The sequence below is a fragment of the Streptomyces mauvecolor genome (assembly GCF_039532965.1).
GTDB classification, from domain to species: Bacteria; Actinomycetota; Actinomycetes; order Streptomycetales; family Streptomycetaceae; genus Streptomyces; species Streptomyces violascens.
The window spans coordinates 343,734-398,164 of record NZ_BAAASQ010000023.1 but is presented as its reverse complement, the minus strand read 5'-3'; the positions used below and the strand labels follow the sequence as shown (position 1 = coordinate 398,164).

Genomic DNA, 54,431 nt, shown 5'->3' with positions numbered 1-54,431 from the left:
GACGACCCGGCCCTGGCATCCGTCCCGGCCGTCAAGAACAACCGCTTCGCGGTCCTGCCGCTGTCGGACATGGTGACGGGAGTCAGAGCACCGGACGCGGTGGCGAAGCTGGCGAGCCGGCTCCGCCCGGGGGCGGGGGAGTGAGCGGGGTGACCCCGCGTTGGCGGTACCCCCTTGTGATCGGGGGGCTCGCAGCCGTTCTGGCCGCCGGCGTCGTCGGCGGGCTCGCGCTCGGGTCGGTGCGGATACCGGCCCACGAGGTGCTGGGGATCGTCACCGGTTCGGCGGAGCCGGGACCGTACCGGACCATCGTGCTCGACGTCCGGCTGCCCCGCGTCGTGCTCGGGGCCGTCACGGGGGCCGGGCTCGCCGTCATCGGGACCGTGCTCCAGGCCCTCGTACGCAACCCCCTCGCCGACCCCTTTCTGCTCGGCGTGTCCAGCGGGGCCGCCGCCGGGGCCGTCGCCGTGATCGTGCTCGGGGTGGGGGCCGGGGTGGCCACCACCGTCGCCCTGCCCGCCGCCGCCTTCGCGGGGGCGCTCGCCGCCCTGGTCCTCGTGTACGCACTGGCCGGGCGCGGCGGCTCCATGACGGGCGGCCGCCTGGTTCTCGCCGGGGTCGCCGTCTCGTACGTCCTGTCCGCGCTGACCAGCCTGATCCTGGTGACCTCGGCCAGCGCCGAGCACGTACAGGAAGTCCTGCACTGGACGCTCGGCGGACTCGGCGGCGCCCGCTGGGACATGCTCGCCCTGCCCGCCACGGCCCTCACCCTCGGCACCCTCGTCCTGATCGCCCTGGCCCGCCCCCTGGACCTGCTGCTCGTCGGCGAGGAGGGCGCCACCGTGCTCGGCCTCGACACCGGCCGGTTCCGGGCGGGAGTGTTCGTGCTCGCCTCCCTGCTCACCGGCGTCCTCGTCGCGTACAGCGGAGCCATCGGCTTCGTCGGCCTGATGGTTCCGCACGCCGCCCGCATGGCGGTGGGCGCCTCCCACCGCACCCTGCTCCCCGTCGCGGCCCTCGGCGGCGCCGCCTTCCTCGTCCTGGCCGACCTCGCCGCCCGCACCGTCGCCGCCCCGCAGGACATCCCCGTCGGCGTGCTCACCGCCCTCACCGGCGGCCCGTTCTTCCTCTGGATGCTGCGCGGCCGCCGGGCCGGCGCGGAAGGCAGCCCCGCGTGACGACCCTGCGCACCGAGTCGCTCGCGTACACCACACCCCAGGGCCGCGAACTGCTCTCCGGCATCACCCTGGACGCCACCGACGGCGAGACCGTCGCCCTGGTCGGCCCCAACGGCAGCGGCAAGACGACCCTGCTGCGCTGTATCTACGCGACCCTGCGCCCCACCACCGGCCGCGTCCTGCTCGACGGCGCCGACCTGCACACGATGCCGGCCAAGGCCCGCGCCCGCCGCATCGCCACCGTCCCGCAGGACGCCGACGCCGGCGGCATCGAGCTGACCGTCCGCGAGATCGTCGCCATGGGCCGCTCTCCGCACCACCGCTTCTGGGAGGCCGACACCGCCGCCGACGACACCCTTGTGCGTGAGGCCCTCGCCCGCGTCGGCATCGCGGACCTGGCCGCCCGCCCCTTCCCCTCCCTCTCCGGCGGCGAACGCCAGCGCGCGCTGGTCGCCCGGGCCCTCGTGCAGCAGCCGGACGTCGTCGTCCTGGACGAGCCGACCAACCACCTGGACATCCGCTACCAGCTCGAAGTGCTGTCCCTGGTAAGGGAGTTGGGCACGGTCAGCCTGCTCGCCCTGCACGACCTGAACCTCGCCGCGTACTACTGCGACCGCATCTGCGTCCTGGCCGGCGGCCGCATCGTCGCCGCGGGCCCGCCCGCCGACGTCCTCACCGCGGAACTCCTGAAGGAGGTGTACGGAGTGAACGCCGAGGTCGGCGTCCACCCGGTCACCGGCGCACCCACCGTCGTCTACCTGCCGCCCGCAAGGCCAAGGACCACACCCTGACCGCATCCTGAGCGGAATCCGTCCAGGATGCGAGATCACATTCCGGGAAGCGGACCGGGAATCTATACGATGACCCCATGGTTTCGAACGACGTGAGCGACAAGACGCCGAGCAGCGGCCCCGCCCTGCTGCTCGTGGCGCGGCTGCACGTCGACCTGTGCCGTCTCGCCAGCGCGATCTGTACGGCCCGCGCAGCCGCCGTCTGACGCCGCGCGCCCCGCGGCAACGCACCGAACGCACCACCGCACGCCCGACGGCGTGCGGCGCGCGGACCCGAGCCCGACCCGCGCCCACCTGCCTCTCCCTTTCAGATCAGGAGCCCACGCCATGGCCATCGAGGTCCGCATCCCGACCATCCTCCGCACCTACACCGACGGCGCCAAGGCCGTCGAAGGCAGCGGTGCCACCCTCGCCGACCTGTTCAACGACCTCGACGCCCGGCACACCGGCATCCGCGAGCGCATTGTCGACGGCGACAGCCTGCGCCGCTTCGTGAACGTGTACCTCAACGACGAGGACGTCCGCTTCCTCGACGGCATCAACACCAAGCTGGCCGACGGCGACAACGTCACGATCCTGCCCGCCGTCGCCGGAGGATCTGTCGCGGCGCAGCCGCGTCCGGCCGGGGTGGTGGCCGGGCGACGGGCGGGAGCTGTCTGACATGCGCTACGACTCCGCTCTCGCCGCGGTCGGCAACACCCCGCTGGTCCGCCTCCCGCGCCTGTCCCCCTCGGACGACGTACGGATCTGGGCCAAGCTGGAGGACCGCAACCCGACCGGTTCGATCAAGGACCGGCCGGCCCTCCACATGGTCGAACAGGCCGAGAAGGACGGCCGGTTGACGCCCGGCTGCACCATTCTCGAACCCACCAGCGGCAACACCGGCATCTCCCTCGCGATGGCCGCGAAGCTCAAGGGCTACCGCATCGTGTGCGTGATGCCGGAGAACACCTCCCAGGAGCGCCGCGACCTGCTCGCGATGTGGGGCGCGGAGATCGTCTCGTCCCCGGCGGCGGGCGGCTCCAACACCGCCGTACGGGTCGCCAAGGAACTGGCCGGACAGAACCCCTCCTGGGTGATGCTCTACCAGTACGGAAACCCGGACAACGCGGGCGCCCACTACGCCACGACCGGCCCGGAGATCCTCACCGACCTGCCCTCCATCACCCACTTCGTGGCCGGCCTCGGCACCACCGGAACGCTGATGGGCGTCGGCCGCTACCTGCGCGAGAACGTCCCCGGCATCCAGATCGTCGCCGCCGAACCGCGCTACGACGACCTGGTCTACGGCCTGCGCAACCTCGACGAGGGCTTCGTACCCGAGCTGTACGACGCCTCCGTCCTCACCACCCGCTTCTCCGTCGGCTCGGCCGACGCGGTGACCCGCACCCGCGAGCTCCTGCAGCAGGAGGGCATCTTCGCGGGCGTCTCCACAGGGGCCGCGCTGCACGCCGCGATCGGCGTCGGCAAGAAGGCCGTCAAGGCGGGCACCCCCGCCGACATCGTCTTCGTCGTCGCCGACGGAGGCTGGAAGTACCTGTCGACCGGCGTCTACACCGCACCGACGACCGAGGCCGCGATCGAGACCCTCCAAGGCCAGCTCTGGGCCTGAGGCCCCTCCTGCACGGGACCGGGCCGCGTCACCCCGCCAGGTGGCGGACCTGGTCCCACAGGGTCGGGTCCACCACGCCCACCCGGCGGCGGAACGCCCACACCCCGACCTCGCGCAGCTCGTCGGTCTCCAGGAAGCTGGGCCGTCCGTGCGCATCGGCCACCGTGCCGGGCGGCAGCGGAATGACCCCGGCCCGCTCGTCGTGGTACTTGCTGGTGATCTTCGCGACCGTCACCGCGTCACCCCGCACCCGCAGCACCAGACACGGACGGTCCTTGCCGCCCGGAACATCCTCGTAGGGCACCTCGGCCCACCAGATCTCCCCGGCCTTCGGCAGCCGCCCCGCACCCCGGCCCGTCCCCTCCGGGCGGCCCGGCGGCCGGGTCCGCCCACCGGGCCTGCGCGCGGAACGCCCGCGCCCGTCCATGGCGGCCGCGACCAACGCGAGAGCCACCACGGCCCCCAGCGCCAGCCACCACGACGTGTCCATATCCCAGACGTTACCGGCGCACCACCCACCGCGCGCGCTCCGTGCCAACACCATCCGAACCGGTGACAGCGCAGGTGAGTTCCCCCACAACGGCCCGCTCCAAAGGAGCGAGGGGCCTTGTGGCGCCTTACGCTCGACGCACCGCAGCCCTTCCCCGCGGCCGCCCCGCCTGCCCCGTCCGCCCCCTTCAACGACAGGCTTCGCCTGGCCCCGCCCGCCCGCCCGTCGCCCGACCACCGCCCCTCAACGACAGGCTTCGCCTGGCCCCGCCCGCCCGTCGCCCGACCACCGCCCCTCAACGACAGGCTTCGCCTGGCCCCGCTGTTTCCGGAGGTTCACGCTCCATGAAGCTCACCGTCGTCGGCTGTTCCGGGTCGTTCCCGTCCGCGGAATCGGCCTGCTCCAGCTACCTCGTCGAGGCAGACGGCTTCCGGCTGCTCCTCGACATGGGCAACGGAGCCCTCGGTGAGCTGCAGCGCCACATCGGCCTGTACGACCTCGACGCGATCTTCCTGTCGCATCTGCACGCCGACCACTGCATCGACATGTGCGGCTACTTCGTCGCCCGCTACTACCGCCACGACGGCGGCCGCTGCGCGCCGATGCCGGTGTACGCGCCGGAGGGCGCCGAACAGCGCCTGACCACGGCGTACGCGGACACGCCCTCCGCGTCCTCGATGAGCGAGGTCTTCGACTTCCACACCCTGAAACCGGGCACGTTCGACATCGGCCCCTTCTCGGTGCGTACGGAGCGGGTCTGCCACCCCGTCGAGGCGTACGGCATCCGCATCGAGCACGGCGGCAGCACGCTGGTCTACTCCGGCGACACCGGGGTCTGCGCAGCCCTCGACGAACTGGCCGAGGGCGCCGACCTGTTCCTGTGCGAGGCCTCCTTCACCTACGGCAAGGAGGACATCCCGGCGCTGCACCTCAACGGCCGCGAGGCGGGCCAGATCGCGGCACGCGCCGGGGCGGGCCGCCTGGTCCTCACCCACATCCCGCCGTGGACGGACGGCGAGGTCAACCTGACGGACGCCCGAGCGGCCCACTCCGGCCCGACGGAACTGGCGGCGCCGGGCGCGGTGTACGAGCTCTGACGCTGCACGAGGAAGGCCCCCGGAACCTTTGCGGTTCCGGGGGCCTTCGCATGGCTTCGAGCGGGTTACTTCGCCTCGGCCTTGAGCAGCTCCGCCAGCTCTTCGTCGGACTCGCGGCCCGGCGTCGGCAGGTTGAACTTGGTGATCGCGAACCGGAAGATCACGTAGTAGACCACCGCGAAGCAGAGGCCGACCAGGACCAGCAGCCAGGGCTTGTGTGCGATGCCGAGGTTGAGGAAGAAGTCGATCGCACCGGCCGAGAAGCCGAAGCCGTCCTTCATGCCGAGCGCCCAGGTCAGAGCCATGGAGACACCGGTGAGCACGGCGTGGATCGCGTACAGGACCGGCGCGATGAACATGAAGGTGAACTCGATCGGCTCGGTCACACCGGTCACGAAGGCGGTGAGCGCGAGCGACAGCATCATGCCGCCGACGACCTTGCGGCGCTCGGGGCGGGCGCAGTGCGTGATGGCGAGGCAGGCCGCCGGGAGGGCGAACATCATGATCGGGAAGAAGCCGGTCATGAACTGTCCGGCGGTCGGGTCGCCCGCGAGGAAGCGGTTGATGTCGCCGTGCTTGCCCTGGAACTCGCCCGCCTGGAACCAGGGGAAGGAGTTCAGCAGGTGGTGCATGCCGACCGGGATCAGCGCACGGTTGGCGATGCCGAAGAGGCCGGCGCCGACGGCGCCCGAACCGACCAGCCACTCACCGAAGTTGTGCAGACCGGCGCCGAGGACGGGCCAGATGTAGCCGAAGACGATGCCGATGAGCAGGCCCGCGAAGGCGGACAGGATCGGGACGAGACGGCGGCCGCCGAAGAAGCCCGCCCAGTCCGGCAGCTTGGTCCGGTAGAACTTCTGGTAGAGCAGCGCGACCACGATGCCCATCACGACACCGCCGAGCACACCGGCGTCGACCGGGGCCGCGTTCTGCACGATCTTGCCGTCGACGACGGCGGCGACCTTCGGGAGCTTGTCGTCGGTGAAGGTGGCGAGCACCTTCTGGAAGACCAGGTAGCCGGTGACGGCCGCGAGCGCGGTCGAGCCGTCCGACTTCTTGGCGAAGCCGATCGCGATGCCCACGGCGAACAGCAGCGCCATGTTGCCGAGGATGGCGTTGCCGCCCGCCGCCATGAAGCCGGCGATCTTGGTGACGGCGGTCGGGAACGAGTCCCGGCCCAGCATGTCGTTGTTGCCGAGGCGAACCAGCAGCGCTCCGGCGGGCAGTACCGCGACCGGCAGCATCAGGCTGCGGCCGATGCGCTGCATGACAGCCATCACGCCGGCACCCTTTTTCTTGGCAGCCGCGGGGGCGGCGCTAGCCGTACTCACAACATCCTCCAGTAGGCAAGGCGCCGCCCGGGGGCATGGGAAAATACGGGGGGACGGCGGCGTCTCGGGGGAACGCGGTCAAGCCCGCGTGGTCTACACCATTGAGTGGTGTAGACCAGTTGTAGCACGGTGAGGGATAGATAAGGAACCTTCGTTTTTTGTGGTCTGAGCCATACCCGGCAATACGGGCAAGGCCGACACCGCGCCGTCTCCCCGCCGTGACCATTCCGTAGCCCTCGCCGTGCCCGAACGACCCGCGAAACAACACGCCAAGGCCCCCGGACCGGGCGGTCCGAGGGCCTTGCGGATCCGGGCCGAAAGGCCCGGCGTGCAGAGGTGAGCGGGGGTACGGAGAAGGGCTAAGCCTTGATGTTCTCCTTCTCCAGCTCGTCCTCCTCCGGCTCCCGCCCCGGCGTCGGCAGGTTGAACTTGGTGATCGCGAAGCGGAACACCGCGTAATAGACGACGGCGAAGCACAGACCCACCGGAATGATCAGCCAGGGTTTGGTCGCCAGGCTCCAGTTGATGACGTAGTCGATCAACCCGGCCGAGAAGCTGAAGCCGTCCTTGATGCCGAGCCCCCAACTCACCGCCATGGAAACGCCGGTGAGAATCGCGTGGATCACGTAGAGCAGCGGCGCGATGAAGACGAAGGAGTACTCGATCGGCTCGGTGATGCCGGTGACGAGCGAGGTCAGGCCGACCGACAGCATCATGCCGCTCACCTCCTTGCGGCGGTGCGGCCTGGCGCAGTGCGCGATCGCCAGGGCCGCCGCGGGCAGCGCGAACATCATGATCGGGAAGAACCCGGTCTGGAACTGCCCGGCCGTCGGGTCACCCGCCAGGAAGCGCGGGATGTCGCCGTGCACGACCGCGCCGTCCGGCTTGGTGAAGTCGCCGAACTGGAACCAGATGAAGGTGTTCAGGAACTGGTGCAGACCGATCACCAGCAACGCGCGGTTGGCGACACCGAAGATGCCCGAACCGGCCGCACCCAGGTCGACCAGCCACTTGCTGAAGCTGGTCAGCGCGTCACCGACCGGCGGCCAGATCCACAGACACAGCACCGAGAACACGATCGCGACCCCGGCCATGATGATCGGCACGAGCCGGCGCCCATTGAAGAACCCGAGCCAGTCCACCAGCTTCGTACGGTGGAAGCGCTGCCAGAAGTACGCGGTGAGCAAGCCCATCACGATGCCGCCGAAAACACCCGGATTCTGGTACGTGGCCAGAACGGCCGAGCCGTCCTTGGCGACACAGGCGCCCGCCGCGAGCTTCGCACCGGCGGCACAGTCCTTCGGGAACTGCTGGAGCACCCCGAAGTAGACGAGGAATCCGGCCACCGCCGCGAGCGCGGTCGAGCCGTCGGCCTTCTTCGCCATGCCGATCGCGACACCCACGCAGAACAGCAGAGGCAGCCCGAGCGCGCCGTTGAGCAGGGCGCCGCCCGCGCCGTTGAACACCTTGGCGACGTCGTTCCAGCCGAGCCCGGTCTTGCCGAACACGTCGTCCTGGCCGAGCCGGTTGAGAATGCCCGCCGCGGGCAGCACGGCGATCGGCAGCTGGAGGCTGCGGCCCATCTTCTGCAGCCCCTGGAACAGCCCGTTCCACCACTTGGGCTGCGGCACTGCGGCCGCGCTGCTCGCACTCATCGGCAACCTCCAGGCCTGTGGAAACAGGCCCGCTCGGACGGTCGTTGCACACTGGTGTAGACCAGTTGCGGTATCGTCCGGAGAGGCCCCTCGCGGGACATGGCTCCGGTGATCGCCATCCTTGGCCAGGCGCAATGCGCTCGCGCGCATAGCTGGGCCAAACGTGGGTTAACGTGACAAAGCGGACCTACCGTGGGCCGACACAGCGTTCTTCAAGAACCAGGAGAGACACATGGCCAGCAAGGCTGAGAAGATCGTCGCCGGCCTCGGCGGTATCGAGAACATCGAGGAAGTCGAAGGCTGCATCACCCGCCTGCGCACCGAGGTCATCGACCCGAGCAAGGTCGACGAGGCCGCCCTCAAGGCCGCCGGCGCCCACGGCGTCGTCAAGATGGGCACGGCCGTCCAGGTCGTCATCGGCACGGACGCGGACCCGATCGCCGCGGACATCGAAGACATGATGTGAGCAACCCGCTCAGCGAAGGCCCCTCCCGGCTTCGGGAGGGGCCTTTCGCATGAGGCGAGCTTTCGCACGGAGCGCCCCGCCGCAATGGGGAGGGGCCTTTCGCATGAGGCGAGCCGTCGCGCGGAGCGCCCCGCCGCATGAGGCGAGCCTTTCGCCCGGAGCGCGGTGCGCCCCGCCGCCTCGGAGCCCTCCGCCCCGACGCTTCCCGCCCCCGGCGCCCCCGGGGCTCTGGCTCCAGCCCTCCGACTCCTCAGGCCCCCGTACCCCCCCCGGCCCTCCGGCCCCCGGCCTCCCCCCTCCCACCTTCCTCCCCCCCCGTGTGGGCAATCGTTCCGTAGGGCGATGGGGGTCCCCCTGGCCCTGAAGGCCTTGGGGGAGGGTGGGCACAGGGAACCACCGGCCCGCAGCCGAAGGGGGGTCTGGGGCGCAGCCCCAGGAGCGAGCCGGCCACGGGCTAGGCTCATAGCCATGTCTCGTATCGACGGCCGCACCCCCGAACAGCTCCGCCCCATCACCATCGAACGCGGATGGAGCAAGCACGCCGAGGGCTCCGTCCTCATCTCCTTCGGCGACACCAAGGTCTTCTGCACCGCCTCCGTAACCGAAGGCGTACCCCGCTGGCGCAAGGGCAGCGGCGAAGGCTGGGTCACCGCCGAATACTCCATGCTGCCCCGCTCCACCAACACCCGCGGCGACCGCGAATCCGTCCGCGGCAAGATCGGCGGCCGCACCCACGAGATCTCCCGCCTCATCGGCCGCTCCCTGCGCGCGGTCATCGACTACAAGGCGCTGGGCGAGAACACCATCGTCCTGGACTGCGACGTCCTCCAGGCCGACGGCGGCACCCGCACCGCCGCCATCACCGGCGCCTACGTCGCCCTCGCCGACGCCATCACCTGGGCCCAGGGCAAGAAGCTCGTCAAGCACGGCCGCAAGCCGCTCACCGGCACCGTCAGCGCCGTCTCCGTCGGCATCGTCGACGGCACCCCCCTCCTCGACCTCTGCTACGAGGAGGACGTGCGCGCCGAGACCGACATGAACGTCGTCTGCACCGGCGACGGCCGCTTCGTCGAGGTCCAGGGCACCGCCGAAGCCGAGCCCTTCGACCGCAAGGAGCTCAACGCGCTGCTCGACCTGGCCACCGGCGGCTGCGCCGACCTCACCGCCCTCCAACTCCGCGCCCTGGCCGCGGTGTCCGGAGAGTAAAGAAGCAACCAAGGGGAACGCTTCCCGCGTCATCACGAGTACGGGCGTACGGGCCAACCGTGCGCCCGTCCGTCACTTCCGGAAGCCCTTCCGGAACTCTTGGGGGAGGACCCGACCGATGCGCCGAACCGTGCTCGCCGTCGCCACCGCGGCCCTGGCCGTCACCGTCACCGCCGGATGCGGCGCGGTCGACAAGGCGATCGACTGCGTCAAGACCGCGGACGCCATCGGCAACAGCGTCGACAACCTCGGCAAGGCCGTGAACAACGCCACCGACAACCCCACCCAGGCCGACCAGGCGCTCAACGACATCGACAAAGAGCTGTCGTCCCTGAAGAACAAGACGGACAACGCCGACCTCTCCAAGGCCGTCGACGACCTCAACAAGGCCGTCGGAAACGTCCGTACGGCCATCAAGAACGGCGACAACACCCCCGACATCAGCGGCGTCACGAGCGCCGCCAAGGAAATCGGCAAGGTCTGCACGCCGTAAGCCCGCGGGAGCCGTGCCCGCCGCTTCCCCTGATACTGGGGTCATGACGCGCCTGATCCTCGCCACCCGCAACGCCGGCAAAATCACCGAACTCCACGCCATCCTCGCCGAGGCGGGGCTGCCCCACGAACTCGTGGGCGCCGACGCGTACCCCGAGATCCCCGACGTCAAGGAGACCGGCGTCACCTTCGCCGAGAACGCCCTCCTCAAGGCGCACGCCCTGGCCCAGGCCACCGGCCTGCCCGCTGTCGCCGACGACTCGGGCCTGTGCGTCGACGTCCTGAACGGCGCCCCCGGCATCTTCTCGGCCCGCTGGTCCGGCACCCACGGCGACGACAAGGCCCACCTCGACCTCCTCCTGGCCCAGCTCTCCGACATCGCCGACGAACACCGAGCCGCCCACTTCGCCTGCGCGGCGGCCCTCGCCCTCCCGGACGGCACGGAGCGCGTGGTGGAGGGCCGCCTCCTGGGCACCCTGCGCCACACCCCCGCCGGAACGGGCGGCTTCGGCTACGACCCGATCCTCCAGCCGGAAGGCGAGACGCGCACATGCGCGGAGCTGTCGGCAGAGGAGAAGAACGCGATCAGCCACCGGGGGCAGGCGTTTCGGGCGCTGGTGCCGGTGGTGCGGGAGTTGTTGGGCTGAGCGCCCGGGTACGGCGAAGGGCCACCTGCAAGGGTGGCCCTTCTTGAGTGCGGCCGGTGGGATTCGAACCCACACGGGATTTCTCCCACTGCGATCTAAGCGCAGCTCGGCTGCCAGTTACGACACGGCCGCCAGCCGCCTGCCATGGTAGCGGGCAACGGGGGAGCCGTCATTGCTAGGCGCGTCTCCTGCCTCCCCGGCACCAGGTACTGGTGATCGCGTGGCAGTTGGGGCAGAGCAGCCGCAGGTTCTCGCGCCTGTCGTCGCTCCAGTCCCCGTTGACGTGGTCAACCTCCAGGGTCATGGGCCTGCCCAGCCACTCCGGCCCGGTACCGCACTCGTCGCACCGCTCGAGGACACCGATCTCGTGCAGTGCCCGGCGCAGGTGCACGGTCTTCGTGCGACGCTTGTTGTCGTGCTTCGTCAACACGTCCTCGGCCCGTTTCCTCGGGGTGGTGGGTGGCTTGCCCAGCTGGTGTACCTGTCCGAGGAAGTGTTCCGTGGGGATGGCCTCCTCGGCTATCCACTTGCGCAAGGCTGTCCGCTGGCTCGTCCTGTCCGGTCTGGCGAGGTGCCTGAGGACGCCGGCAAGTGACGTAGAGGCAGCAACCGCGCTGCGAAGTTCCGTACTGGAAGGGCGGTCGCCTACCGGCTGACAACTGCGACGCCGAAAGTGCGAGATGTCGATGCCGTAGTGCGCGAAGCGCTTGAACAGGTAGCGGCGGAGCTGTCCGTGCGGTCGGATGTTGAAGAATGCGATGACCTCGTCGATGTCTCCGCAGGCCTGCGCCGCCTCCGCGAGCCGCTCACGTGTGTAGCGCGGAGGCGAGTTCACTTCGCACCCGCCTTCCTGCCCTTGCCCCGGCCCCGGTAACTGTCCGTTGTGGAATGGCAGTTGGGGCATAGGAACCGCAGGTTCTCGATCCGATTGTTCCGCCAGTCCCCGTCGACGTGATCGACTTCGAGGGGGAGCGGATACCCTCGCCACGTCGGTTCGGTGCCGCACATCGCGCAGCGTTCGGTGATGCCCAGGGATGCCATCGCACGCTTGAGCCGATCACTCGGTATCCGCCGTGCCTTGGCCGGTTCCTGTTCGACGAGCAGCGCTTCGGGCGCCCGCTGCCGGGTCTCCCCGGAGCGCGACGGAGGCCTGAAGTGCGAAGTGTCGATCCCGTACGCCTTGATGCGCCGAGTGATGTTCGTGTGATGACCGCCGACCACCTCGATCCCCAGCCGCCGCAGCACCTCGCACACGCTGGTCGAGGCCGCGACCACCGGCTCAAGAACGTCCCGTGTCCAGCGGGCGCCTTCCCGCTCGAAGTGACCGGAGTCTATGCCCAGCTTCCGCATGCGCTCGCGTATGTAGCGCCGTGATCCGCCCTGGGGGTCGACCCCCAGCTTGGTCAGTGCTTCCGACAGGGTCCGGGACGAGGCGGCCGCTTCGGCCAGCCTCTCCCGGGTGTACGGGCTCGTGCCCATGGTTCCCTCCGCCCCGGCCACGCGTTCGCAGCCTCGTACGGAGTAACGATCCGCATTCCGGACAGTCACACCCGGAATGCGGAACGGCCCGCCCCGCTTAAGGAGGCGGGGCCGTCCCCGGCGCGGGTGGGGTCAGATGCCGAGGTCCTTGATGATCTTGGCTACGTGGCCCGTCGCCTTCACGTTGTACAGGGCCCGCTCCACCTTCCCCGCCTCGTCCACGACCACCGTCGAGCGGATGACGCCCGTCACCGTCTTGCCGTACAGCTTCTTCTCGCCGTACGCCCCGTACGCCTCCAGGACCTCCTTCGAGGGGTCGCCGACCAGCGTGACCTTCAGGGACTCCTTCTCGCGGAACTTCGCCAGCTTCTCCGGCTTGTCGGGGGAGACGCCGATGACGTCGTACCCGGCGCCCGCGAGCAGCTCCAGGTTGTCCGTGAAGTCGCAGGCCTGCTTGGTGCAGCCGGGTGTCAGGGCGGCCGGGTAGAAGTAGACGATGACCTTGCGGCCCTTGTGTGCGGCGAGCGAGACCTCGTTGCCGTCGGCGTCGGGCAGGGTGAAGGCGGGGGCGGTGTCGCCGGGCTGAAGTCGCTCGCTCATGGGTTTCCTCCGGGGAAGGCCGAGGGTGTGGCGTACACCAACAGAGCCTAATGGGGGCCTGTGACAGTGCATCGGCGACGGAGCTGACAGACTGTGGATGACGGATGACCCCATACGACCACCGGAGGCGGCGCAGTGTCGGATGCCAGGACCCCTGCGCAGATCGAGGCGGACATCAGGAGCCGGCGGGACCAGCTCGCGGTGACCCTCGACGAGATCGGGGTGCGGCTGCACCCGTCCACGATCGTCGGCGACGCGAAGGCCAGGTTCGCCTCGGCCGTGGACCACACGGCGGGCCGGGCGTATGTGGCGGTGAACCGTACGGTGAACGATGTGAAGGCGCAGTTCGTGTCCGAGGACGGGGCGCCCCGCGTGGAGCGGATCGTGCCGGTCGCGCTGGTCGCGGTGGGCCTGGTGGGGCTGCTCGCGCTGTCGGCGAAGAAGCGGCGGGCCTGACCCTTCTGCGTACGTCCGGCGCCGGGGCGGGTAGGTTCGACCCGTGAGCGAGAACACCCACGACAAGCTGCCCATCCGGATGCTGCACGACCGTGTGCTGGTCCGGTCAGACTCCCCCGAGGGCGAGCGGCGTTCGGGCGGCGGCATCCTCATTCCGGCGACCGCCGCCGTAGGCAAACGGCTCGCCTGGGCCGAGGTGGTGGCGGTCGGCCAGAACGTGCGCACCGTCGAGCCGGGCGACCGGGTCCTGTACGACCCGGAGGACCGTGCCGAGGTCGAGGTGCGGGGCGTGGCGTATGTGCTGATGCGCGAGCGCGATCTGCACGCCGTCGCCTCCGAGCGGGTGTCGGTGGATGCCACCGGGCTGTATCTGTAACCCCTGGTTCAAGGGCTGGTGACCGTCGTCACCAGCCCTTTTGTATGCCTTTTGCTACTGTGGTGGGACCCCGACGAGACGCGTCGTACCGGGTCAGGACAAGACGACGCACCCCGTATGTGTTCGCGTCTTTCGGAGGTGCCGTCATGGCATGGGTCCTGCTCGTCGTCGCCGGTCTGCTCGAAGTGGGCTGGTCGATCGGGATGAAGTACACCGACGGTTTCACCCGGCTCGTGCCCAGTGTGCTGACCGGCGCGGGGATCGTCGCTTCGATGCTGCTGCTCTCGCAGGCCGCCAAGACGCTGCCCATCGGTACGGCGTACGGCGTGTGGGTCGGGATCGGTGCGGCCGGTGCGGCGGTGCTCGGCATGGTGGTGCTCGGTGAGCCGGCCACCGCTGCCCGGATCTTCTTCGTGTGTCTGCTGCTCGTCGCGGTGGTGGGGCTGAAGGCGACGAGCGGCCACTAGGCGCTCGGGTCCTACGGCCCCGAAAGCCGTGTGGGCCTCACGGGCTTCTCGATCCCCGCGGCCGGTCGGCGGCGCCCGTGGTCGTGCCGGCCGTTCCCGTGGTCGTGCCGCTGTTGTCGGTGCCTCCGGTGTTGGTGCCTCCGTCGGTGGTGCCGCCCTGGGTCTGGCCTTGGGTCTGCCCCTGGGTCTGGCCCTGGGTCTGGCCCTGTGTCGATCCTTGGTTCTGCCCCTGGGTCTGGCCCTGGGTCTGCCCTTGTGTCGATCCTTGGGTCTGGCCCGTGGTTTGACCCTGGGTCTGGCCTTGGGTTTGGCCCTGGGTCTGGCCCTGCGTCGATCCTTGGGTCTGGCCCTGGGTCTGCCCCTGCGTCTGGCCCTCGGTCTGGCCTTGGGTCTGGCCTTGGGTGCGGCCGGGGGGCTCGGACTGGGACGGGTTCGGGGGTGGTGGCGGTTCGACCGGGACGCTCGCGCCGTCCTGGAGTTCCAGGTCGAAGTCCTTGGGGTCGCTGCCCTGGAGGGCGCCCTTGGTGTATTGGGCCCAGATCTGGGCGGGTGGCCCGCCGCCGTTCATGCGGGGGAAGCCGAGTGCCCCGTACAGCGGCTGCTGGACGGCCGTTTCGGGGTCGGCGCCCATCAGTGCGACGACGGTGGCGAGGTCCGGGGTGTAGCCGGCGAACCAGGCGGCCTTGTCCTGTTCGGCGGTGCCGGTCTTGCCGGCGGCGGGCCGGCCCGAGGCCTGGGCCGCTGTGCCCGTGCCGCCTTCGACGACGCTCTGCAGCATCGATGTCGTGGTGTCGGCGGCCTCGCGGCTGACGGCCTGCGTGGTGTCCTGTGAGGGCAGGTCGGTCTTCGTGCCGTCCTTGGTGACGGATTCGACCATCGTGTACGTGCCGTGGCGGCCGTGGCCGGCGAGCGTGGCGTACGCCTGTGTCATGTCCAGGACGCTGGCGGTCGCGGTGCCGAGCGCGATGGAGGGGCCGTTGGGCATGTCCGGGGTGCCGGCGGGGATGCCGAGGTCGATCGCGGTCTGCCTGACCTTGGAGGGGCCGACGTCGACGGCCATCTGCGCGTACACCGCGTTGACGGACTTGTCGGTGGCGGTGCGCACGGTGATCTGCCCGTACGAGGTGTCGTCCTCGTTGGCGGGGTTGTACGGCGTGCCTTTCCAGCCCTGCACGTAGCGCTTGTTGGTGCCGTCGTAGACGGTGTTCGGGGTGATGGGGCGCCCGTCCTGGGTGGTCGAGTCGTTGACGACGGCCGAGGTGAAGACGAACGGCTTGAAGGTGGAGCCGACTTGGAAGTCGTGCCGGGTCGCGTTGTTGACGTACTGCTTGGTGTAGTCGATGCCTCCGTACATCGCGAGGACCTTGCCGGTCGACGGGTCGATGGAGGCGCCGCCGACGCGGACGTTGCGGTCGGCCTTGCGGTCGGGGCTGAGCTTGGAGTTGACCTTGTCGTCGACGGCTTTGACGAAGGCGTCCTGCTTGTCCTTCTCGATGGTGGTGGTGATGCGGTAGCCGCCGGTCGCGAGGGTGTTCTCCTCGATGATCTTGTTGCTGGTGAGGTAGTCCTTGACGGCTTCGACGAGGTAGCCGCGCTGGCCCGCGAGTCCGGCGCGCGGCTTGACCTTTCCGGGGACGGGGAAGGTGGTCGCGGCCCGCTCGGGGGCGCTGAGCCACTTCTTCTTGACCATGCCGTCGAGCACGTAGTTCCAGCGGGCCAGCGCGCGCGGCTTGTTCTCGGGGTGGGCGATCACGTCGTACGCGCTGGGGGAGTTGAGCAGGGAGGCGAGGTAGGCGCCCTCGGCGGTGGTGAGCTTCTCGACGTCCTTGCTGTAGTACGCCTGGGAGGCGGCCTGGATGCCGTAGGCGTTGCGGCCGAAGTAGCTGGTGTTCAGATACCCGGCGAGAATGTCTTCCTTGGTCTCCTCGCGATTGAGTTTGATCGCGATGAAGAATTCCTTCACCTTGCGGGTGACCGTCTGCTCCTGGCCCAGGTAGTAGTTCTTGACGTACTGCTGGGTGATGGTGGAGCCGCCCTGGGTGCCCTTGCCGGTGAGGGTGTTCCAGGCGGCGCGCACCATCGCCTTGGGGTCGACGGCCCGCTCGGAGTAGAAGTCCCGGTCCTCGGCGGCCAGTACGGCGCGCTGCACGGTGAGCGGGACCTGGGAGAGCTGTACGTTCTCGCGGTTGATCTCCCCGTCCGAGGCGAGCTGGGTGCCGTCGGCGTACAGGAAGACGTTGGACTGGGCGGTGGCCCCGGCGTTGGCGGCCGGGATCGACACGAGCGTGTAGCCGGCGATGAAGGCGCCGATGAGCAGCAGGGCGAAGAGCAGGACGATGCCGAGCACGATGCGCCAGCGGGGGACGAAGCGGCGCCATCCGGTCCGCTTGGGGCGCTTGTTCTTGCCCTTGCCCTTGCCCTCGCCGTTGTCCTTGCCGCTGCCGCCCGCCGCGGCGGTGGGTACCGGTCCGGGTCCTTCGGCGGCGGGATCCCGGCGCGTCCACTTCTGCGGCGCCTCGTGTCCGGGCTTCGGGGGCTCCGGCTGCTCGTCGTCGCTCATGTCTCTCCGGCCGTTGCATCTCGGGTCGTTTGCGAAATGTATGGGGTGATATGCGGTGTAAGGACATCTTGCATGCCGCACCGCGGAAATTCCGTCGCGAAGGGCCGTGGGGCTGGGCTAGGCTCCTGCGCTTTGGTGTCCATGGCGGTGGGGGGGCGTTTGTGCGGCTGTACGGAGTCGTGGCCGCGGGTGGGTTCCGGCGCTATACGACGTACCGGGTCGCCACCGCGGCCGGGGTGTTCACCAACACGGTCTTCGGCGTGATCGTGGCTTACACCTATATAGCCCTGTGGGACCAGCGCCCCAACCTCGGAGGCTACGACCAGTCCCAGGCGCTCACCTATGTGTGGATCAGCCAGGCCATGCTGATGACGGTCAACCTGTTCGGCGGTGGCTTCGCGGACGAACTCGTCGAACGCATCCGTACGGGTGACATTGCGATCGACCTCTACCGTCCGGCCGACCTCCAGCTGTGGTGGCTGTCCGCCGATCTGGGCCGGGCGCTGTTCCACTTCCTGGGGCGCGGGGTGGTCCCGCTGGCCTTCGGCGCGCTGTTCTTCGACCTCGCGCTGCCCGCGGACCCGCTGACCTGGCTGGCCTTCCTCCTCGCGGTGCTGCTCGGCGTGGTGGTGAGCTTCGCGCTGCGCTTCCTGGTGGCGCTCTCGGCCTTCTGGCTGCTGGACGGGGCCGGCGTCGCCTCGCTCGTCTCGATCGCGGGCCTGTTCTTCTCCGGGATGCTGCTGCCGCTCAACGCCTTCCCCGGTCTGCTCGGCGAGGTGGCCCGCGCGCTGCCGTGGTCCTCGCTGCTCCAGATCCCGGCGGACGTCCTGATGGGCCGGCACCGGGGCTGGGGCCTGCTCGGTGCGTACGGTTTCCAGCTCGGCTGGGCGGCGGTGCTGCTCGGGGCGGGCCGGCTGCTCCAGTCCGCGGCGGTACGGAGGGTGGTGGTGCAGGGTGGCTGAGACGGTGACCGAGCGGCGGCCGGCGCCGGGTGTGTGGGCTACGTACAGGATGATCGCCGGAATGTGGATCCGCTCCACACTCGCCTATCGGGCGTCGTTTGTGATGATGCTGGTCGGGAACTTCCTGGTGACCGCGTTCGACTTCGTCGTGATCGCCCTGATGTTCTCGCAGGTCCGCTCGCTCGGCGGGTACTCCTTCGCCGAAGTGGCGTTCCTGTACGGGACGTCGACGACGGCATTCGGGCTCGCGAACGCGGTGCTCGGCTCGATCGACAAGCTGGGTGCGCGCATCCGCGACGGCACGCTCGACACGCTGCTTGTGCGCCCGGCGCCGGTGCTCGCGCAGGTCGCCGCCGACCGCTTCGGCCTCCAGCGCCTGGGCCGGCTCCTGCAAGGCGTCCTGGTTCTGACGGGTTCGCTGCTGTCCCTGCATGTCCACTGGACGGTGCTGAAGGTGCTCCTGGTGCCGGTGATGCTGCTCAGCGGCACCGCGATCTTCTGCGCGGTGTTCGTGGCGGGCGCGGCCTTCCAGTTCTGGGCGCAGGACGCGGCGGAGGTGCAGAGCGCGTTCACGTACGGCGGCCAGACGCTGCTCCAGTACCCGCCGACGGTGTTCGCCAAGGACATGGTGCGTGGCGTCACCTTCGTCCTGCCCCTGGCCTTCGTGAACTGGCTGCCCGCGCTGTACGTCCTGGGCCGCCCGTACCCCCTGGCCCTGCCTGCCTGGCTCGCCTTCACGCCCCCGCTGGTGGCGGCCGCCTGCCTGACGCTGGCGGGCCAGGCGTGGCGGGTGGGAATCCGTTCGTACCGCAGCACGGGGAGTTGAAGTGAGCGATTTGATCGAACTCGACGGCGTGGAGAAGGTTTTCGAAGTACGGCGTAAGACGGGCCGCCTGCGTCGCGAGAAGCGTGAGGTCAGGGCGGTGGACGGGATCAGTTTCCGGGTGCCGCGGGGTGAGATGGTCGGCTACATCGGCCCGAACGGCGCCGGAAAGTCGACGACGATCAAGATGCTGACGGGCATCCTGACCCCGAGCGCGGGCCGCCTCAGGGTGGCGGGCCTGGACCCGTCCCGGGAGCGTACGAAACTGGCGCAGCGCATCGGCGTGGTCTTCGGCCAACGCACCACTCTCTGGTGGGACTTGCCGCTGTACGACTCGTACAAGCTGGCTCACCGCATGTACCGCATCCCGGATGCCCGCTTCCGCGAAAACCTGGACAGATGCGTCGAACTCCTGGACCTGTCAAGCCTGTTGGACGTACCGGTTCGCCAACTCTCCCTGGGCCAGCGCATGCGAGGCGACATCGCGGCAGCACTCCTCCACGACCCGGACGTCCTGTACCTGGACGAGCCGACGATCGGCCTGGACGTCATCAGCAAGGCAAAAGTCCGGCAATTTCTGCGCGACCTGAACGCGGAACGCGCCACCACGATCCTGCTCACCACACACGACCTGACCGACATCGAGCAGCTCTGCAAGCGGGTGATGGTCATCGACCACGGGCGCCTGATGTACGACGGCGCGCTCGCCGGGCTGCACGAGGCGGGCGAGAGCGAACGCACCCTGGTGGTCGACCTGGAGCGCGAACTCCCGCCGGTACGGGCGGAGGGAGCCCGTGTGGTGAAGGTCGAGGGTCCCCGCCAGTGGCTGGCCTTCCCGGCTTCGGCGTCGGCGGCGCCGTTGGTGGCGCACATCGCTCAGGCGTACCCGTTGGCGGACCTGTCGGTGCGCGAACCGGACATCGAGGCAGTGATCGCGAGAATGTACGAGGACCGCACCCTTCACTAGGCTTCGAGGCATGACGAGTGAACCAACGGGCGGGCTGCCTGAGATGCGGGCTTCGGATGCCGAGCGGGAGCGGATCGCGGAGACGCTGAGGGACGCGGTGGCCGAGGGCCGGCTCGACATGGAGGAGTTCGAGCAGCGCCTGGAGGCGGCCTACAAGGCGCGTACGCACGGGGAGTTGGAGCCGCTCGTCCGCGACCTGCCCGCGCCGGGCACGGCGGGTCCGGCGGCCCCGGTGGCCCGCCGCACGGAGGACGAGACCGAGGTCCACTGGCCCTCCCGCATCGGCCACCCGCCCACCTCCAAAGGAGGCTTCGCCCTGTGGGGCGGCTTCCATCGCAAGGGCAACTGGACGGTGGCGAAGAAGTTCACCGCGTTCGCGATGTGGGGCGGCGGCGACATCGACCTGCGCGAGGCCCGCTTCGAGGACCGCGAGACGGTGATCCGCCTCTTCACGATCATGGGCGGCATCGGCGTGACGGTCCCGCCGGAGCTGAACGTCCAGGTGAAGGGCTTCGGAATCATGGGCGGGGTGGGCGGCAGCAAGGCCAACGGCGAGGGCACACCGGGCTCGCCCCACGTCACGATCGTGGCGTTCGCCCTGATGGGCGGGGTCGGGGTGGACCGGAAGCTGCGGAGGGTGCACAAGGAGCGGCTGAGGCTGGAGAAGCGGGAGGAGAAGGGGCGGAAGGAGCTGGGCTGAGGCCGCCGATCCGCCGGGCCGGGCGCCCGTGCCGGATTGCCCCCGGGCCCGTGTGTCCTCAACTCCCTGCGGATCGGACCCTGTTGAGCGGGGCCAGGTGGCGGGGCGGGGTGTGCGCGCCGGCCCAGCACCGGCACGTCCAGCCTGTCCGGCGTTTGAGGACGAGGGCCTTTAAGGCGCGAACGGGGTCTGGGGCAGAGCCCCAGGAACGCCCGGGCCGCACTGACGAACTCCCCGGAGGGTCTCGGGAAGGGGCGGGGTGGGGAATGTTCCGCCGTAGGCGCCCACCCACCCCGCGCCGAGCGCCCGAGCGCGCCTCGCACCGAGCCGCCCGCCCTCACTTACCCGCGCCCAGCCCCACCTCACAGCACCCCCAAATCCACCCCCCGCCCCATCGCCAGATACCCCGCGTCGGAGGGATGCAGACGATCCCCGGAGTCGTACGGCCCCCACAACGCCATCGGCGCGTACGGATCCCGAAGCACCCGGTCTATGTCGACGACCCCGTCGTAAACCCCACCGCCACGAATCGTGGAATTCACGAACCCCCGCACCCGCTGAACCGAACCCGTACACCCCCGAACCCCGCCGCACGGCGAAAGCGTCGTGCCCAGGACCCGCACCCCCCGCGCATGCCCCGCCCGCACCAACTCCCGCATCCCCGCAAGCAGCGCACCCGCATCCCGCTCCCCGCCGAGCAGGTCGTTGATCCCGAGCTCGACCACGACCGTTCGGACCCCGGCCCGCGCAAGGGCATCCCGCTGAAAGCGCTCGACCCCGCTGGGCCCGGCGAAGCGTGCGAGCAGCGCGTTCCCGCCGATCCCGGCGTTGAGCACGGCCCGCGGCGCGGAACCGCTGTCCGGAGAGAGCGCGGCGTGCGGCCCCCGCAGCCGCCCGGCCAGCACATCCGTCCACCTCCGGTCGGCCCCCGGTGTGGACCCGACGCCCTCGGTTATGGAGTCCCCGAACACGACGACGCTGCCGGCCGTGGCCCCCGCCGCCCCCTGGACATCGAGGGCGGTGACATATCGCCAAGCGCCGGTGACCTGTGCAAACTCCCGGGGATCGGCAGCGCGGTCGACGTCCCCCCGGGCCACGAACGAGGTCTGCTGAGCCCCGGGATGCCAGGTCACGGGGCCGGCCGCGTACACGGTCACGTACACATCGCCGGAAGTGGGCACCTCGAAGGCGAGCGGGTCGCTGACGACCTCCGAGCCGGGCGGGACGGAGACCCGCGCGAGCCCGCGGAAGGTCAGCGTCCGCATGGTCCGCGCGGGGTCGGCCGCGGTGGCGAGCGTGGTGTGGCGCAGGTCGAGCGGGGCGTGCCCGAACAGATTGGAGACGGTGACGCGGGCCCGGCTCCCGCCGAGCGAGGTGTGCACGACATTGCGTACGGTCCGCCCCGCGCCGCCCCCGGGCTCGACGCCGACGGGAGCGGCGTACCAGGTCCCGGCCCAGTCACCGTCGTCGGAGCCGGCCCCGGCCCCGGCGCGCCCGGGCACGACCACGGCGTAGACGGTGGCGGCGAGCAGCACCACCACCGCGAGCAGGGCAAGCCGCCCGGCATGCGACCGAAGCGTCCGCATGGACATGATCCGAATGTACGGAGCGAAGGCCCGGGGGGCCACGCGAACGAGTGGTCGTACGGGTGCACGGGAACTCGGCGTGCGCGCCGTAAGTACTTCATGTAGAGGTCGTACGCGCGCGATCGATCGATCGTGGCCGTACGAGACCGATCGGGGTCGTGCACAGGCACGGACGGGTGGAGCGAATGGAACGCAGGAGATCGGGGCCCGACGCCGAGGTGGCGGTCGAGGCGGACACGGCCGCGCGTACGCCCCGCTCGTCCCCGTTCGCCTACACGGCGGCGGACGAGGAGAAGCGCCGGGGCGTGCGCCGCATGAAGGCGACGGCGACGGGCCTGCTGCTCCTGGTCGCGGTGGTCTTCGGCCTCGCGACCTGGGCGGACCGCTCGGGAGCGGGCGCCTGGGCGGGGTACGTCGCGGCGGCGGCCGAGGCGGGCATGGTGGGTGCGCTTGCGGACTGGTTCGCGGTGACGGCGCTGTTCCGCCGCCCGCTGGGCCTGCCGATCCCGCACACGGCGATCATCCAGAACAAGAAGGACCAGTTCGGCGCCACACTGGGCTCGTTCGTGGGCGAGAACTTCCTGTCGACGGCCGTCGTACGCACCCGCCTCCAGGCCCTGGGCATCGGCCGGCGCCTGGGCACCTGGCTCGCGGAGCCCGATCACGCGGAGCGGGTCACATCGGAGCTGGCCACGGCCCTGCGCGGCGCGCTGACGGTGCTCAGGGACTCCGACGTCCAGGCGGTGGTGGGCGAGGCGATCACGCGCCGGGCGGACGCGGCGGAGATCGCGCCGGGCCTGGGCAAGGCGCTGGAGAAGATCGTCGCGGACGGCAGCCACCGCAAGGCCGTGGACCTGGTGTGCGTACGGGCCCACGACTGGCTGGTGCTGCACGGGGACTCGGTGATGGACGCGGTGCAGGGCGGCGCCCCCGGCTGGACGCCGCGCTTCGTGGACCGCAAGGTGGGGGAGCGTGTCTACAAGGAGCTGCTGCGCTTCATAACCGAGATGCGCGACATGCCGGCCCACCCGGCGCGCGGCGCCCTGGACCGCTTCCTGGCGGACTTCGCGGCCGACCTCCAGTCGGACTCCGAGACCCGGACCAGGGTGGAGCGCTTCAAGTCGGAGATACTGGCCCGCCCCGAGGTCCAGGACATCATCGCCTCGGCTTGGTCCTCCGTCCGGTCGATGATCATCGCGGCGGCGGAGGACGACCACAGCGAGCTGCGCCTGCGCGCCAGGGCGTCCCTGCTCTCCCTGGGCACCCGCCTGTCCACGGACGACCGCCTCCAGTCCAAGGTGGACGGCTGGCTGGAGGACGCGGCGGCGTACGTGGTCTCGACGTACCGAGCGGAGATCACCTCACTGATCACCGACACGGTGGCATCGTGGGACGCGAACGACACGTCCCGCAAGATCGAGGCGAACATCGGCCGCGACCTGCAGTTCATCCGCATCAACGGCACGGTGGTCGGAGCCCTGGCGGGGCTCCTGATCTATACGGTGTCGCACGCGCTGGGAGGGTAGGGGGCGCTGGCAGGGTTCCTGTTTCCTGTCGGAACCCTGGGGATCTCTGGAATCTCCGGGGTCCCTGGAATCCATCGGGCGCATGACCGCCAGGCCTGTCCCTGCCGTACGGCCATGCGCCCGACCACCGTGGGGAGTTGCCCCTAGGTACGGATGCGGGGCGGACTCTGCTCAACGGACCGGGAGATTTCTCCCCGGCTTTCTTCCGCTCGCTTACTCGGCGACGTTACGAGTAACAGCCCAGGAGGCGACGGCAACGGCCCCGGCCACGCCGAACACGGAGGGCCAGGCGCCGACCTTCTTGGCCAGCGGGTGGGACCCGGCGAAGGCGGCGACGTAGGCGGTGGTGAGCCCGACGGCAGCCTTCGTCCCGGCCGCCTGCTGCCACTGCCGAGCCGCGACGGCCCCAGCCGCAGCAAGCGCGACCCCACCGAGCGGCCGCTTCTTGGTCCACCGGGCAACCCCATAACCCCCGATGAGCCCGCCGGCAGCGATTGCAGTTGCGGGAACCTTTGCCATGGTTTGCCTCCTGGAGTGCGGTTTCCTTGAGGCTAACGCGCACACCCTGCGGGGCTTCTAGGGGGTCTGGGGGTGTGCGGGGTGGTGAGGAGCCCCGCGTGCCGAAGCCCTGCCTTAGCTGAGCTGCTCTGCCCGTACGGCATCCACAAATGCACCCCAGGCGCCATGGCGGAACATCAGCCGGGGCCCCTCGGCCCACTTCGAGTCACGTACGGCACAGCTCGCACCGAAGCCGAAGGACGCCTCAACGCACTCGCCTCCCGACCCATTGCTGTAGCTGCTCCTGAACCATCCGTCGGCGCTGCACGGGCGGGGCTTGGTGTTCATCGGGAGTGCTCCTCCATCGCGCTTCTCATGAGGTGCGTCGAGCGGGACGGGCTCAACGCGAGGGCCCGAAGGTTGTCGAAGGCCTTGGTGTACTGCGCTACATCATGCAGCGTGTCCAGGTACGTGGCATCGGTCATGCCATCGCGATACACGAGGTCGGGATCTTCCTGCTCGGGAAATCCGAGGATGGTGAAGGCGCCCGTGGCTGGATAGGTCCCGGCAGTGAAGGGGAGGACCTGAAGCGTTACGTTCGGCAAAGCGCTTACGACCAGCATGCGTTCGAGCTGATCACACATCAGCTTGATGTCGCCGACGACGTGACGCAGTACGGCCTCATGGACGATGAACCACGCATCCGGCGCGCCCTCCTGCGTGAGCAGGGACTGCCGCTCCATGCGCACCGTTACGGCTCGTTCCAGATCCTCGGGCGTCATCTGGTTGGTCGCACGGTGTAGTTCTGCTGCGTATTCGGCGGTCTGCATCAGCCCGGGCACGAACTCGCACTGGTACTGCCGCAGATCCGAAGCCGCCTGCTCGAAGCCGACGTACCCAGCGAACCAAGGCGGAACCCCCGTGCCGTGCGCCTGCCACCAGCCGCGGACCTTCGAGTCCTTGGCCAGCGCCATAAGGAGTTCACGCAGTTCCTCGGAGGTGGAGTAGAACCTGCACAGGGCATCGACATCCGAGGGCTGAACGCGCCCGTTGCCCGTCTCAAGCCGGTTCACCTTGGAGCCGCTCCAGTGCAGAGCCTCGCCGATCTGGTTGCAGGTCAGGCCACTCTCCTCGCGGAGCTTCTTGAGTTCGATCGCCAACCGGCGGCGGCGAGCAGTGGGCGAACCAGCTATCTCAACTCCTAGGTGCTTAGGGGAAGTTCCATCCCATCGGAAGTCCAGCGGATCGCCAATCACTCGATGGAGCGAATCCCTGTGTGCACATTGCATGGCGGGATGGGCAGTGCGATCGTCTCACTCGGAGTTACGGATGGCGACGTTGGTCATGAGCCATCCATTGGGGCGTCGATCTTGCGGCGTCGTCGGGTCAGGGAGGTAGGCGGGCGTGATCTTCTACGACAGTGAATGCATGCGGCGGAAGCCGTGGGATCTCCCTTTCAGTGCGGAGCCCTGCGAAGTCGCCGGACTGCGAAGGGTGTTGAGCCTGCACCTGTCCCTGTGGGGGCTGCCGGATGTGGTCGAAGCTGCCCAGATGTGTGTCACGGAGTTGGTTACCAACGTCATCAACCACGTCGGTGTAGGGACGCCCACGACTCTGGCTGTCTCCATGAGCGATACGCGCCTGCGCATCGAGATCCATGATCCGGATACGCGGGCACTTCCCACGCTCCTCGCCGCCCAGGAAGCGAGCGAGGGCGGCCGGGGCCTGGCCATTGTCGATGCCCTCGCGCTCTGTTGGGGTGTGATCCTGCGCGCGGACTCCAAGGTGGTGTGGTGTGAGCTGGCCACGGACCTGGCGACCACGGGTGGGCATGTGGGGGGACCCAGGGTTGCGCGGGCAGAGCAGTGCCTCTCGCGGTACGACTCGGTACGTCAGGTGCGCTCAAGTGGCCTCGGTCGGCTCAGCGTTGCGGTGGCGGAGGAGGCTGCCATCGGCCTGATCGTTGATCTCCTGCACTGGCTGCGAGCCCATGGCTGTGACGCGGATGACGCTCTGGTTCGCGCACAGGTGCACTTCGAGGCGGACGCGCCGGGCAGCTAAGTGGTGGTTGCTTTGGTTGAACTCGCGGGGGCGGTCGGGGCTTTGTCTTCTTGCTCCCTGCGGTATGCCGTGGGCATGAAGTACGCGAGTGGTGACGGGTTGACTGCCAGGGCAGGTGCGCTGCCAACTCTCCTTGCGTTCCCTCGGCATTGAGAAGCGGGTGGCCGTTGGTGATCAATATCGAACACAGGGCCTCGGGCTCTCGACTAGATTTAGCGAATGGGGATACGCGAACTGCTCAGTGAGGTTGCGAACAAGTACGACCGACGCGCGGGGTCGCGCAGGGAGGTTCCTGGGCAACGGGTGCTCCGGGAGGTCGCCAAGCGGACTGACTTGCTCCTTCCACCAGGGTTCGCCGCAGAAGGCCACGGCGGGCAGACCACCCCTGCGGCTACTCCCTGGATCGGGCTGTTTGATTCACGGGGTAACAGCGATCCGAAGCGGGGCCTGTATTTGGCGTACATCTTCAGCGCGGACTTGAGGGACGTGGCCCTGACCTTGCAGCAGGGCATCACTTCGCTGGAGAAGCGCCTAGGCAAGGGTCGGGCGCGTGAGGAGCATCTGCGACGCCATGCCTCGCGACTTCGACGGGCGGTGGCGACCCAGCGGCGGCAGGGATGGGTAGATGAGCCTTCTCTCCGTGACGGAAGTACCAGACCGAGGGCGTACGAGGCCGCTAGCGTCATCGCACGGACCTACGCGACGGATCAGCTGCCTGACGAAGTCGTTCTGCAGGGGGATTTGATGCACGCCGTCGACCTTCTTCGAAGTGCGGAGTTGGCCAACGAAGCGTGGTGGTTCGGGGACAGTAGCCAGACTCTTGAAGTTGGCTACGAGGCATCTAGCCACGATGGCAACAATGATCCGTTGGCTGGGTTCAAGCCGAAGGACAGTTCTGACTACGTAGCCAACATCAAGGCCAAGCAGCAGGTGAAGCGTCGGAGCCACGAAAGACTCATTGAGGACTTCGCCATCCACTCCGCGTCGTGCGGGTATGCCGCGAAGACGGATGGTCAGCACCCCAAAGACCTCGTTCTCTCACGTCATGGGGCGGAGGCTGAGGGTGCTGACGAGTGGTTGGTCGAGGCGAAGATTGTCCGGAACGGCAACCCTACGGAAGCCGTCCGGCAAGCGGTTGGGCAACTCTACGAGTACAGGTATTTCTTGTATCCGCAACAGCGGAGTCCTCACCTCATTGGTCTCTTCTCGGAGGAGATAGGGGTGTACTCGGGATATCTGGAGGATCACGGCATCGCCTCTGTCTGGCAGACCAGCGAGGCGTGGGGTGGGTCTCCACTGGCCCGCGAGTGGGGACTGGCTAGGTAGCTGGCAGCCAGCCCAGCGGCCGGTGGTCTGGGCTCACCGGCCGCACCAGGGTCTTTAGCCAGCCCCGTGGCAGTCCCCATAGTTGACCCCCGACCCGCACCAGCAGTCCGCCCCCCTGCCCGGCGGCCACGCCACTGCTCGGCCGCGGGCTGCCAGCGTCGTCGCGTACTGGGGGAGGAGGTCCGCGTTCGCCGGGGAGGAGGATTCCGAGGCGGCGAAGGCCTCGTAGGAGGGGACCGTGGCTGTCACGATGCCCAGGTTCGGGGTGCCGGCTGCTGCCAGTTCACGCAGGGACGCCTCGATGTCCAGCAAGTGGGCCGCGTGCGTGGGGTATTCGGACTGGAGCTCCGGGTACGCCGTCAGGAGTTCGTCCAGTTCCGGTTCCGGCCAGTGCAGGACGGCTACCGGGAACGGGCGGGACAGGGCTGCCCGGTAGCTGCCCAACTCCGCGCGCAAGCGGGCAAGTTCCGCTTGGAGCTCGGCCGGGTCCTCCGAGCCCAGCGACCACAGGCGCTTCGGGTCGTGGAGTTCGTCCAGGGTGATCGGCGCCGTGTGCAGCTCGTCCGCCAGGGTGTCCCATGTGTCGTGCGCGAGCGCGAGCAGGCGGCGTACTCGGTGGCGGGTCGTCAGCAGTGATTGCGTGCTGTAGGGGATGCCTGTTACGTCCACCACCTCCTCGCCGACTCCCAGCATGGTCAGCGCTGTTGTCAACGAGGCGTGGGCCAGGTCCAGTTCGTCGTGGGCCTCCAGCGTCTCGGCGACGATCTCCCACGCCGCCGGGTCCAGCGGGGCCGCCGCCCGGATGCCCTCGATGATGGCGCGGGCCTCCGGCTCGTGGCCGTACTCCCACAGGTTCGCGGCCTTGAACGCCTTCACCAGGTGGGGGTGATCCACCTTCGAGGCCAGCAGACGGTCGTAGAGCGTGGTCGCCTTCGGGCGGTCGCCGGCGAGTTCCAGGTGGGCCGCGGCCTGCAGGAGCAGGGGCTCGTGGTCCTCCGGGTACTGCGCCGCGGTGCGCAGCAGACGCTCGGCTTCGGCAGTGTGATCGGCAGGCGTGTCGGGGCGCATGAGGGACACCGTACTGCTGTACGGGGGCCCGGCGGAGGGCGCTTCCGGCCCTGGTGGGTGGAGTTTGTGCCGTTGAAGGCCTGGTGAGTTGTGGTGGCGGCACCTACTCTGCGCCCGTGCGCACAGGGATACCGGTGATGGTGCAGGGCGGACGCGCCCGGCGGGCCTGGGCGGCCCGGGGGCTGTGGGCCGGGGCCGAGCTCGCCGTAACGTTCGGGCTGCTCGTGCTGCTGCTGGTCGCGCACCAGCTCTGGTGGACCAACCGGGAGGCCCGCGCCGAGGCCGGGCGCACGGTCCATTCCCTGGAGCGGGAGTGGGGAGCATCCCCGGCATCCCCTCGTCCGGCCCCTTCGAGCTCGACGCCGGACGAGCAGGTCGCCGTCGGGGACGACCCCGGCGCCCCTCACCCCTCCGGGGGTAAGGCCGTCTCCGGTGCGAAGATCACCCCGCACGGTGACCAGGCGTACGCCGTCATCCGGATTCCCCGGATCGGGGTCACCGCGCCCGTCGCCCAGGGGATCAGCAAGGCCGGTGTGCTCGACAAGGGGTACGTCGGGCACTACGTGCAGAGCGCCCAGCCGGGGCAGGTCGGCAACTTCGCGCTCGCCGGGCATCGAAACACCCACGGGGAGCCCTTTCGCTACATCAATGAGTTGAGGGCGGGTGACCAGGTGATTGTTGAGACTCGGGATAGCGTTTTTACGTATGTTGTCGACTCTGTGCTGCCCCAGACTTCCGCTCGCGACAGCGGGACCATAGCCGCCGTTCCCCGTAGTGACGTCAAGCCCTCGTACGGGTACAGCGCGCCCGGGCACTACATCACGCTCACCACCTGCACGCCCGAGTTCACCTCCACCTACCGGCTTGTTGTGTGGGGCAAGTTGCGGGCGAGCCGTCCGCGCTAGCGTTCGGACATGCGTCGTCGTCGATCTCATGTGCTCTGGCTGGGGGTGCCCTACCTGCTGTACCTCGGGGCGCTGCCCTTCGTGAACAAGGTGCGGCCCGTGGTCTTCGGGCTGCCCTTCCTCTTCCTCTGGCTGCTGATCGCGACGCTGGTCACCCCACTCGCCATCTGGCTCACCTGGAGGGGCGACAAGAGGGGGAGCGCCCGATGAGCAACGCCGGTGTCGCCACTTCCATCTTCGGTGGCTTCATGGTTGCCACCGTCGCCCTCGGGCTCTTCGCGGTCCGCGGGCGTGGGGGCGGCGGGGGCGGGCTCGCCGAGTGGTCCGTCGGTGGGCGGAGCCTCGGGACAGGGTTCATCTGGCTGCTCATGGCGGGCGAGAGCTACACCAGTTTCAGCTATCTGGGTGCCGCGGGCTGGGGCTACAACTACGGCGCCCCGGTTCTGTATGTGGTCGCCTACCTGTCGTGCGGCTATGCCGTGGGATATGTGGTCGGGCCCATGTTGTGGGACTACGCGAGGAAGCACGGGCTTGTGGGGATCACCGACATGGTGGCTCACCGGTACGGGCGGCCCTGGGTCGGTGCGCTCGTCGCGCTGCTCGCCACCGTCTTCCTGCTGCCGTACATCCAGTTGCAGATCACCGGCATGGGCGTGGTCGTCTCGACCATGTCCTACGGTGCTGTCTCGCTCAACTGGGCCTATTTCATCGCCTTCGCCGTGACCACCGGGTTCGTGGTGGTCAGCGGGCTGCGCGGCAGTGCCTGGGTGTCCGTGCTCAAGGACGTGCTCGTCATCGCGACCCTGGCCTTCCTCGCGATCTATGTGCCGCTGCACTACTTCGGCGGGTACGGGGACTTCCTCGACCGGGTCGTGAGCGAGAAGAGCGACTGGCTCACGTTGCCGGGACACGGCGGAGCCTTCGGGGAGGCGTGGTTCGCCACCACGTCTGTTCTCAATTCCCTCACGGTTGCTATTTTTCCGACCACGGTGGCCGGGTATCTCGGGGCGCGCAGTGCCGATGCCCTGCGGCGCAACGCCATGCTGCTGCCCGCCTACAACGTGCTGCTCTTCGTGCCCATGCTGCTCGGCATGGCGGCGGTCTTCGTCGTGCCGGGGCTTGCCGGGGCCGACTCCAACCTGGCGCTGTTCAAGCTGGTCGTCGACTCGCTGCCCGCCTGGACCGTCGGGGTCGTCGGGGTGGCCGCGGCGCTCTCCTCGATCGTGCCGATGGCGGTGTTCATGCTGGTCATCGGCACGATGTGGGGGCGCAGTGTGCTCTCGCTCGTGCCCCGGCTCCGGGAGCGGCAGAAGGGCGCATCGCAGGTCGTGGTGGTCGTCGCGGGCGCGCTCGCCCTGCTCATGACGTACACCGCGCCCAACACCCTCGTACGGCTCTCGCTGATCTCGTACGAGGGGATGGCACAGCTTCTGCCGATGCTGCTTCTGGGGCTTTTGTGGCGGAAGTTGACTCTGGTGGGCGGGCTCGCGGGGCTTGCGGTCGGGGTCGGGACGGTGTGCGGGTTCGTGTTCACCGATCACGATCCGGTGTGGGGAGTCAACGCCGGGATCATCGCGCTCGGCCTCAACCTCCTTGTGGCGCTTGCCCTTTCGTACCTCGGTCCGAAGGGGGCGCCGGTCGAGGGCGACGTGCTGGCTCGCGATCCGATCCTCGACGAGGAGCCCGCGACGGTACGGGCGTGAAGCCCGCGACCGTACGGACGTGAAGCCCGCCTCCCTGCGGGCATGAGCGGTCTCAGTGCCGTGAGCGCAGGGCCGTCGTCAGCGCGGCCGCGGCCACCGCCAGGGCCGCCGACACCGCGATCACCGTGTCCGGGCCCGCCGGCGCCACCGCGATCGTGAGGGCGACGCCCGCCGACGAGCCGATGTAGCGGGCCGTGTTGTTGGCGCCCGAGCCCATCGCCGCGCGGTCGGCCGGAACCGACTCGACGGCGAGGCGGGGGAGCGCGGCGTTCAGGAGGCCGCTGCCGATGCCCGCGACGAGGAGGCCGGGGAGCAGGCGGAGCAGCGGGCCGGAGGCGAGGGCGCCGAGCATGGCGAGGACTCCGGCCGCGTGCAGGACGAAGCCGATGGCGAGCTGGTGGCGGGCGGCGACCTTGCCCGCCAGGCGCCTGGCCTGGAGCGCCACCACGAACGCGGTGCCGGACCACAGGACGAACAACCAGGCCGTGTTCATCGGCGAGACGCCGAGCAGCCGGCTGAGCAGGGCGGGCAGATAGCTGAAGAAGCCGATCACCGAGAGGCCGGTGAACAGGGCGCCCGCGGAGGACGCCAGGAACTCGGGACGGCGGAACAGCGCCAGGTCGATCATGGGGGTGGTGGCGCGGCGCTCCACGTGCACGAAGGCGGCCGTCAGGGCGGCGGCGGCGAGCAGCAGGGCGAGCACGGAGGGGCGCAGCCAGCCGTCGCGGCCCAGGGTCAGCGCGCCGATCAGGGTGGTGAACGCGAGGCCCAGCGTGAGCGCGGCCGGGACGTCCGGGCGGCCGCCGCGCGGGGCCCGCGACTCGGTCAGGGCGCGCAGCGCGAACCCGGCGGTGACCAGCGCCGGGACGGCCAGGACCCCGTACACCAGACGCCAGTCGAGGGTGGCGAGGCAGCCGGCGAGGAGGGGGCCGAGGGCTATGCCGCCGCTGACGAAGGCGCCCCACACTCCGGTGGCGCGGATACGTGCGGGGCCCACAGGGAAAGCCGCGACCAGCAGGCCCAGGCTGCTCGCGAGGATGGCGGCGGACGCCATGCCCTGGGCGACGCGGGCGAGGGTGAAGGTCAGGGTGGTGGGCGCGAGCGCGCCGAGCGCCATGGTGAGGCCGAGGGCGAGGGTGCCGGCGAGGAAGACCCGGCGGCGGCCGTGGTCGTCGGCGAGGCTGCCCGCGATCAGGAGGAGTGCGGCGAGGCCGAGCGGTGCGCCGTTGAGCAGCCAGGCCTGGGCGGAGAGCGCGGTGTGGAAGGACGCGGTCATGCCGGGCAGCGTGAGCATCGGGGCGGTGTAGTTCATCAGCGCGACGGCGGTGGCGGCGCTGGTCACGGCGAGCGTGGCGCCGGGCCGGCCGCCGGTCCCGGGGGCCTGGGCGGGCGTCGTGGCGGTGCGTACTGCCTGCGTCATGGCTTCCCTCGGGGCGAGTCGGAGACCTTGTCCATGGCTGGTTCAGTGAATGAACCTTCGCTGTGTCCGACCTTAGCATCGAAGGTTCGTTCAGTGAACCCACCCGAGTAGACTCGGACGCATGGCTCTCGGCAAGGACTACGACTACGCCGCGCAGGAGTGCTCCATCGCCCGCGCGCTGGAGATCGTCGGCGAGCGCTGGACGCTGCTCGTCGTGCGGGACGCGCTCTACGGCGTGCGCCGCTACAACGACTTCCTGGTCCATCTCAAGATCCCGCGGGCCGTGCTCGCCGCCCGCCTCCAGTCGCTCACCGAGGCCGGGGTCCTGGAGAAGCGCCGCTATCAGGAGTCGCCGCCGCGCGACGAGTACGTACCGACGGAGCTCGGGCGTGCGCTGTGGCCGGCGCTGCGGGCGCTCGGGCTCTGGGGGCGGGCCTTCAACCCGGACGCGCGGCCGATGCGGACCTTCCACCACGCCGAGTGCGGGACCGAGCTCGGGTCGTACGGGGAGTGCCGGACGTGCGGGCGGGCGATCGACCCCGAGGACGTCGAGATGCGGCCCGGCCCCGGGCTCGGCCCGGCCGCGGACCCGGTGAGCCGCGCGCTGCGAGCCCCCCGGCGACTGCTGCAGCCCCTCGAAAATCAGCCGCAGTGACGTGATCCGCTCGGGTGGAGACCCCCGGCAAGGCGTCGTGTATAACGGCTGGAGGGAAATCCGCAGCGCATGAGTGCCTGCGGCTGAACGACTGCGGTCGAGTGAGGGAGGGCAGCATGGGCGGCGTACTGACACGTTCCGCACGCATTGCCCGGCCGCTGCTCGGCCTCTTCCTCTTCCTGCTGGCCCAGGCCGTCCTCGTCGAGGGCGGCATGCTCTCGGCCGCCGTCGCGCTCGCCGCGACCGCAGCCGCCGGCTCCGCGCTCGCCGTGTGCGCGACGCTCGCCTCGCGCGCGGTGCCGCAGGTGGCCCGCACCAGGGTGCGTACCGCGATCCGCGACCGGGAGCGGCGCGCCGCCTTCCTGTCACAGCGCGACCCCGACGCCTCCGGGCGGCCCCGGCCCCGAGCGCCCGGGGCTCTCGTCCCGACGGCCGCGTAGGGGCACCTTCGTAACGCTCTGCCCTTCCCCGGCTCGTCACGCCGACATCCGTGTCACCGCACGGGTTGTGCCGTGCATTCCTGACGAGACGCCCCGGAGGGCTCCCTCATGTTCACGTCCCTTTTCAGTGCTTTCGCGAGCCTCGCCGAGCACCTCGCGAGCCTGCTCGAACCGGTCTTCCACGGTGCTTCGACGGCCGCCGCGATCGTGCTCTTCACCGCTCTTGTACGTCTCGCGGTGCACCCACTGTCGCGGCAGGCGGCGCGGGGTCAGAAGGCGCAGGCCAAGTTGCGGCCGCAGATGGCGGCGCTGCGCGAGAAGCACGGCAAGGACAGCAAGGCACTCCAGAAAGCGGTCATGGAGCTGCATGCCGCAGAGAAGGTGTCGCCGCTGTCGGGCTGCCTGCCCAGCCTGCTCCAGATGCCCGCGTTCTTCCTGCTCTACCACCTGTTCTCCAGCACGCGGATCGGCGGCAGGGCGAACGCCCTGCTCGACCACACGCTCTTCGCCGCCCCGCTCGGCGTGAACTGGACGGCCGCGCTCGCGCACGGCGGGGTGTTCGGGGCGCGCGGCCTGGTCTACCTCGTGCTGTTCGCGATCGTCGCTGCCGTGGCCACCTTCAACTACCGGCGGATGAAGCGGCAGATGGCGGCCACGCCGCTGCCCGTCGCCGCGCCGGGCGGGCAGGACGCGGTGCCCGGGATGGCGGCGATGAGCAAGTTCATACCGCTGCTGTCCTTCGCCACGCTGTTCACGGTCGCGGTGGTGCCGCTCGCCGCCGCGCTGTACGTGGTGACGAGCACCACCTGGACCGCCGTCGAGCGGGCCTTCCTCTACAAGGACATGCTGCCCGCGCCTGCTGCCCTGGCGACCGCCGCATAGCACCCCGGACCCTGGTTACGGTCCAGTTTGTGAACGGGGTCTTGCGGAGTGGACGTCTTCCTTGGAGGATCGGACGATCCTCCGATGGCCGCTACCCATCGGCCGGGCCCGGCTCGACCAAGGGAGACTGACCATGAAGCTGCTGCGTGCAGGCAACGCCGGCGAAGAGCGTCCGGCGCTGCTCGACGCCGACGGGACCCTGCGGGACCTGTCCGGCCTGGTGACGGACATCGACGGCGAGCTGCTCGCCGACGAGTTCGCCCTGGACCGGATCCGGGCCGCGGCCGACACCGGCGTGCTGCCCGCACTCGACGACGCCGGGGTACGCATCGGTCCGCCGGTGGCGCGGATCGGCAAGGTCGTGTGCATCGGGCTGAACTACCACGACCACGCCGAGGAGACCGGCGCCGCGATTCCGGGCGAGCCGGTCATCTTCTTCAAGGCGGCGGACACCGTGGTCGGGCCGAACGACACGGTGCTCGTGCCGCGCAAGTCGGTCAAGACCGACTGGGAGGTCGAGCTCGCCGTCGTCATCGGGCGCACCGCGCGCTACATCGGCGACGACGAGGACCCGCTGGCGTACGTCGCCGGGTACGCGGTCTCGCACGACGTGTCCGAGCGCGAGTTCCAGATCGAGCGCGGCGGCACGTGGGACAAGGGCAAGAACTGCGAGACGTTCAACCCGCTCGGCCCGTGGCTGGTCACCCGGGACGAGATCCCGGACCCGCAGGCCCTCTCGCTCAAGCTCTGGGTTAATGGGGAGCCGAAGCAGGACGGCTCGACGGCGCAGCAGATCTTCCCCGTGACGGAGGTCGTCCGCTACGTCAGCCAGTTCATGACGCTGTACCCGGGCGATGTCATCAACACGGGGACCCCGGCGGGGGTGGCCATGGGGCAGCCGGAGCCGAAGCCGTATCTGCGGGCGGGGGATGTCGTAGAACTGGAGGTCGAGGGGCTGGGACGGCAGCGGCAGGCCCTGAAAGACGCTTAGGCTGGAATCCTTAAGGAGGGCACGATGACCGTTGCGCAGTCCGAAATGACGCTTGAGGAGTTCGAAGCGTTCGATGCCGCGGCGCCGGAGGGCTACCACGTCGAGCTGATCAGCGGGAGGCTGCTGGTGACGCCGGCACCGGATGGCGACCACTCAGAGGCTGCGCGGGTCATCGCACGCCAGATCATCGCCGAGCGCCCCGACCTCTGGCTGTACGAGGAGCGGGGCTTGGCCGTTCCCGCCTATCGGGCGGGGCGCATCAGGGCCGACGGCGCGGTTGCGCGTGACGGGTATTTCAAGGGGCAGCCCTCCTGGGCAGACCCCTCGGGCGTCCTCCTCGTTTTGGAGGTGACATCCGGGCGCGAGCAGGACGCCGACGTGGACCGGGTCGACAAGCGCGACGCGTATGCCCAGGCCGGGCTGCCGGTCTATCTGCTCGTCGACCGCCACCGGGGCGAGGCTGCCGTGCACTGGGAGCCCGAGGGCGGCCGCTACCTGCACGTGGCCAAGGCCGCCTTCGGTACGAAGCTCGCCCTCCCCGAGCCGTTCGGCTTCGACCTCGACACCTCCGAGCTGGCCTGACGGCTCGGTCGGCCGGTGCGGCTCCGCGTCCCCGCACCGGCCTCAGCCCTGCTTGAGCCTCCCCAGCGCCTCCACCACCAGCGCGTGATCCTCCGCCTGCGGCAGCCCCGACACCGTGACCGTGCCCACGACTCCGACCCCCTCCACCGTCACCGGATACGAACCCCCGTGTGCGGCAAAGGAGTCGGGGTCCAGGCGGGACGACTCCTCGAACGTCGTGCCCTTGGCGCGGAAGCGGGCGCCCACCAGGAACGACGGGGCCGCATAGCGTTCGGCGACCCGGCGCTTGCGGTCGATCCAGGCGTCGTTGTCGGCGCTGGAACCCGGCAGCGCGCAGCGGAACACCTGCCGCGTCCCGTGCCGTACGTCGATCGCGACCGGCGCTTCCCGCTCCACCGCCAGGGTGCGCAGCAGCATGCCCAGCTCCCAGGCGTCCTCGTAACTGAACTGCCGCAGTACGAGCCGCTGTTGCTCGGCCTCCAGGGCGGACACCGTGTCCGCCACCGGGCCCCCTTCCCCCGCCTCCCGGTGGGCCGCCGTGTCCCGGGCCCTCACAGCGCCGGCTCCACCGTGACGCCCTCGCGGGCCGAGCGGCGGGCCGCCTCCAGGACGTCCAGGGCCGCCGCCGCCTCATGCGCGGTGACCGGGGGTTCGCCGCCCTCGCGCAGGGCCTTCGCGATCGCCGCGTAGTACGCGGGGTAGTCGCCCGGGATCGTCCGCAGGGGGCGGCCGCCGCCCGTCTGAGGGGATTCGCCCGAGCCCACCCGGCCCCACATCGACTCCGGCTCCACGCCCCAGGGCTCGTCCGCCGAAGGCCGCTTGCCCTCGCGCAGGGCGGCTTCCTGCGGGTCGAGTCCGTACTTCACGAAGCCCGCCGACGAGCCCAGCACCCGAAAGCGCGGGCCGAGTTGGGCGGTGGTCGCGCTGACGTAGAGGTGGGAGCGGACGCCGCTCGCGTGCGTGATCGCGATGAAGGTGTCGTCGTCGGCCTGGGCGCCGGGGCGGCGCACATCGGCCTCCGCGTAGACGCGCAGCGCCGGGCCGAACAGGACGAGCGCCTGGTCGACGACATGGCTGCCCAGGTCGTACAGGAGCCCGCCGATCTCGTTCGGGTCGCCCGACTCGCGCCAGCCGCCCTTGGGCTGGGGCCGCCACCGCTCGAAGCGGGACTCGAAGCGCTGGATCTCGCCGAGCTCGCCGTCCGCGAGCAGCGCCTGGAGGGTCAGGAAGTCGTTGTCCCAGCGACGGTTCTGGAAGACCGAGAGCAGCAGGCCGCGCTCCTCGGCGAGGGACGCGAGGTCGCGCGCCTCGGCCGCGGTGCCGGCGAGCGGCTTGTCCACGACGACCGGCAGGCCCGCCTTGAGCGCATCGGTCGCGATCGGGACGTGCGTCTTGTTCGGCGAGGCGATCACGATCAGGTCGAGGCCGGCGTCGTACAACTCCTCGGGGGAGTTCGCGACGCGCAGGTCCTCGCCGTGCTCGGCGCGGGCCTGCGCCCGGCGCTCGGGGTTGGAGGTGACGACCGTGTCGAGGACGAGGCCGTCGGTCGCGGCGATCAGCGGGGCGTGGAAGACGGAGCCCGCCAGGCCGTAGCCCACGAGTCCCACGCGGAGGCCGTCGGTCTGGGGAGCGTTCATGGGATCCTTCATGCCAACCACTTAAGCAACGCTGTTGCCAAAGTGCAAGCAAGAGGGACAATGGGTCGGTGAACAGGAGCAATACGGGTGCGAATCTGCCGGCGCTGCGCAACCACAACGCCGCGCTGGTCCTCGACCTGCTGCGGGCCGCGGGCGAGGCGGGCATCAGCAGGCTGGAGCTGGCCGAGCGCACCGGGCTCACCCCGCAGGCCGTCAGCAAGATCACCGCGCGGCTGCGGGACGAGGGCACGGCCACCGAGGCGGGCCGCCGCGCCTCCACCGGGGGCAAGCCGCGCACCGTGCTCAAGCTGGTGCCGTCCGCCGCGCACGCCATCGGCCTGCACCTGGACCGCGACGAGCTGACCGCGGTCCTCGTCGACCTCGCGGGCACCCTGGTCGGCGCCAGGACCGTACCGCTGGACCTCGGCGCGGAGCCTTCGTGCGTGGTGGAGGCGGCCGCCGCCGAGGCTGAGGCGCTGACCGGCGGGCGGCGCGTGCTCGGCGTCGGCGTCGCCATGCCGGGCCCGCTCGACCACGACAGCGGGGTGCTGCACCGCGTCACCGGCTTCCCGCACTGGAACGGCTTCCCGCTGCGCGACGCGCTCGCCGAGCGGCTCGGCCGGAAGGTCTTCCTGGACAAGGACACCAACGCCGCCGCCCTCGGCCTCGCCCTGCGCGCCGTCACCCGGGCGGGCTCGTTCGCGTACCTCCACCTCGGTACGGGACTCGGCGCCGGGCTCGTGCTCGGCGGGGCGCTGCACCGCGGCGCCCGTACCGGAGCGGGCGAGTTCGGGCACCAGACGATCCTGCTCGGCGGGCCGGCGTGCGGCTGCGGCGGGCGGGGCTGCATCGAGGCGCTGTGCCTGGCCTCGGTCGCCCGCGGGGACATCGCGGCGGCGGCCCGCTTCCTCGGGGTGGGCGCGGCCAACCTCGTCGGACTGCTCGACATCGACGAGATCCTGCTCGGCGGCCGCACGGTCACCGCCGACCAGGACACGTTCGTACGGGGTGTGGCCGCGGTCGTCGGAGAACGCGCCCGGCGCGGCGGCGCCCCCGAGGTCCCGGTCCGCCCGGCCGCGGGGGGCCCGCACGCCGTCGCGGAGGGCGCGGCCCAGCTGGTCCTGGTGCCGGTCTTCGGGCGGGCGAACGTGGCGTACCCGCGGGCGTAGGGCCGATGCGCCCCCCCACGAGAACGCACCCGTCCGGAACGCCCATACGAAGGCCCGATATTGGGCTGATAGGGCGGTCTTCCCCGGCGTGTCCCGGCGTTCCCGGGCGGGGTGCGCGAGGCGGGGCGCGGACGCGTGGCAGGCTCGCGGGCCACGACCGGGTCCGACCGACCGGGAGGCGCCTGCTCCGGACGGGCGGCGCCCCCGAGCCCCGAACGCCCCGAGCAGCAAAGGCCCCTCATGCGACTGCGCACTGCCCTCGTCACCGCAGTGGCCGCCGCCACCATCGCCCCGCTCGCGGGGGCGGCCGCGGCCGACGACGGCGGCGGGCTCCCGTCGGGCCGGCACAATGTCGCGCCGCTCAAGCCGGTCGTCACCGCGATGCCCGTCGAACCGCCGCTCAACGTGAAACTGCCCTTCTGCGCGGGCCGGACCGGCTCCGCGTTCCCGCTGGACACGAAGATCCACGGCGGGCCCGCCGAGTACCACCCCGGCGGCGCGAGGCAGTCCTGGTCCCTCGACCTCACCAACACCTCGCACGAGGACTGCGACAGCATCCATCCCGTCCTCGTCCTGGTCGACCGGGACCGCACCCTCAAGAACGACCGGATCCGGATGGAGTTCGACGACCCGGCCACCGGACGCAAGCACTCCGTGGCGTTCCTCAAGACCGACGAGGACGAGCACATCGGCGTCTTCGACGACGGCTTCCCCGGCTTCGTCATCGGCGCGGGCAAGACGCTCACCGTGCCGGTACGGCTCGGCTTCACCGCCGACACCGTGGCCGACCGGATCACCGCCAACGCCGCGATCGTGCAGCGCCGCGGCACCAACGGCCAGTGGGTGGGGGAGTCCGCCGACTACCGCTTCGACATCGTCGCCGAGGACGACCTGCTGCACCAGATCGACACCGAGCTCGCCGAGACCGGCCGGGGCAGCGCGCTCGCCCGCCTCGGCCTCGTCTCCGCGGTACTCCTCCTCGCGGGCGGAGCCCTGGTGGCCGCGCCGCGCCGGTTCCGCCTCCGGCGCCGCCGCTGAGCAGGGCGGCGACCCCGGCTGTTCACGTGCTCATGCGAGCATCGCCCCTGTGGAAAACCCGAACGACGCCCTGAACGACTCCTTGAGCTCGCTGAGCGACACCCCGTACGACTCCCTGACCGGCTACCCCGAGAATCAGGCGCCCGGCGCCCCCATCCGCTCCGGCATCCCGGAGCACGGGCGCATCCCGAAGTACTACGCCGTCAAGGCCCAAGTCGCCCTGCTCATCGACGAGTTGGGGGAGGGCGACCTGCTGCCGACCGAGCGCGACCTGGCGCTGCGCTACGAAGTCGCCCGGGAGACCGTCCGTCAGGCGCTGCGCGAGCTGCTGCTCGAAGGGAGGCTGCGCCGCCAGGGCCGGGGCACGGTGGTGGCCGGTGCCAAGCTGGAACAGCCCCTCTCGCTGGCCAGCTACACCGAGGGCGTGCGCCGCCAGGGCCGTACGCCCGGACGTCACCTCATCACCCTCGAACGTTTCCCCTGCCCGCCCGCGCTCGCCGCCGAGACCGGGCTGAGGCGGGGCGAGCCGGTCTGGCACATGGAGCGCGTGCTGCTCGCCGACGACGAGCGGATGGGTCTGGAGAGCACGTACGCGGCGGTCTCGCGGATGCCGGACCTGGACAGGGAGTTCACGCCGGACTCCTCCTTCTACGCCTACCTGCGCGACCGGCTCGGGGTCACGCTCGGGGACGTCGACGAGCGCATCGAAACGGTGCTTGCCACGCCGCGGGAGGCCCTGCTGATCGGCACCCCGCCCGCGCTGCCGATGCTGCTGATCCACCGGGTCTCGCGCGACGCCGACGGCACTCCCCTGGAGAGGGTTCGCACCCTCTACCGGGGCGACCGGTTCTCCTTTACGACCCACCTTGGGCGGTAGCGGCGCGGCGGGGGGCGGGGTTTGGGCGGGGTTTTCGACTGCGGGCCGTCGGGGGCGATCGCGCAGTTCCCCGCGCCCCTGGCGGCGTCGGTGCTGGCCGGCACGGGAGGCATTTCAGCCCGTCCGGCGTTTGAGGACGAGCGCCCTTCAGGCGCGAACGGGGTCTGGGGCGGAGCCCCAGGAGAACCGGCTTCACCCTTACTCCAACCCCCGGCGGGTTTCGGGAAGGGGCGGGGTGGGGCTTCCCGGGGTCTGGGGGCGCAGCCCCAGGGGAGTGCGGCATCCCGAGGCACCCGGTAACGGAAACGTAACGGGTCTAGGCCAAGCTTGGGGGGCCGTTCACCCGGGCGTTGCCGGATGGACCGGCGCGGGACACCCGCCCCGAGGACCGTTGCCGCCGTGAGAGTCATCGTCGTTGGAGCCGGCGTGGTGGGAACCATGCACGCCTGGCACGCAGTGGAACGCGGCCACGAGGTCGTACACATCGAGCGCGAGAGCGAGGCCCGCGGCGCCTCGCTCCGCAACTTCGGCCAGATATGGGTCAGCGGCCGCGCGGGCGGCGAGGAACTGGACACCGCGCTCCGCGCCCGCGAACTCTGGGAGGGGATCGGCGAGCGCGTCCCCGGCCTCGGGTTCCGGCCCAACGGCTCGCTGACCCCGCTGCGCACCGACCTCGAACTCGCCGTCGCCGAGGCCGCGTTGGCCCGCGAGGACGCCGCCGCCCGCGGCTACAAGCTCCTCGGCGCCGACGAGGCCCGCGCCCTCAACCCCGCCCTGCGCGGCGCGTTCTCCGCCGCCCTGTGGTGCGAGCGCGACGCCGCCGTCGAACCCCGTACCGCTCAACTCGCCCTGAAGGAAGCGCTGTTGGCGTCCGGCAGGTACACCTACCTCGGCGGACGAGAAGTCCGCGAGGTCATGGGAGGCAACGCCGTCCGGGACGATCACGGGGACGTGCACCGCGGTGACGTCGTCGTCCTCTGTACGGGGGCCTGGCTCGGCGGGCTCGTGCGGGAGCTCGTGCCCGACCTGCCCGTGCGCCGCGTACGGCTCCAGATGATGCAGACCGCGCCGCTCGGCGAGCCGCTCACCACCTCCGTCGCCGACGCCGACAGCTTCCGCTACTACCCGGCGTATGCGAGCGATGCCCTCGACGCGCTCAACGCCGGGCAGGCGCAGGACCCCACCGCCGCCGCGCACAGGATGCAGCTCCTCATGGTGCAGCGCAAGGACGGCGGGCTGACCATCGGCGACACCCACGAGTACGAGCACCCCTTCGCCTTCGACGTCCTGGAGGAGCCGTACGAGCACCTCGTCCGGGTCGTCGAGTCCTTCCTCGGCCGGCCGCTCCCCAAGATCCAGCGCCGCTGGGCCGGGGTCTACGCCCAGTGCACCGACACCTCGCGCGTCGTGCACCGCCAGCAGGTGCGGGACGGGGTGTGGCTGGTGACCGGGCCCGGCGGACGCGGCATGACGTGCTCCCCGGCCATCGCCGAGAAGACCGCGAACGAGCTGGGCTGGTAAGGGAGTTGACCACCATGAAGGAGTCCACCGCGAAGGTGACGGCAGTGAACGCGTACAACTTGGTCGTGCTCGACATGGCGGGCACCACCGTCGCCGACGGCGGACTCGTCGAGCGGGCCTTCGCGAGCGCCGCCGGGCGGCTCGGGGTGGAGGCCGGCTCGGCCGAGCATGCCACCATGCTCGACTACGTCCGCGCCACCATGGGCGAGTCCAAGATCTCGGTCTTCCGTCACCTCTTCGGTGACGAGGCCAAGGCGCAGACCGCGAACACCGCCTTCGAGGAGGCGTACGGAACGCTCGTCGACGGCGGGCTCATCGCGCCGGTCCCGGGCGCCCGCGAGGCCATCGAGCAGCTCAAGGCGCAAGGGCGCACGGTGGTGCTCTCCACCGGTTTCGCCCGTGTCACCCAGGACGCGATCCTCAAGGCCCTCGGCTGGCAGGACCTCGTCCCGCTCACCCTGTGCCCGGCCGACGCCGGAGGCCGCGGCCGCCCGTACCCCGACATGGTGCTCAGCGCCTTCCTGCGCACCGGCGCGGTCGACTCGGTGCGCGACGTCGCGGTCGTCGGCGACACCTCGTACGACATGCTCAGCGGCGTACGGTCCGGGGCGGGCATCGTCGCGGGGGTGCTGACCGGCGCCCACGGGCACCAGGCCCTTGCCGAGGCGGGCGCCTCCCATGTCCTCGGATCCGTCGCTGAACTCCCGGATCTGATAGGCGAGTTGGAGGCCGGGAAGTGAGCGGCGCTGCTCCGCCGGGTGCCGTGCGCAGCGGCATCCGCTTCGACGGCGTCACCGTCGCCTACCACGGCAACGTCGTCCTCGACTCGCTCGACCTCACCGTCGAGCCCGGCGAGGTCATGGCCCTGCTCGGGCCCTCCGGCTCCGGCAAGACCACCGCGCTGCGCGCCGTCGCCGGGTTCGTCCGGCCGGTGCGGGGGCGGGTGTTCATCGGCGAGCGCGACGTGACCCACCTGCCGCCCCACCAGCGCGGCATCGGCATGGTCGTCCAGCAGTACGCGCTCTTCCCGCACATGCGGGTCGAGGACAACGTGGCGTTCGGGCTCAAGGCGCAGAAGGTCGCGAAGGGGCAGATCCCCGGGCGGGTCGCCGAGGCGCTGGCCATGACCGGGATGGACTCGTACGCCAAGCGCTATCCGCGCGAGCTCTCCGGCGGGCAGCAGCAGCGCGTCGCCATCGCCCGCGCGCTCGCCATCCGGCCCGACGTGCTCCTGCTCGACGAGCCGCTCTCCGCGCTGGACGCTCAGCTGCGTTCGGGGATGCTGACCGAACTGGCCAGGCTGCACCGGGAGTTGCCGGACGTCTCCATCCTGTACGTCACCCACGACCAGGTCGAGGCGCTCACCCTGGCCGACCGCATCGCCGTCATGGACCAGGCGCGGCTCCAGGACTGCGGGAGTCCGCAGGACCTGTACCGGCGGCCGCGTACGGAGTTCACGGCGTCGTTCGTGGGCAACGCGAACCTGCTTCCGGTGCGGGTGGGGGCGGGGTCCGTGCTGTTCGGGGACACCGAGCTGTCCGTCGCCACGGAGGAGGCGGCCTGGGGGGCCATGGCCACGCTGTGTGTGCGGCCCCATCTGGTCGGGCTCGGGCCCGGGCCCAATGCGCTGCGGGGGAAGATCGCGGAGGTGCAGTGGCGGGGGGCGACCCATCGGCTGTACGTCGATGTGGCCGGCCACCGCGTGAAGGCCGATGTCCGCGAACTCCGGGTCACCCCGGCGCTGGGGGACGAGGTCACCCTGCACTTCGCGCGCGAAGACGCGGTGCTGCTGGGCGCGGGGGTGGCCGGTGGGTAGCGCGGGGCGCGGGAAGCCGGCGGGGGCTGTGTCCACCCTCCCCCGAGGCCTCAAGGGCGGGGGAGGGGTCCCCATCGCCCCGCGGAACGACGGCCCGCAGCAAGGCGGGAAGAAGCAAGTGCCCACCCTCCTGTGGGCGTTGCCCCCCGTCGCCGTCCTCGCTGCCGTCTTTCTCTACCCCCTCGCCCTCGTCGTTCAGCAGTCCGTCACCCCGGACACCGGCGGCACCTCGCTTCAGCCCTACGCCGACGTATTCGCCTCGTCCGCGTTTCGGGAGGCGCTCGGGACAACCGTCTGGCTCGCCGTCGGGGCGACCGTCGGGTGTCTCGTGCTCGGGTTCGTGCTCGCGCTCGTCATCGCGTTCGTGCCGTTCCCGGGAGGGAAGGCCGTCGCCAAGTTCATCGATGTGTTCCTGTCCTTCCCCTCTTTTCTGATCACGCTCGCGCTGCTCTTCATCTACGGCACCGTCGGCATGGCCAACGGGCTGTGGACGGATGCCACCGGTGCGCACAGTGGGCCTTTCCAGTTCCTGACCACGCCCTGGGGGGTGCTGCTCGCGGAGATCACGTACTTCACGCCCTTCGTGATGCGCCCGCTGCTCGCCGCGTTCTCCCAACTGGACACCGCCCAGCTGGAAGTGGCGTCCTCGCTGGGGGCGCGACCGGCCAGGATCGTACGGTGGGTGATTCTTCCCGAGGCGCTGCCCGCGCTCGCGGCGGGCGGCTCGCTGGTTCTGGTGATGTGCCTGAACGAGTTCGGGATCGTGCTGTTCACCGGCGCCAAGGGGGTCACCACGCTCCCCATGCTCGTCTACAGCAAGGCGATCCTGGAGTCCGATTATCCGGCCGCCTGTGTCGTCGCCGTCGTCAACATCGCGATCTCCGTTGGCCTTTACGGCCTCTACCGGGTGGTGAGCCGTCGTGTTGGTGCATAGCCGGGGTGGCCGCTGGGCCACGTACATCGTCTTCTTCGTCCTGTTCCTGCCGGTCTTCGCGCTGCCGCTGCTCGTCATCGTCGCCGCGTCGTTCGCGACGAGCTGGTCGAGCGCCTTCCCGTCCGGGTTCACCACCGGCAACTACGGTGCGGCGACCACCGGAGACTCCCTCCAGGCGCTCACCACCAGCCTGATCACCGCGCTCGCGGCCAGCGTCCTCGCGCTGACCGTCGGCTCGTGGGCCGCGCTCGCCGCGGCCGCCCTGAAGAAGGGCGGGCGGCGGTTCATGGACGCCCTTTTCGTGCTGCCGGTCGCCGTGCCGTCGGTGGTCGTCGGGCTCGCGATCCTCGTCGCGTTCTCCAAGCCGCCGGTGCTGCTCAACGGGACGCGCTGGATCGTGATCCTCGCGCACACCGTTCTTGTCATGGCGTTTGCCTACCAGTCGGTTTCGGCTGCCATCCTGCGTCTGGACCCGATGTACGAACAGGCCGCCGCCAGTCTGGGCGCCCGGCCGTACCTGGTCCTCTGGCGGGTGAAGCTGCCGCTTCTGCTGCCGTCCCTGACGGCCGCCGCGGGTCTCTGCTTCGCCCTGTCCATGGGCGAGTTGAGCGCCACCATGATGCTCTACCCGCCGGACTGGACCCCGCTGCCGGTGCAGATCTTCGCGGCCACCGACCGCGGCTCCCTCTTCACCGGCGCGGCCGTCGCCGTGGTGCTCATGGGGACCACGCTGCTCGTCCTGCTCGCCGTCTCCCGCATCCGTACCAAAGCCTCCTTCCGCTGACCCGAGAATCCCAGGAGTCCCGAACGTCATGCACAGAAACACCCTCACCGCGCTCAAGCCGGTCGCCGCCGTCACCGGCAGCCTCGTCCTCGCCGCCACCCTGTCCGCCTGCGGCGGCGACTCCTCCGCCGACTCCAGCGCGAAGACCGTCACCGTCTACAGTGCCGACGGCCTCAAGGGCGAGAAGGGCGACGGCTGGTACGACAAGGTCTTCAAGGACTTCGAGGCGAAGACCGGCATCAAGGTCAAGTACGTCGAGGGCGGCTCCGGCGAGATGGTGCAGCGCGCCGTCCGCGAGAAGTCCAACACCCAGGCCGACGTGCTCGTCACCCTGCCGCCGTTCATCCAGCAGGCCCAGGACAAGGGGCTGCTCCAGAAGTACGTACCGGCCGGCGCGGACAAGGTCGACGGCGGCGCCAGGTCGCCCGACGGCATGTGGACCGCGGTCGTCAACAACTACTTCGGGTTCATCTACAACAAGAAGGACCTGAAGGAGGCCCCCAAGAACTGGGAGGACCTCCTCGACGCCAAGTACAAGAACAAGATCCAGTACTCCACGCCGGGCGTCGCGGGCGACGGCACCGCCCTCGTCATCAAGGCCATGCACGACTTCGGCGGCAAGGAAGCCGCGATGGAGTACCTGCGCAAGCTCCAGGCCAACAACGTCGGCCCGTCCGCCTCCACCGGCAAGCTCGCGCCCAAGGTCGACAAGGGTGAGCTCCTCGCCGCCAACGGCGACGTACAGATGAACTACGCCCAGGCCAAGACCATGCCCAACCTCGGCATCTGGTTCCCGGGCACCGCGAGCGGCACCAAGCCGTCCTCCTTCGGGCTGCCGTACGCGGCCGGTCTGGTCAGCAAGGCCCCGCACAGCGCCAACGGCAAGAAGCTCCTCGACTACATGCTCAGCGAGGAGGCGCAGAAGGAGGTCAGCGAGATCGGCGGCGGCTTCACGGCCCGCACCGACATCAAGGCCACCGACGCCAACGCGGTCGCGCTCGGCAAGCTGATGCAGGGTGTCGACATCTTCCAGCCCGACTGGATGGACATCTCCAAGAACCTGCCGGCGTACGTGGACGCGTGGAAGTCCGCCACGGGAAGCTGAACGGTCCCGAACCCGAACGGCCTCGGAAACCCGACGGCCCCGGAAGCCGAACGGTCCGGACGGTGATCGACCAGGTCGGGATCGGCGGATCCTGACTAGGCTGGGGGCGCCGGCAACGCACAGCGCGGTGCGCCGGCGTCCCCAGCTCACCGCTCAGCAGCGCGCGAAGACCGCGCAGAACGCAGGAGTCCGCACCCATGGCAGAGCGCAAGCCGATCGAATCCTGGCTCACCGACATGGACGGTGTCCTCATCCACGAGGGCACCCCCATCCCCGGTGCGGACGCCTTCCTCAAGACGCTCAGGGAGTCGGGCCGCCCCTTCCTCGTCCTCACCAACAACTCGATCTACACCCCGCGCGACCTGCACGCCCGCCTGATGCGCATGGGCCTGGACGTGCCGGTGGAGAACATCTGGACCTCGGCGCTCGCCACCGCGAAGTTCCTCGACGACCAGCGCCCCGGCGGCACCGCGTACGTCATCGGCGAGGCCGGCCTGACCACCGCGCTGCACGACATCGGGTACGTCCTGACCGACCACGAGCCGGATTACGTCGTTCTGGGCGAGACGCGTACGTACAGCTTCGAGGCGCTCACCAAGGCGATCCGGCTGATCAACGGCGGGGCCCGGTTCATCTGCACCAACCCGGACGAGACCGGCCCCAGCCAGGAGGGCCCGCTGCCGGCCACCGGCGCGGTCGCGGCCCTGATCACCAAGGCGACCGGCAAGAAGCCGTACTTCGCGGGCAAGCCCAATCCGCTGATGATGCGCACCGGCCTCAACGCGATCGGCGCGCACTCCGAGACCAGCGCCATGATCGGCGACCGGATGGACACCGACGTGCTGGCCGGCCTCGAAGCGGGCATGCAGACGTTTCTGGTCCTGACCGGGCTGACTCGGCCGGAGGACGTCGAGTCGTACCCCTTCCGCCCGTCGAAGATCGTCGACTCGATCGCGGACCTGGTGAAACTGATCTGACCCGTCCGGGCGGATGGTGCCGCCGTCCGGCTCAGCCGCCACGCCCTCGGGGTGCGGAATGCGGGGGCGCACGGGAATCTCGGTTGCAAGGAGGTTCACGATGCGCATTCGTACCATCACATTCTGTGCGGCCATGGCGGCCGCCGCCCTGACCGTGCTGCCCGCGTCCCCCGCGGTGGCCGAGTCCGAGCCGCACGGATCGGTGCGGGTGAGCCCGGGCGCCACGGCTCCCGGTGGGGAGGTGGATCTGCGGGTCAGCGTGTGCAGCGGCCGGGAGGCGACCGCCACCTCCGAGGCCTTCGTCGCGGAGGCCCGCTTCCACCCCGCCAGCGACGGCGGCCTGTTCGCCCGGGGCCGGATCCGTTTGGACGCGCAGGACCGCGACTACGACATCTGGGTCAACTGCAGGGACAGCTCCGGCAAGGCGAGCGGCCGTCTCACCGTCGTCCATGGCGACCGGGACCGGGACCACGATCGCGACCACTCCCACGCCACTCCGTTCCGGCCCGTGCACGCGGGCGGCGGCGGTGCGGCGACGCAGGCCGCGGCCGAGGCGAAGGAGCAGGGCCCCGGCACCCGGCACGCGGTGATCGGCCTCGCGCTCGCGGCCGTCGCGGCGGTCGCCGTGGCGTCCCGCAGCGTGCGGCGCCGGCGCGGCGGCGGCGACTGAGATGTCCTCGGCACGGGGCAGCGGGCGGTCGATCACCGGCCTCGCCTGGGCCGTGCTGCTGCTCGGCCTGTGGCTGTGGGGCCGGGACGCCTCCGCCGGCTCCGGCAGTACGTCGGCGCCCACCACGGGCGACATCGCGGCCGTGGGCCGCCCGCTCGGCGTGCCGCTGCCGCCCGCGCACGCACCGCTCAAGGGCGCGCCGCCGCAGCGCGTGGAGATCCCCTCCATAGGCGTGGCCGCGCCGGTCGTGCCGCGCGGCCTGGACGGCGACGGCGCGGTCGACCCGCCGCCGTACGACCGGCCCGGCACCGTCGGGTGGTTCGACAGCGGGATCCGGCCCGGCGAGGTGGGTGCGGCTCTCCTGGTCGGGCATGTGGACACCAAGAGCAAGCCGGCCGTCTTCTACGGCCTGAGCGCGGTCCGCGCGGGCCAGCACATCGAGGTGTACCGGGCCGACGGCTCGGTCGCCGAGTTCACCATCGACGACATCCAGGTCTTCCCGCGCAGCCACTTCGACGCGGCCAAGGCGTACGGACCCCGGCAGCGCGGGCGCGCCGAGCTGCGTCTGATCACCTGCGGCGGAACGTACGACCAGCGGACGAAGGCCTACACCGCGAACGTGGTGGTCTCGGCCTATCTGACCGACGTGAGGGACGCGGCCCCTTCGAAGTCGCCGAAGCCCTGAGCGCCCCGCGCGGGAGGCCGGGCCCCGGCCCCGCACGGCCGCCGGGCACCTGGCCCGGCCGACGGCCCGCTCCCCCCGGAGCCGCCGGCCGGGCTGGTCCTCGACCGCCGGTGCACGGGCTGCGGGAGAAGCCCGGCACCGCCGCGGGAGGTTCGGGGCCTGTGTTCGAACGCAGGCTGCCGGCGTGGTCGGGAGCTTGTGAGGCGACCGGGGCGGGGGTCGACGCCCCCACTCTAGAACCGATGTCCGCCCCCGGCCTAGGTCCAGTTAACGCCAAGTCCCTGTGCCGACACGCTGAGTTGAGAGCCGACAGGGGTGGCGGGCCCGAGATGCGTTCCGGCGGCAACTCGGCCTGCACGCAAGGAAGTTGGGCCCCATCCGGCCTGCGCGCCTGGGTGCCGGCCGCCGCGGCAGCCCTCCTCGCCGCGGGCTGCGGCGGCCCCGGCAAGGGGCCGGCCCCGAGTGCGACACCTTCCCGCGCGTCCCAACTGCTCGCTGCCGCAGGGTAGTTCTGGGTGAACCCGGACACCGGAGCGGCCCGCCGCGGTCGTCCTCGAACCGGACGCGGTCGTGCACCTCGTCGACGGCTGCACCCCGAACGCGCTCCACGAGGCGCGGTACGCGCTCCTGAAGGGCGCCGTCGAGCGGCTCAAGCGGCAGCCGGTCACCAAGGTGTACGTGGGCGCGGGCAACGCGGGGTGGCGATCGCCCGAGACCCTGGACGAGCCGCTGCGGCGCGCGGGCGTCGAGAGCGCCGACGGGTTCGCGGTGAACGTCACCAACTTCCAGACCACACGGGCGAGCCGGGGGTTCGGGGAGCGTCTGTCGGCGAAGGTCGGCGGCAAGCACTTCGTGATCGACACGAGCCGCAACGGCAACGGCCCCTATACGCAGGGCGACCCCGCCGAGAACTGGTGCAACCCGCCGGGCCGGGCACTCGGCGAGCGCCCGACGACGGACGCGGGGGGCGACCCGGTCGACGCCTACGTCTGGGTGAAGCGCCCCGGCGAGTCGGACGGCCCATGCCGTGGCGGCCCCCGGGCGGGCGAGTGGTGGCCGGAATACGCCCTGGGCCTGGCGGGCAACTCGCGCTGAGTGGTCCGGCGGGCGGCGGGAGCGACGGGCGAGGGCAGCCGCACCGGGCTCGGGGAACGACCGAGGCCCCCTCGCGCTGGGCGAGGGGGCCTCGGTGGTGCGTGCGCCGCCAGGGACTCGAACCCCGGACCCGCTGATTAAGAGTCAGCTGCTCTAACCAACTGAGCTAGCGGCGCCTGCTGACTCGGAAAACTTTACCGGACTCCAGAGGGTGGTTTTGACCAGCGCCACGCTGTCAGATGTTCGTTTTATCCCTTTCGTTCCGTCAAACTGCGACTCATTATGACAATCGCGACACAGTTGTCCGTGCGGAAGTGCGGAAAAAATCTTCGAAGTCTCCGAGAGCGGAACGAGCGCGAGGGGGAGCGGATGAAGGCCAGTGCATCGGGGCCGGTGTTCGAGGACTACGAGCCCGCGGGGGAGTGCGGGTGCCCCGGCTGCGCGGACCGTCGGCGGCTGCGGCTGCTCCCGGTGCGCGACGGCGGCCACCCCGCGGCGAGCGGCGGCGCCCGGCGCGCGCTGGTCGCGGCCACCGCGGCCTCGGTGGTGCTCGGCGGCTCGGGACCGGCCGCAGCCGTCCCCGTACCGCTGCCCGGCGGACCCGGCGCCAACCTGGCCGCCGACCCCGGGCCGCCCACCGAGCAGGGCGGCCCGAGCGGGCTGCACGGCGCGCCCGGCCAGCCCGCGCACGGGCCCGTCAAGCTGCGCCCGATCACCCGGGCCGAGATCATCAACCGGGCCAAGACCTGGGTTGCCGCATCGGTCCCGTACAACATGGAGGCTTACTGGACGGACGGGTACCGGCAGGACTGCTCGGGCTATGTGTCGATGGCCTGGAACCTCGGCACCAACGAGTGGACGGGGAGCCTGGACGAGTTCGCGGTGCGGACCACGCGCGATGCTCTCCAGCCCGGCGACATCCTGCTCTTCCACAACCCGAGCAACCCGAACAAGGGGTCGCACGTCGTGATCTTCGGTGGCTGGACGGACCACACGCACAACTACTACACGGCCTACGAACAGACCCCGCCCCGCACCCGCAAGCAGGCCACTCCGTACGCGTACTGGAAGAACTCGGCCAAGTACGTGCCCTTCCGGTACAAGTCGGTGGCCGGCGGTGGCGGTGGGGCGGCCGCCGCGGAGCCCGGCACGCAGCCCGGCACGCAGCCCGGCACGGAGCTGCAGAGCCTGGCGTTCCCGGGCGCCGCGAAGTTCGGCCCCGGAGCCGACAACAGCTATGTCACACGGCTCGGCCAGATGCTGGTGCTGCGCGGCGGAAGCCGTTTCTACAGTGAGGGGCCGGGGCCGCGCTGGACCTCGTCCGACCTGAACGCGACCCGCGCCTTCCAGGAGGCCCAGGGCTGGTCCGGCGCCGAAGCCGACGGGATCCCGGGGCCGCAGACCTGGGCGCTGCTCGTGCAGGGCGGCGGCAAGGACATCCCTCCCGTGGAGGGCCAGGCTCCGGCGAAGCCCTCGGCCGCGGTCCCGGCTCCGGTCCCGGTCCCGGCCAAGCCCGAGGTTCCGGCCAAGCCCCCGGCTCCGGCTCAGGACCCGGTGTCGGTTCCGGCGCCGGTTCCGTCCCCGGCGCAGGCCCCGGTTCCGGCCCCTGTCCCAGTTCCGGCGCAGGCGTCGACCCCGGCTCCGGCGCAGGCCTCGAACACGGTCCCGGCGCAGGCTCCGGCCCTGGCCCCGGCACCGGCTACCGCCTCGGCTCCGGGCGGTTCGCAGGCGATGCGGCCCGCTTACCCCGGCATGCGCTACTTCCGGCCGGGCCAGAACAGCCCGTACGTCACCCAGCTCGGCCGGCAGCTCGTGAAGAAGGGGTTCGGCAGGTACTACACCGCGGGGCCCGGGCCGCGGTGGAGCGAGGAGGACCGGCGCAACGTCGAGGCGTTCCAGCGGGCCCAGGGCTGGTCCGGCGCGGAGGCCGACGGCTACCCCGGCCCCGAGACCTGGCGACGGCTCTTCGCATGACGGCGGCACGGCAGGACGGAATCACGGCGGCACGGCACGACGGAATGACGGAATGACCGCAGCACGGCAGCACGGCACGACGGAATGACCGCAGCACGGCACGACGGCACGGACGGCACGACGGAATGACGGAATGACCGCAGCACGGCAGCACGGCATGACGGAGGGAACGACGAGCATGCAGACCCCCACCCCGACCCCGCCCGACGGCGCCGAACCGCCCCGGATCCCCGCGATCGCGATGCCGGGTGCCGGGCGCAGGGTGACCGTGATCAGCGGACAGAACACCGCCGCGATCCCGCTCCACCTGCTGTTCCGCGACGGCACCCGGCGCAACCCGCTCGTCCCCGCAGCGGATCGGGCCGTCCCCCGCCCGGCCGCGAGGCCGCCGAGGCAGGCGGGCGCGCGCACCATCGTCGCGGCCCCGGCCAGGCCCGCGCCCCCGGTCGATCCGGGCATCGCGGAACGGCCGGGCCCGACGCTGCCAGGCGGGGCGGCCGTCGCCGCCGGAGCCCTCGCGCTCGCGGGCTGCGCGGCGCTGATCTGGCGGACCGGCGCCCTGCCCTCGCCGGTGGCGGTGCTGCTGCGGCTGCCCTCGTACCCGTACCACGGGATCGGCCTCGGACAGTGGGTGCTGCTCGCCCTCGGGGTAGCCGTGGCGGTGCTCGCCTTCGGCGGGCTCGGGCGCGGGCACGTCGGGTACGCCTGGGTGCTCTCGCTGTTCGGCGACTACCGGGGGACCGTGCGGCGCACCGGCCTGGTGTGGATGAGCCCGCTGCTCCTGCGCCGCCGGGTCGACCTGCGGCTGCGGCACTGGCGCAGCGAGCCGATGGCCGCCGTCGACGCGAACGGGACCGCGCTGCGGGTGGTGGTGCTGGTGGTGTGGCGCGTCCGGGACACCGCGCGGGCCGCGCTCGCCGTCGCCGACCACGAGAGGTATCTGCGCCAGCAGGTGGAGGCGGCGCTGGTCCGGGTCCTCTCGCAGCTCCCGGCCGACGCCTTCCACGAGGACGCGCCCACCCTGCGCGACGCGGAGGCCGTCGGCGACGCGCTGACCCGCCTGCTGAAGTCGGAGGGGGAGCCGGTCGGCATCGAGCTGTACTCGGCGCAGCCGACCCTGATCGAGTACGCGCCCGAGGTGGCGGCGGCCATGCGCCGGCAGCGGGTCGCGGCGATCGACGCCCGTCACCGGGACGCGGTGCTGACCTCGGTGGTGGACGCGGTCGAGGACACCGTGCACCGGCTGACCTCGCGGGGCCTGGTGGAGCTCGACGACTACGAGCGCAAGGCCCTGGTGAAGGACCTGACGGTGGCGTTCTACACGGGACGGGGGACGGGGGAGGGCGGCTGAGGGCACACCGGGCACACGGGCCGAGCGCACAGGGGGCGCCGGGGGCGCCGGGAACGCCTGGGGGCGCCGGGGACGACAAGGGGGTGAATCCGATGCGTCGCTTGGCCTGGACACGTCCAACTCCCATCAATAGTCTGGGAGTTGGTCTAGACCGGAACATGAGATACCGCACGCGTGCAGCTCCATCCAAGGAACTCCCCCACGTTCTCCAGGAGTGGTCAGCATGCGAAAGAAGCAGCGGCTCGGTGCCGCTGTGGTGGGGCTCGCCGTCGCCGGCGCGTCCCTGCTCGCGACCGGCAGTGCGAGCAGCCACGGCTATACCGACCAGCCGATCAGCCGGCAGAAGCTGTGCGCCAACGGCACGGTCGCCAACTGCGGTGACATCCAGTGGGAGCCGCAGTCCGTCGAGGGCCCCAAGGGCTTCCCTGCGGCGGGCCCCGCCGACGGAACGATCTGCGCGGGTAGCAACAGCAGATTCGCCCAGCTGGACGACCCGCGCGGCGGCACCGGCTGGCCCGCAACCAAACTGACTGGGGGTCAGACCTACACGTTCCGCTGGCAGTTCACCGCTCGGCACGCCACGACCGACTTCCGCTACTACCTCACCAAGCAGGGCTGGGACCCGACCCGGAAGCTCACCCGGGCCGCGCTCGACACCCAGCCGTTCCTCGTCGTCCCGTACGGCGGCAAGCAGCCCCCGGCCACGCTCTCGCACGACGGCACCATCCCCGCCGGCCGGACCGGCCACCACGTCATCCTGGCCGTGTGGACGATCGCGGACACCGGGAACGCCTTCTACG

General features: G+C 70.6%; 59 protein-coding genes, 2 tRNA genes, 1 pseudogene and 1 riboswitch (2 of these 63 cut by a window edge). Of the genes and pseudogenes, 45 read left to right on the top strand and 17 right to left on the bottom strand.

Annotated features, from left to right (window positions below; all coding sequences use genetic code 11):
* The 6 genes from ABD346_RS29370 to ABD346_RS29345 form a co-directional block, all read left to right on the top strand.
* Window positions 1-144 carry the 3' portion of an ABC transporter substrate-binding protein gene (locus ABD346_RS29370; protein WP_344378994.1) on the top strand. Its footprint begins 837 nt before the window's first position, so 144 of the gene's 981 nt are visible here — the last part of the coding sequence; the start codon falls outside the window, past its left edge; the stop codon is at window positions 142-144.
* A gap of 5 nt (window positions 145-149) precedes the next feature.
* Window positions 150-1,178 (top strand): FecCD family ABC transporter permease, encoded by a 1,029-nt coding sequence (locus tag ABD346_RS29365; RefSeq protein ID WP_344378992.1) that lies wholly within the window; start codon window positions 150-152, stop codon window positions 1,176-1,178.
* Window positions 1,175-1,969, top strand: coding sequence for an ABC transporter ATP-binding protein (locus tag ABD346_RS29360; RefSeq protein ID WP_344378990.1), 795 nt, complete (start codon window positions 1,175-1,177; stop codon window positions 1,967-1,969). The genes ABD346_RS29365 and ABD346_RS29360 overlap by 4 nt, the downstream gene beginning before the upstream one ends.
* Window positions 1,970-2,046: 77 nt before the next feature.
* Window positions 2,047-2,175 (top strand): putative leader peptide, encoded by a 129-nt coding sequence (locus tag ABD346_RS29355; protein WP_264198279.1) that lies wholly within the window; start codon window positions 2,047-2,049, stop codon window positions 2,173-2,175.
* 121 nt (window positions 2,176-2,296) lie between these two features.
* Window positions 2,297-2,629, top strand: coding sequence for a MoaD/ThiS family protein (locus tag ABD346_RS29350; RefSeq protein WP_344378987.1), 333 nt, complete (start codon window positions 2,297-2,299; stop codon window positions 2,627-2,629).
* Between the two features lies 1 nt (window position 2,630).
* Window positions 2,631-3,581 (top strand): PLP-dependent cysteine synthase family protein, encoded by a 951-nt coding sequence (locus ABD346_RS29345; protein WP_189966260.1) that lies wholly within the window; start codon window positions 2,631-2,633, stop codon window positions 3,579-3,581.
* A 28-nt stretch (window positions 3,582-3,609) separates the two neighbouring features.
* Here the strand turns inward: ABD346_RS29345 and ABD346_RS29340 are convergent, their stop codons facing one another.
* Entirely contained in the window at window positions 3,610-4,071 is a 462-nt protein-coding gene (locus tag ABD346_RS29340; protein ID WP_344378985.1) for a type II toxin-antitoxin system PemK/MazF family toxin, read from the bottom strand.
* Between the two features lie 344 nt (window positions 4,072-4,415).
* Between ABD346_RS29340 and ABD346_RS29335 the strand changes: the two genes are divergently transcribed.
* Window positions 4,416-5,168: an MBL fold metallo-hydrolase gene (locus ABD346_RS29335; protein ID WP_344378984.1), complete on the top strand. Its 753-nt coding sequence runs from the start codon at window positions 4,416-4,418 to the stop codon at window positions 5,166-5,168.
* A 65-nt stretch (window positions 5,169-5,233) separates the two neighbouring features.
* Here the strand turns inward: ABD346_RS29335 and ABD346_RS29330 are convergent, their stop codons facing one another.
* On the bottom strand, window positions 5,234-6,499 hold the full coding sequence (locus ABD346_RS29330; protein ID WP_344378982.1) for a PTS transporter subunit EIIC: 1,266 nt from the start codon (window positions 6,497-6,499) through the stop codon (window positions 5,234-5,236).
* A 359-nt stretch (window positions 6,500-6,858) separates the two neighbouring features.
* Window positions 6,859-8,154: a PTS transporter subunit EIIC gene (locus tag ABD346_RS29325; protein WP_344378981.1), complete on the bottom strand. Its 1,296-nt coding sequence runs from the start codon at window positions 8,152-8,154 to the stop codon at window positions 6,859-6,861.
* Window positions 8,155-8,386: 232 nt separating this feature from the next.
* On the opposite strand from ABD346_RS29325, the gene ABD346_RS29320 reads away from it, so the two are divergent.
* The 4 genes from ABD346_RS29320 to rdgB all read left to right on the top strand — a co-directional run bounded on the left by ABD346_RS29320 (window position 8,387) and on the right by rdgB (window position 10,965).
* The gene (locus ABD346_RS29320) at window positions 8,387-8,620 is read left to right on the top strand and encodes a PTS sugar transporter subunit IIB (protein ID WP_053729485.1); all 234 of its coding nucleotides are present in this window, start codon (window positions 8,387-8,389) and stop codon (window positions 8,618-8,620) included.
* A 468-nt stretch (window positions 8,621-9,088) separates the two neighbouring features.
* Window positions 9,089-9,826 (top strand): ribonuclease PH, encoded by a 738-nt coding sequence (rph, locus tag ABD346_RS29315; protein ID WP_344378978.1) that lies wholly within the window; start codon window positions 9,089-9,091, stop codon window positions 9,824-9,826.
* Window positions 9,827-9,944: 118 nt separating this feature from the next.
* Entirely contained in the window at window positions 9,945-10,319 is a 375-nt protein-coding gene (locus ABD346_RS29310) for a hypothetical protein (protein ID WP_344378977.1), read from the top strand.
* 43 nt (window positions 10,320-10,362) lie between these two features.
* A complete protein-coding gene (gene rdgB, locus ABD346_RS29305; RefSeq protein ID WP_344378975.1) occupies window positions 10,363-10,965 on the top strand; it encodes an RdgB/HAM1 family non-canonical purine NTP pyrophosphatase in 603 nt (200 codons plus the stop codon).
* Window positions 10,966-11,013: 48 nt separating this feature from the next.
* Here the strand turns inward: rdgB and ABD346_RS29300 are convergent.
* The 4 genes from ABD346_RS29300 to bcp all read right to left on the bottom strand — a co-directional run bounded on the left by ABD346_RS29300 (window position 11,014) and on the right by bcp (window position 13,044).
* Window positions 11,014-11,097 (bottom strand) — tRNA-Leu (locus tag ABD346_RS29300).
* A 43-nt stretch (window positions 11,098-11,140) separates the two neighbouring features.
* The gene (locus tag ABD346_RS29295; RefSeq protein WP_344378973.1) at window positions 11,141-11,800 is read right to left on the bottom strand and encodes an HNH endonuclease; all 660 of its coding nucleotides are present in this window, start codon (window positions 11,798-11,800) and stop codon (window positions 11,141-11,143) included.
* Window positions 11,797-12,444: an HNH endonuclease signature motif containing protein gene (locus tag ABD346_RS29290; RefSeq protein WP_344379132.1), complete on the bottom strand. Its 648-nt coding sequence runs from the start codon at window positions 12,442-12,444 to the stop codon at window positions 11,797-11,799. The genes ABD346_RS29295 and ABD346_RS29290 overlap by 4 nt, the downstream gene beginning before the upstream one ends.
* A 132-nt stretch (window positions 12,445-12,576) precedes the next feature.
* Window positions 12,577-13,044, bottom strand: a complete 468-nt coding sequence (gene bcp, locus ABD346_RS29285) for a thioredoxin-dependent thiol peroxidase (protein WP_189966275.1) — start codon at window positions 13,042-13,044, stop codon at window positions 12,577-12,579.
* A 135-nt stretch (window positions 13,045-13,179) separates the two neighbouring features.
* Here bcp and ABD346_RS29280 point away from each other — a divergent pair, with 135 nt between their 5' ends.
* The 3 genes from ABD346_RS29280 (at window position 13,180) to ABD346_RS29270 (ending at window position 14,343) form a co-directional block, all read left to right on the top strand.
* Window positions 13,180-13,500, top strand: coding sequence for a DUF3618 domain-containing protein (locus ABD346_RS29280; RefSeq protein ID WP_344378971.1), 321 nt, complete (start codon window positions 13,180-13,182; stop codon window positions 13,498-13,500).
* 43 nt (window positions 13,501-13,543) lie between these two features.
* Window positions 13,544-13,876, top strand: coding sequence for a GroES family chaperonin (locus tag ABD346_RS29275; RefSeq protein ID WP_053729492.1), 333 nt, complete (start codon window positions 13,544-13,546; stop codon window positions 13,874-13,876).
* Window positions 13,877-13,924: 48 nt separating this feature from the next.
* Window positions 13,925-13,989: riboswitch (guanidine-III (ykkC-III) riboswitch) on the top strand.
* Between the two features lie 33 nt (window positions 13,990-14,022).
* Window positions 14,023-14,343 (top strand): DMT family transporter, encoded by a 321-nt coding sequence (locus ABD346_RS29270; RefSeq protein WP_053729493.1) that lies wholly within the window; start codon window positions 14,023-14,025, stop codon window positions 14,341-14,343.
* Window positions 14,344-14,380: 37 nt separating this feature from the next.
* On the opposite strand, the gene ABD346_RS29265 is transcribed toward ABD346_RS29270, so the two are convergent.
* A complete protein-coding gene (locus ABD346_RS29265) occupies window positions 14,381-16,903 on the bottom strand; it encodes a transglycosylase domain-containing protein (protein WP_344378968.1) in 2,523 nt (840 codons plus the stop codon).
* A gap of 161 nt (window positions 16,904-17,064) precedes the next feature.
* Here ABD346_RS29265 and ABD346_RS29260 point away from each other — a divergent pair, with 161 nt between their 5' ends.
* Genes ABD346_RS29260 through ABD346_RS29245 form a run of 4 tightly spaced genes read left to right on the top strand, consistent with a single transcriptional unit; the run spans window position 17,065 to window position 20,355 of the window.
* Window positions 17,065-17,865, top strand: a complete 801-nt coding sequence (locus ABD346_RS29260; protein WP_344378967.1) for an ABC transporter permease — start codon at window positions 17,065-17,067, stop codon at window positions 17,863-17,865.
* 49 nt (window positions 17,866-17,914) lie between these two features.
* A complete protein-coding gene (locus ABD346_RS29255; RefSeq protein WP_344379130.1) occupies window positions 17,915-18,691 on the top strand; it encodes an ABC transporter permease in 777 nt (258 codons plus the stop codon).
* A gap of 1 nt (window position 18,692) precedes the next feature.
* Window positions 18,693-19,655 carry an ABC transporter ATP-binding protein gene (locus ABD346_RS29250; protein WP_344378965.1) on the top strand — a complete coding sequence of 321 codons (963 nt, stop codon included), beginning with the start codon at window positions 18,693-18,695 and terminating at the stop codon, window positions 19,653-19,655.
* A 43-nt stretch (window positions 19,656-19,698) separates the two neighbouring features.
* Window positions 19,699-20,355, top strand: coding sequence for a DUF1707 SHOCT-like domain-containing protein (locus ABD346_RS29245; protein WP_344379129.1), 657 nt, complete (start codon window positions 19,699-19,701; stop codon window positions 20,353-20,355).
* A gap of 362 nt (window positions 20,356-20,717) precedes the next feature.
* Here ABD346_RS29245 and ABD346_RS29240 read toward each other — a convergent pair whose 3' ends face one another.
* Window positions 20,718-21,947, bottom strand: coding sequence for a GDSL-type esterase/lipase family protein (locus ABD346_RS29240; RefSeq protein WP_344378964.1), 1,230 nt, complete (start codon window positions 21,945-21,947; stop codon window positions 20,718-20,720).
* A gap of 179 nt (window positions 21,948-22,126) precedes the next feature.
* On the opposite strand from ABD346_RS29240, the gene ABD346_RS29235 reads away from it, so the two are divergent.
* Window positions 22,127-23,467, top strand: a complete 1,341-nt coding sequence (locus ABD346_RS29235) for a DUF445 domain-containing protein (protein ID WP_344378962.1) — start codon at window positions 22,127-22,129, stop codon at window positions 23,465-23,467.
* A gap of 213 nt (window positions 23,468-23,680) precedes the next feature.
* On the opposite strand, the gene ABD346_RS29230 is transcribed toward ABD346_RS29235, so the two are convergent.
* From ABD346_RS29230 to ABD346_RS29220, 3 genes are all read right to left on the bottom strand, one after another.
* Entirely contained in the window at window positions 23,681-23,986 is a 306-nt protein-coding gene (locus ABD346_RS29230) for a hypothetical protein (protein WP_344378961.1), read from the bottom strand.
* Between the two features lie 114 nt (window positions 23,987-24,100).
* Window positions 24,101-24,313 (bottom strand): DUF397 domain-containing protein, encoded by a 213-nt coding sequence (locus ABD346_RS29225; protein ID WP_344378959.1) that lies wholly within the window; start codon window positions 24,311-24,313, stop codon window positions 24,101-24,103.
* Window positions 24,310-25,158, bottom strand: coding sequence for a helix-turn-helix domain-containing protein (locus ABD346_RS29220; protein ID WP_344379128.1), 849 nt, complete (start codon window positions 25,156-25,158; stop codon window positions 24,310-24,312). Before ABD346_RS29220 ends, ABD346_RS29225 begins: the two co-directional genes overlap by 4 nt.
* A gap of 235 nt (window positions 25,159-25,393) precedes the next feature.
* Here ABD346_RS29220 and ABD346_RS29215 point away from each other — a divergent pair, with 235 nt between their 5' ends.
* Window positions 25,394-26,026, top strand: coding sequence for an ATP-binding protein (locus tag ABD346_RS29215; protein ID WP_344379127.1), 633 nt, complete (start codon window positions 25,394-25,396; stop codon window positions 26,024-26,026).
* Window positions 26,027-26,245: 219 nt separating this feature from the next.
* Window positions 26,246-27,352 (top strand): MrcB family domain-containing protein, encoded by a 1,107-nt coding sequence (locus tag ABD346_RS29210; protein ID WP_344378958.1) that lies wholly within the window; start codon window positions 26,246-26,248, stop codon window positions 27,350-27,352.
* Between the two features lie 54 nt (window positions 27,353-27,406).
* On the opposite strand, the gene ABD346_RS29205 is transcribed toward ABD346_RS29210, so the two are convergent.
* Window positions 27,407-28,420, bottom strand: a complete 1,014-nt coding sequence (locus ABD346_RS29205) for an SEC-C metal-binding domain-containing protein (RefSeq protein WP_344378957.1) — start codon at window positions 28,418-28,420, stop codon at window positions 27,407-27,409.
* A gap of 137 nt (window positions 28,421-28,557) precedes the next feature.
* Between ABD346_RS29205 and ABD346_RS29200 the strand changes: the two genes are divergently transcribed.
* From ABD346_RS29200 to ABD346_RS29190, 3 genes are read left to right on the top strand one after another with little or no spacing between them, the layout of a single operon-like run.
* On the top strand, window positions 28,558-29,325 hold the full coding sequence (locus ABD346_RS29200) for a class E sortase (protein WP_344379125.1): 768 nt from the start codon (window positions 28,558-28,560) through the stop codon (window positions 29,323-29,325).
* A 9-nt stretch (window positions 29,326-29,334) separates the two neighbouring features.
* A complete protein-coding gene (locus tag ABD346_RS29195) occupies window positions 29,335-29,535 on the top strand; it encodes a DUF3311 domain-containing protein (RefSeq protein WP_344378956.1) in 201 nt (66 codons plus the stop codon).
* The gene (locus tag ABD346_RS29190) at window positions 29,532-31,028 is read left to right on the top strand and encodes a sodium:solute symporter family protein (RefSeq protein WP_344378955.1); all 1,497 of its coding nucleotides are present in this window, start codon (window positions 29,532-29,534) and stop codon (window positions 31,026-31,028) included. Before ABD346_RS29195 ends, ABD346_RS29190 begins: the two co-directional genes overlap by 4 nt.
* Window positions 31,029-31,080: 52 nt before the next feature.
* Here ABD346_RS29190 and ABD346_RS29185 read toward each other — a convergent pair whose 3' ends face one another.
* Window positions 31,081-32,448: an MFS transporter gene (locus ABD346_RS29185; RefSeq protein WP_344378954.1), complete on the bottom strand. Its 1,368-nt coding sequence runs from the start codon at window positions 32,446-32,448 to the stop codon at window positions 31,081-31,083.
* A 121-nt stretch (window positions 32,449-32,569) separates the two neighbouring features.
* Here ABD346_RS29185 and ABD346_RS29180 point away from each other — a divergent pair, with 121 nt between their 5' ends.
* From ABD346_RS29180 to ABD346_RS29160, 5 genes are all read left to right on the top strand, one after another.
* Entirely contained in the window at window positions 32,570-33,103 is a 534-nt protein-coding gene (locus ABD346_RS29180) for a winged helix-turn-helix transcriptional regulator (protein ID WP_344378953.1), read from the top strand.
* 116 nt (window positions 33,104-33,219) lie between these two features.
* On the top strand, window positions 33,220-33,543 hold the full coding sequence (locus tag ABD346_RS29175) for a DUF6412 domain-containing protein (RefSeq protein WP_344378952.1): 324 nt from the start codon (window positions 33,220-33,222) through the stop codon (window positions 33,541-33,543).
* 108 nt (window positions 33,544-33,651) lie between these two features.
* Window positions 33,652-34,425 (top strand): YidC/Oxa1 family membrane protein insertase, encoded by a 774-nt coding sequence (locus tag ABD346_RS29170; RefSeq protein WP_344378951.1) that lies wholly within the window; start codon window positions 33,652-33,654, stop codon window positions 34,423-34,425.
* Window positions 34,426-34,558: 133 nt separating this feature from the next.
* A complete protein-coding gene (locus ABD346_RS29165; protein WP_344378950.1) occupies window positions 34,559-35,416 on the top strand; it encodes a fumarylacetoacetate hydrolase family protein in 858 nt (285 codons plus the stop codon).
* Window positions 35,417-35,440: 24 nt separating this feature from the next.
* Window positions 35,441-35,998 (top strand): Uma2 family endonuclease, encoded by a 558-nt coding sequence (locus tag ABD346_RS29160; protein WP_344378949.1) that lies wholly within the window; start codon window positions 35,441-35,443, stop codon window positions 35,996-35,998.
* 42 nt (window positions 35,999-36,040) lie between these two features.
* On the opposite strand, the gene ABD346_RS29155 is transcribed toward ABD346_RS29160, so the two are convergent.
* Both ABD346_RS29155 and ABD346_RS29150 read right to left on the bottom strand, forming a co-directional pair.
* Complete coding sequence (locus ABD346_RS29155) at window positions 36,041-36,502, bottom strand: heme-degrading domain-containing protein (protein ID WP_344378948.1); 462 nt, start codon at window positions 36,500-36,502, stop codon at window positions 36,041-36,043.
* A 47-nt stretch (window positions 36,503-36,549) separates the two neighbouring features.
* A complete protein-coding gene (locus ABD346_RS29150; RefSeq protein WP_344378947.1) occupies window positions 36,550-37,635 on the bottom strand; it encodes a Gfo/Idh/MocA family oxidoreductase in 1,086 nt (361 codons plus the stop codon).
* Between the two features lie 68 nt (window positions 37,636-37,703).
* Here ABD346_RS29150 and ABD346_RS29145 point away from each other — a divergent pair, with 68 nt between their 5' ends.
* The 13 genes and pseudogenes from ABD346_RS29145 to ABD346_RS29085 form a co-directional block, all read left to right on the top strand.
* Window positions 37,704-38,804, top strand: a complete 1,101-nt coding sequence (locus ABD346_RS29145) for an ROK family transcriptional regulator (protein WP_344378945.1) — start codon at window positions 37,704-37,706, stop codon at window positions 38,802-38,804.
* A gap of 240 nt (window positions 38,805-39,044) precedes the next feature.
* On the top strand, window positions 39,045-39,842 hold the full coding sequence (locus tag ABD346_RS29140; RefSeq protein ID WP_344378944.1) for a hypothetical protein: 798 nt from the start codon (window positions 39,045-39,047) through the stop codon (window positions 39,840-39,842).
* A gap of 115 nt (window positions 39,843-39,957) precedes the next feature.
* Window positions 39,958-40,719: a GntR family transcriptional regulator gene (locus ABD346_RS29135; protein ID WP_344379124.1), complete on the top strand. Its 762-nt coding sequence runs from the start codon at window positions 39,958-39,960 to the stop codon at window positions 40,717-40,719.
* A gap of 399 nt (window positions 40,720-41,118) precedes the next feature.
* Entirely contained in the window at window positions 41,119-42,240 is a 1,122-nt protein-coding gene (locus ABD346_RS29130) for a TIGR03364 family FAD-dependent oxidoreductase (protein ID WP_344378943.1), read from the top strand.
* Window positions 42,241-42,254: 14 nt separating this feature from the next.
* Complete coding sequence (locus ABD346_RS29125) at window positions 42,255-42,980, top strand: HAD family hydrolase (RefSeq protein ID WP_344378942.1); 726 nt, start codon at window positions 42,255-42,257, stop codon at window positions 42,978-42,980.
* The gene (locus ABD346_RS29120) at window positions 42,977-44,056 is read left to right on the top strand and encodes an ABC transporter ATP-binding protein (protein ID WP_344378941.1); all 1,080 of its coding nucleotides are present in this window, start codon (window positions 42,977-42,979) and stop codon (window positions 44,054-44,056) included. Before ABD346_RS29125 ends, ABD346_RS29120 begins: the two co-directional genes overlap by 4 nt.
* 73 nt (window positions 44,057-44,129) lie before the next feature.
* Complete coding sequence (locus tag ABD346_RS29115) at window positions 44,130-44,990, top strand: 2-aminoethylphosphonate ABC transporter permease subunit (protein ID WP_344379123.1); 861 nt, start codon at window positions 44,130-44,132, stop codon at window positions 44,988-44,990.
* Window positions 44,977-45,774 (top strand): ABC transporter permease, encoded by a 798-nt coding sequence (locus ABD346_RS29110; RefSeq protein ID WP_344378940.1) that lies wholly within the window; start codon window positions 44,977-44,979, stop codon window positions 45,772-45,774. The genes ABD346_RS29115 and ABD346_RS29110 overlap by 14 nt, the downstream gene beginning before the upstream one ends.
* 28 nt (window positions 45,775-45,802) lie before the next feature.
* Window positions 45,803-46,879 carry a 2-aminoethylphosphonate ABC transporter substrate-binding protein gene (locus ABD346_RS29105; RefSeq protein WP_344378939.1) on the top strand — a complete coding sequence of 359 codons (1,077 nt, stop codon included), beginning with the start codon at window positions 45,803-45,805 and terminating at the stop codon, window positions 46,877-46,879.
* Window positions 46,880-47,076: 197 nt separating this feature from the next.
* Window positions 47,077-47,856 carry an HAD-IIA family hydrolase gene (locus ABD346_RS29100; RefSeq protein WP_267053038.1) on the top strand — a complete coding sequence of 260 codons (780 nt, stop codon included), beginning with the start codon at window positions 47,077-47,079 and terminating at the stop codon, window positions 47,854-47,856.
* 100 nt (window positions 47,857-47,956) lie between these two features.
* Window positions 47,957-48,526: a hypothetical protein gene (locus tag ABD346_RS29095; RefSeq protein WP_344378938.1), complete on the top strand. Its 570-nt coding sequence runs from the start codon at window positions 47,957-47,959 to the stop codon at window positions 48,524-48,526.
* A gap of 1 nt (window position 48,527) precedes the next feature.
* A complete protein-coding gene (locus tag ABD346_RS29090) occupies window positions 48,528-49,211 on the top strand; it encodes a class F sortase (protein WP_344378936.1) in 684 nt (227 codons plus the stop codon).
* A 531-nt stretch (window positions 49,212-49,742) separates the two neighbouring features.
* Window positions 49,743-50,306 (top strand): annotated as a pseudogene (locus tag ABD346_RS29085) (glycoside hydrolase family 6 protein); the annotation flags it as partial.
* A gap of 102 nt (window positions 50,307-50,408) precedes the next feature.
* On the opposite strand, the gene ABD346_RS29080 reads toward ABD346_RS29085, so the two are convergent.
* A tRNA-Lys gene (locus tag ABD346_RS29080) sits at window positions 50,409-50,482 on the bottom strand.
* A 193-nt stretch (window positions 50,483-50,675) separates the two neighbouring features.
* Here ABD346_RS29080 and ABD346_RS29075 point away from each other — a divergent pair.
* The 3 genes from ABD346_RS29075 to ABD346_RS29065 form a co-directional block, all read left to right on the top strand.
* A complete protein-coding gene (locus tag ABD346_RS29075; protein ID WP_344378935.1) occupies window positions 50,676-52,280 on the top strand; it encodes a peptidoglycan-binding protein in 1,605 nt (534 codons plus the stop codon).
* Window positions 52,281-52,413: 133 nt separating this feature from the next.
* Entirely contained in the window at window positions 52,414-53,631 is a 1,218-nt protein-coding gene (locus tag ABD346_RS29070) for an SPFH domain-containing protein (RefSeq protein ID WP_344378934.1), read from the top strand.
* A gap of 223 nt (window positions 53,632-53,854) precedes the next feature.
* A protein-coding gene (locus ABD346_RS29065) for a lytic polysaccharide monooxygenase auxiliary activity family 9 protein (protein ID WP_344378932.1) crosses the window boundary here: on the top strand, window positions 53,855-54,431 show its 5' portion. It continues 23 nt past the right edge of the window; only the first 577 of its 600 coding nucleotides appear in the window; it begins with the start codon at window positions 53,855-53,857; the stop codon falls past the right edge of the window.

Excerpts from the sequence above, each read along its gene's own strand:
- ABD346_RS29355 (WP_264198279.1), top strand. The coding sequence starts at position 2,047 with ATGGTTTCGAACGACGTGAGCGACAAGACGCCGAGCAGCGGCCCCGCC.
- ABD346_RS29350 (WP_344378987.1), top strand. The coding sequence starts at position 2,297 with ATGGCCATCGAGGTCCGCATCCCGACCATCCTCCGCACCTACACCGAC.
- ABD346_RS29345 (WP_189966260.1), top strand. The coding sequence starts at position 2,631 with ATGCGCTACGACTCCGCTCTCGCCGCGGTCGGCAACACCCCGCTGGTC.
- ABD346_RS29340 (WP_344378985.1), bottom strand. The coding sequence starts at position 4,071 with ATGGACACGTCGTGGTGGCTGGCGCTGGGGGCCGTGGTGGCTCTCGCG.
- ABD346_RS29335 (WP_344378984.1), top strand. The coding sequence starts at position 4,416 with ATGAAGCTCACCGTCGTCGGCTGTTCCGGGTCGTTCCCGTCCGCGGAA.
- ABD346_RS29325 (WP_344378981.1), bottom strand. The coding sequence starts at position 8,154 with ATGAGTGCGAGCAGCGCGGCCGCAGTGCCGCAGCCCAAGTGGTGGAAC.
- ABD346_RS29320 (WP_053729485.1), top strand. The coding sequence starts at position 8,387 with ATGGCCAGCAAGGCTGAGAAGATCGTCGCCGGCCTCGGCGGTATCGAG.
- rph (WP_344378978.1), top strand. The coding sequence starts at position 9,089 with ATGTCTCGTATCGACGGCCGCACCCCCGAACAGCTCCGCCCCATCACC.
- ABD346_RS29310 (WP_344378977.1), top strand. The coding sequence starts at position 9,945 with ATGCGCCGAACCGTGCTCGCCGTCGCCACCGCGGCCCTGGCCGTCACC.
- rdgB (WP_344378975.1), top strand. The coding sequence starts at position 10,363 with ATGACGCGCCTGATCCTCGCCACCCGCAACGCCGGCAAAATCACCGAA.
- ABD346_RS29290 (WP_344379132.1), bottom strand. The coding sequence starts at position 12,444 with ATGGGCACGAGCCCGTACACCCGGGAGAGGCTGGCCGAAGCGGCCGCC.
- bcp (WP_189966275.1), bottom strand. The coding sequence starts at position 13,044 with ATGAGCGAGCGACTTCAGCCCGGCGACACCGCCCCCGCCTTCACCCTG.
- ABD346_RS29270 (WP_053729493.1), top strand. The coding sequence starts at position 14,023 with ATGGCATGGGTCCTGCTCGTCGTCGCCGGTCTGCTCGAAGTGGGCTGG.
- ABD346_RS29265 (WP_344378968.1), bottom strand. The coding sequence starts at position 16,903 with ATGAGCGACGACGAGCAGCCGGAGCCCCCGAAGCCCGGACACGAGGCG.
- ABD346_RS29255 (WP_344379130.1), top strand. The coding sequence starts at position 17,915 with ATGATCGCCGGAATGTGGATCCGCTCCACACTCGCCTATCGGGCGTCG.
- ABD346_RS29245 (WP_344379129.1), top strand. The coding sequence starts at position 19,699 with ATGCGGGCTTCGGATGCCGAGCGGGAGCGGATCGCGGAGACGCTGAGG.
- ABD346_RS29240 (WP_344378964.1), bottom strand. The coding sequence starts at position 21,947 with ATGTCCATGCGGACGCTTCGGTCGCATGCCGGGCGGCTTGCCCTGCTC.
- ABD346_RS29235 (WP_344378962.1), top strand. The coding sequence starts at position 22,127 with ATGGAACGCAGGAGATCGGGGCCCGACGCCGAGGTGGCGGTCGAGGCG.
- ABD346_RS29230 (WP_344378961.1), bottom strand. The coding sequence starts at position 23,986 with ATGGCAAAGGTTCCCGCAACTGCAATCGCTGCCGGCGGGCTCATCGGG.
- ABD346_RS29225 (WP_344378959.1), bottom strand. The coding sequence starts at position 24,313 with ATGAACACCAAGCCCCGCCCGTGCAGCGCCGACGGATGGTTCAGGAGC.
- ABD346_RS29215 (WP_344379127.1), top strand. The coding sequence starts at position 25,394 with ATGCGGCGGAAGCCGTGGGATCTCCCTTTCAGTGCGGAGCCCTGCGAA.
- ABD346_RS29210 (WP_344378958.1), top strand. The coding sequence starts at position 26,246 with ATGGGGATACGCGAACTGCTCAGTGAGGTTGCGAACAAGTACGACCGA.
- ABD346_RS29205 (WP_344378957.1), bottom strand. The coding sequence starts at position 28,420 with ATGCGCCCCGACACGCCTGCCGATCACACTGCCGAAGCCGAGCGTCTG.
- ABD346_RS29200 (WP_344379125.1), top strand. The coding sequence starts at position 28,558 with ATGGTGCAGGGCGGACGCGCCCGGCGGGCCTGGGCGGCCCGGGGGCTG.
- ABD346_RS29195 (WP_344378956.1), top strand. The coding sequence starts at position 29,335 with ATGCGTCGTCGTCGATCTCATGTGCTCTGGCTGGGGGTGCCCTACCTG.
- ABD346_RS29190 (WP_344378955.1), top strand. The coding sequence starts at position 29,532 with ATGAGCAACGCCGGTGTCGCCACTTCCATCTTCGGTGGCTTCATGGTT.
- ABD346_RS29185 (WP_344378954.1), bottom strand. The coding sequence starts at position 32,448 with ATGACGCAGGCAGTACGCACCGCCACGACGCCCGCCCAGGCCCCCGGG.
- ABD346_RS29180 (WP_344378953.1), top strand. The coding sequence starts at position 32,570 with ATGGCTCTCGGCAAGGACTACGACTACGCCGCGCAGGAGTGCTCCATC.
- ABD346_RS29175 (WP_344378952.1), top strand. The coding sequence starts at position 33,220 with ATGGGCGGCGTACTGACACGTTCCGCACGCATTGCCCGGCCGCTGCTC.
- ABD346_RS29170 (WP_344378951.1), top strand. The coding sequence starts at position 33,652 with ATGTTCACGTCCCTTTTCAGTGCTTTCGCGAGCCTCGCCGAGCACCTC.
- ABD346_RS29165 (WP_344378950.1), top strand. The coding sequence starts at position 34,559 with ATGAAGCTGCTGCGTGCAGGCAACGCCGGCGAAGAGCGTCCGGCGCTG.
- ABD346_RS29160 (WP_344378949.1), top strand. The coding sequence starts at position 35,441 with ATGACCGTTGCGCAGTCCGAAATGACGCTTGAGGAGTTCGAAGCGTTC.
- ABD346_RS29150 (WP_344378947.1), bottom strand. The coding sequence starts at position 37,635 with ATGAACGCTCCCCAGACCGACGGCCTCCGCGTGGGACTCGTGGGCTAC.
- ABD346_RS29140 (WP_344378944.1), top strand. The coding sequence starts at position 39,045 with ATGCGACTGCGCACTGCCCTCGTCACCGCAGTGGCCGCCGCCACCATC.
- ABD346_RS29125 (WP_344378942.1), top strand. The coding sequence starts at position 42,255 with ATGAAGGAGTCCACCGCGAAGGTGACGGCAGTGAACGCGTACAACTTG.
- ABD346_RS29105 (WP_344378939.1), top strand. The coding sequence starts at position 45,803 with ATGCACAGAAACACCCTCACCGCGCTCAAGCCGGTCGCCGCCGTCACC.
- ABD346_RS29100 (WP_267053038.1), top strand. The coding sequence starts at position 47,077 with ATGGCAGAGCGCAAGCCGATCGAATCCTGGCTCACCGACATGGACGGT.
- ABD346_RS29095 (WP_344378938.1), top strand. The coding sequence starts at position 47,957 with ATGCGCATTCGTACCATCACATTCTGTGCGGCCATGGCGGCCGCCGCC.
- ABD346_RS29090 (WP_344378936.1), top strand. The coding sequence starts at position 48,528 with ATGTCCTCGGCACGGGGCAGCGGGCGGTCGATCACCGGCCTCGCCTGG.
- ABD346_RS29075 (WP_344378935.1), top strand. The coding sequence starts at position 50,676 with ATGAAGGCCAGTGCATCGGGGCCGGTGTTCGAGGACTACGAGCCCGCG.
- ABD346_RS29070 (WP_344378934.1), top strand. The coding sequence starts at position 52,414 with ATGACCGCAGCACGGCAGCACGGCATGACGGAGGGAACGACGAGCATG.